Origin of the sequence: Rhodococcus sp. BUPNP1 (assembly GCF_002215235.1) — a bacterium.
In the GTDB taxonomy this organism is placed as follows: Bacteria; Actinomycetota; Actinomycetes; order Mycobacteriales; family Mycobacteriaceae; genus Rhodococcus.
Map to the genome: position 1 here is coordinate 115,343 of NZ_NERM01000007.1, position 56,223 is coordinate 171,565.

Annotated in this window: 54 protein-coding genes, 1 pseudogene and 1 riboswitch (2 of these 56 only partly in view); of the genes and pseudogenes, 29 read left to right on the top strand and 26 right to left on the bottom strand. The window is 68.9% G+C overall.

The features are described 5' to 3' along the window. A protein-coding gene (locus tag B9C99_RS09340) for a sucrase ferredoxin (RefSeq protein WP_088897638.1) crosses the window boundary here: on the top strand, positions 1–848 show its 3' portion. 31 nt of this gene lie to the left of the window's left edge; the window shows 848 of its 879 coding nt (coding positions 32–879); its start codon lies off the left edge, out of view; the stop codon is at positions 846–848. Between the two features lie 27 nt (positions 849–875). Here the strand turns inward: B9C99_RS09340 and B9C99_RS09345 are convergent, their stop codons facing one another. The 4 genes and pseudogenes from B9C99_RS09345 to B9C99_RS09360 all read right to left on the bottom strand — a co-directional run bounded on the left by B9C99_RS09345 (position 876) and on the right by B9C99_RS09360 (position 6,440). Continuing rightward, the gene (locus tag B9C99_RS09345; RefSeq protein ID WP_088897639.1) at positions 876–2,999 is read right to left on the bottom strand and encodes an MMPL family transporter; all 2,124 of its coding nucleotides are present in this window, start codon (positions 2,997–2,999) and stop codon (positions 876–878) included. A gap of 285 nt (positions 3,000–3,284) precedes the next feature. Beyond that, a complete protein-coding gene (locus B9C99_RS09350; RefSeq protein ID WP_088897640.1) occupies positions 3,285–4,814 on the bottom strand; it encodes a multicopper oxidase domain-containing protein in 1,530 nt (509 codons plus the stop codon). A gap of 74 nt (positions 4,815–4,888) precedes the next feature. Next, positions 4,889–6,030, bottom strand: a pseudogene (locus tag B9C99_RS09355) (RNA polymerase sigma factor). Between the two features lie 2 nt (positions 6,031–6,032). Beyond that, a complete protein-coding gene (locus B9C99_RS09360) occupies positions 6,033–6,440 on the bottom strand; it encodes a YciI family protein (protein ID WP_064063887.1) in 408 nt (135 codons plus the stop codon). Positions 6,441–6,552: 112 nt separating this feature from the next. On the opposite strand from B9C99_RS09360, the gene B9C99_RS09365 reads away from it, so the two are divergent. Next, entirely contained in the window at positions 6,553–7,458 is a 906-nt protein-coding gene (locus tag B9C99_RS09365) for a D-isomer specific 2-hydroxyacid dehydrogenase family protein (protein WP_064063847.1), read from the top strand. Here the strand turns inward: B9C99_RS09365 and B9C99_RS09370 are convergent. Continuing rightward, positions 7,452–7,784, bottom strand: coding sequence for a helix-turn-helix transcriptional regulator (locus tag B9C99_RS09370; RefSeq protein WP_006550100.1), 333 nt, complete (start codon positions 7,782–7,784; stop codon positions 7,452–7,454). The two genes, B9C99_RS09365 and B9C99_RS09370, sit on opposite strands and share 7 nt — an antisense overlap. Then, entirely contained in the window at positions 7,771–8,229 is a 459-nt protein-coding gene (locus B9C99_RS09375) for a hypothetical protein (RefSeq protein ID WP_006550101.1), read from the bottom strand. Before B9C99_RS09375 ends, B9C99_RS09370 begins: the two co-directional genes overlap by 14 nt. Before the next feature lie 187 nt (positions 8,230–8,416). On the opposite strand from B9C99_RS09375, the gene B9C99_RS09380 reads away from it, so the two are divergent. Genes B9C99_RS09380 through B9C99_RS09390 form a run of 3 tightly spaced genes read left to right on the top strand, consistent with a single transcriptional unit; the run spans position 8,417 to position 12,838 of the window. Continuing rightward, complete coding sequence (locus B9C99_RS09380; RefSeq protein WP_088897728.1) at positions 8,417–11,668, top strand: error-prone DNA polymerase; 3,252 nt, start codon at positions 8,417–8,419, stop codon at positions 11,666–11,668. Between the two features lie 11 nt (positions 11,669–11,679). Continuing rightward, complete coding sequence (locus B9C99_RS09385) at positions 11,680–12,537, top strand: DUF4349 domain-containing protein (RefSeq protein ID WP_088897641.1); 858 nt, start codon at positions 11,680–11,682, stop codon at positions 12,535–12,537. After that, a complete protein-coding gene (locus B9C99_RS09390; RefSeq protein WP_016692855.1) occupies positions 12,530–12,838 on the top strand; it encodes a rhodanese-like domain-containing protein in 309 nt (102 codons plus the stop codon). Before B9C99_RS09385 ends, B9C99_RS09390 begins: the two co-directional genes overlap by 8 nt. On the opposite strand, the gene B9C99_RS09395 is transcribed toward B9C99_RS09390, so the two are convergent. Further along, positions 12,835–13,299 carry a tRNA (cytidine(34)-2'-O)-methyltransferase gene (locus tag B9C99_RS09395; protein ID WP_080597680.1) on the bottom strand — a complete coding sequence of 155 codons (465 nt, stop codon included), beginning with the start codon at positions 13,297–13,299 and terminating at the stop codon, positions 12,835–12,837. The two genes, B9C99_RS09390 and B9C99_RS09395, sit on opposite strands and share 4 nt — an antisense overlap. A 144-nt stretch (positions 13,300–13,443) precedes the next feature. On the opposite strand from B9C99_RS09395, the gene B9C99_RS09400 reads away from it, so the two are divergent. From B9C99_RS09400 to B9C99_RS09415, 4 genes are all read left to right on the top strand, one after another. Beyond that, positions 13,444–14,151, top strand: a complete 708-nt coding sequence (locus B9C99_RS09400) for an excalibur calcium-binding domain-containing protein (protein WP_088897642.1) — start codon at positions 13,444–13,446, stop codon at positions 14,149–14,151. A 155-nt stretch (positions 14,152–14,306) separates the two neighbouring features. Continuing rightward, a complete protein-coding gene (locus B9C99_RS09405) occupies positions 14,307–15,338 on the top strand; it encodes an aldo/keto reductase (RefSeq protein ID WP_088897643.1) in 1,032 nt (343 codons plus the stop codon). A 1-nt stretch (position 15,339) separates the two neighbouring features. After that, positions 15,340–16,068 (top strand): GNAT family N-acetyltransferase, encoded by a 729-nt coding sequence (locus tag B9C99_RS09410; RefSeq protein WP_088897644.1) that lies wholly within the window; start codon positions 15,340–15,342, stop codon positions 16,066–16,068. 61 nt (positions 16,069–16,129) lie between these two features. Then, positions 16,130–16,744, top strand: coding sequence for a maleylpyruvate isomerase N-terminal domain-containing protein (locus B9C99_RS09415; protein ID WP_088897729.1), 615 nt, complete (start codon positions 16,130–16,132; stop codon positions 16,742–16,744). A 10-nt stretch (positions 16,745–16,754) separates the two neighbouring features. Here B9C99_RS09415 and B9C99_RS09420 read toward each other — a convergent pair whose 3' ends face one another. Continuing rightward, positions 16,755–17,969, bottom strand: a complete 1,215-nt coding sequence (locus B9C99_RS09420) for a glycosyltransferase (protein WP_088897645.1) — start codon at positions 17,967–17,969, stop codon at positions 16,755–16,757. 119 nt (positions 17,970–18,088) lie between these two features. Between B9C99_RS09420 and B9C99_RS09425 the strand changes: the two genes are divergently transcribed. Genes B9C99_RS09425 through B9C99_RS09435 form a run of 3 tightly spaced genes read left to right on the top strand, consistent with a single transcriptional unit; the run spans position 18,089 to position 20,735 of the window. Then, positions 18,089–19,564 carry a wax ester/triacylglycerol synthase domain-containing protein gene (locus tag B9C99_RS09425; RefSeq protein ID WP_216359294.1) on the top strand — a complete coding sequence of 492 codons (1,476 nt, stop codon included), beginning with the start codon at positions 18,089–18,091 and terminating at the stop codon, positions 19,562–19,564. Between the two features lie 5 nt (positions 19,565–19,569). Continuing rightward, on the top strand, positions 19,570–20,424 hold the full coding sequence (locus B9C99_RS09430) for a bifunctional methylenetetrahydrofolate dehydrogenase/methenyltetrahydrofolate cyclohydrolase (protein ID WP_186455312.1): 855 nt from the start codon (positions 19,570–19,572) through the stop codon (positions 20,422–20,424). Positions 20,425–20,450: 26 nt separating this feature from the next. Then, entirely contained in the window at positions 20,451–20,735 is a 285-nt protein-coding gene (locus B9C99_RS09435; protein WP_016692847.1) for a DUF3017 domain-containing protein, read from the top strand. On the opposite strand, the gene B9C99_RS09440 is transcribed toward B9C99_RS09435, so the two are convergent. After that, positions 20,732–21,859 carry a homoserine O-acetyltransferase gene (locus B9C99_RS09440; protein ID WP_088897647.1) on the bottom strand — a complete coding sequence of 376 codons (1,128 nt, stop codon included), beginning with the start codon at positions 21,857–21,859 and terminating at the stop codon, positions 20,732–20,734. The genes B9C99_RS09435 and B9C99_RS09440 overlap by 4 nt on opposite strands. 134 nt (positions 21,860–21,993) lie before the next feature. Beyond that, positions 21,994–22,105: riboswitch (SAM riboswitch) on the bottom strand. Between the two features lie 269 nt (positions 22,106–22,374). Between B9C99_RS09440 and B9C99_RS09445 the strand changes: the two genes are divergently transcribed. Then, on the top strand, positions 22,375–23,592 hold the full coding sequence (locus tag B9C99_RS09445; RefSeq protein ID WP_088897648.1) for an NADP-dependent isocitrate dehydrogenase: 1,218 nt from the start codon (positions 22,375–22,377) through the stop codon (positions 23,590–23,592). A 144-nt stretch (positions 23,593–23,736) separates the two neighbouring features. Then, the gene (locus B9C99_RS09450) at positions 23,737–24,951 is read left to right on the top strand and encodes a hypothetical protein (RefSeq protein ID WP_088897649.1); all 1,215 of its coding nucleotides are present in this window, start codon (positions 23,737–23,739) and stop codon (positions 24,949–24,951) included. A gap of 46 nt (positions 24,952–24,997) precedes the next feature. Here B9C99_RS09450 and B9C99_RS09455 read toward each other — a convergent pair whose 3' ends face one another. The 3 genes from B9C99_RS09455 to B9C99_RS09465 are packed head-to-tail and all read right to left on the bottom strand — an operon-like array spanning position 24,998 to position 29,600. Further along, complete coding sequence (locus B9C99_RS09455; protein WP_088897650.1) at positions 24,998–27,628, bottom strand: aconitate hydratase; 2,631 nt, start codon at positions 27,626–27,628, stop codon at positions 24,998–25,000. Further along, entirely contained in the window at positions 27,625–28,827 is a 1,203-nt protein-coding gene (locus B9C99_RS09460) for a CaiB/BaiF CoA-transferase family protein (RefSeq protein ID WP_088897651.1), read from the bottom strand. The genes B9C99_RS09455 and B9C99_RS09460 overlap by 4 nt, the downstream gene beginning before the upstream one ends. Further along, positions 28,824–29,600, bottom strand: coding sequence for an IclR family transcriptional regulator (locus B9C99_RS09465; protein WP_088897652.1), 777 nt, complete (start codon positions 29,598–29,600; stop codon positions 28,824–28,826). The genes B9C99_RS09460 and B9C99_RS09465 overlap by 4 nt, the downstream gene beginning before the upstream one ends. 217 nt (positions 29,601–29,817) lie before the next feature. On the opposite strand from B9C99_RS09465, the gene B9C99_RS09470 reads away from it, so the two are divergent. The 4 genes from B9C99_RS09470 (at position 29,818) to B9C99_RS09485 (ending at position 33,081) form a co-directional block, all read left to right on the top strand. After that, on the top strand, positions 29,818–30,621 hold the full coding sequence (locus B9C99_RS09470; RefSeq protein WP_088897653.1) for an exodeoxyribonuclease III: 804 nt from the start codon (positions 29,818–29,820) through the stop codon (positions 30,619–30,621). A gap of 75 nt (positions 30,622–30,696) precedes the next feature. After that, on the top strand, positions 30,697–31,737 hold the full coding sequence (gene trpS, locus B9C99_RS09475; protein WP_026061260.1) for a tryptophan--tRNA ligase: 1,041 nt from the start codon (positions 30,697–30,699) through the stop codon (positions 31,735–31,737). A gap of 16 nt (positions 31,738–31,753) precedes the next feature. Further along, a complete protein-coding gene (locus B9C99_RS09480) occupies positions 31,754–32,782 on the top strand; it encodes a YhjD/YihY/BrkB family envelope integrity protein (protein WP_088897654.1) in 1,029 nt (342 codons plus the stop codon). A gap of 68 nt (positions 32,783–32,850) precedes the next feature. Next, a complete protein-coding gene (locus tag B9C99_RS09485) occupies positions 32,851–33,081 on the top strand; it encodes a LapA family protein (protein ID WP_229565229.1) in 231 nt (76 codons plus the stop codon). Between the two features lie 18 nt (positions 33,082–33,099). Here the strand turns inward: B9C99_RS09485 and B9C99_RS09490 are convergent, their stop codons facing one another. Further along, a complete protein-coding gene (locus tag B9C99_RS09490; RefSeq protein ID WP_088897655.1) occupies positions 33,100–33,624 on the bottom strand; it encodes a helix-turn-helix domain-containing protein in 525 nt (174 codons plus the stop codon). Positions 33,625–33,739: 115 nt separating this feature from the next. On the opposite strand from B9C99_RS09490, the gene B9C99_RS09495 reads away from it, so the two are divergent. Continuing rightward, on the top strand, positions 33,740–34,474 hold the full coding sequence (locus B9C99_RS09495; RefSeq protein ID WP_088897656.1) for an acyl-CoA thioesterase II: 735 nt from the start codon (positions 33,740–33,742) through the stop codon (positions 34,472–34,474). An 86-nt stretch (positions 34,475–34,560) separates the two neighbouring features. Here the strand turns inward: B9C99_RS09495 and B9C99_RS09500 are convergent, their stop codons facing one another. The 4 genes from B9C99_RS09500 to sdhC are packed head-to-tail and all read right to left on the bottom strand — an operon-like array spanning position 34,561 to position 37,953. Then, the gene (locus tag B9C99_RS09500) at positions 34,561–35,337 is read right to left on the bottom strand and encodes a succinate dehydrogenase iron-sulfur subunit (protein WP_006550125.1); all 777 of its coding nucleotides are present in this window, start codon (positions 35,335–35,337) and stop codon (positions 34,561–34,563) included. Then, positions 35,337–37,088 carry a succinate dehydrogenase flavoprotein subunit gene (gene sdhA / locus B9C99_RS09505; protein ID WP_016692833.1) on the bottom strand — a complete coding sequence of 584 codons (1,752 nt, stop codon included), beginning with the start codon at positions 37,086–37,088 and terminating at the stop codon, positions 35,337–35,339. Before sdhA ends, B9C99_RS09500 begins: the two co-directional genes overlap by 1 nt. A 15-nt stretch (positions 37,089–37,103) precedes the next feature. Next, on the bottom strand, positions 37,104–37,544 hold the full coding sequence (locus B9C99_RS09510) for a succinate dehydrogenase hydrophobic membrane anchor subunit (protein ID WP_088897657.1): 441 nt from the start codon (positions 37,542–37,544) through the stop codon (positions 37,104–37,106). A 1-nt stretch (position 37,545) separates the two neighbouring features. Next, on the bottom strand, positions 37,546–37,953 hold the full coding sequence (gene sdhC, locus B9C99_RS09515) for a succinate dehydrogenase, cytochrome b556 subunit (RefSeq protein WP_071935442.1): 408 nt from the start codon (positions 37,951–37,953) through the stop codon (positions 37,546–37,548). 254 nt (positions 37,954–38,207) lie between these two features. Between sdhC and B9C99_RS09520 the strand changes: the two genes are divergently transcribed. The 3 genes from B9C99_RS09520 to B9C99_RS09530 are packed head-to-tail and all read left to right on the top strand — an operon-like array spanning position 38,208 to position 41,045. Further along, entirely contained in the window at positions 38,208–38,627 is a 420-nt protein-coding gene (locus B9C99_RS09520) for a cytidine deaminase (protein ID WP_088897658.1), read from the top strand. Then, on the top strand, positions 38,620–39,903 hold the full coding sequence (locus B9C99_RS09525) for a thymidine phosphorylase (protein ID WP_088897659.1): 1,284 nt from the start codon (positions 38,620–38,622) through the stop codon (positions 39,901–39,903). Before B9C99_RS09520 ends, B9C99_RS09525 begins: the two co-directional genes overlap by 8 nt. 56 nt (positions 39,904–39,959) lie before the next feature. Further along, positions 39,960–41,045 carry an adenosine deaminase gene (locus B9C99_RS09530; protein ID WP_088897660.1) on the top strand — a complete coding sequence of 362 codons (1,086 nt, stop codon included), beginning with the start codon at positions 39,960–39,962 and terminating at the stop codon, positions 41,043–41,045. Between the two features lie 193 nt (positions 41,046–41,238). Here B9C99_RS09530 and B9C99_RS09535 read toward each other — a convergent pair whose 3' ends face one another. From B9C99_RS09535 to B9C99_RS09555, 5 genes are read right to left on the bottom strand one after another with little or no spacing between them, the layout of a single operon-like run. Continuing rightward, the gene (locus tag B9C99_RS09535) at positions 41,239–42,483 is read right to left on the bottom strand and encodes a primosomal protein (protein WP_088897661.1); all 1,245 of its coding nucleotides are present in this window, start codon (positions 42,481–42,483) and stop codon (positions 41,239–41,241) included. A 60-nt stretch (positions 42,484–42,543) separates the two neighbouring features. Continuing rightward, complete coding sequence (locus B9C99_RS09540) at positions 42,544–42,891, bottom strand: YbaB/EbfC family nucleoid-associated protein (protein ID WP_088897662.1); 348 nt, start codon at positions 42,889–42,891, stop codon at positions 42,544–42,546. Beyond that, a complete protein-coding gene (locus tag B9C99_RS09545) occupies positions 42,888–43,202 on the bottom strand; it encodes a hypothetical protein (RefSeq protein ID WP_088897663.1) in 315 nt (104 codons plus the stop codon). The genes B9C99_RS09540 and B9C99_RS09545 overlap by 4 nt, the downstream gene beginning before the upstream one ends. Positions 43,203–43,261: 59 nt before the next feature. Next, entirely contained in the window at positions 43,262–44,257 is a 996-nt protein-coding gene (locus B9C99_RS09550) for a C40 family peptidase (protein ID WP_088897664.1), read from the bottom strand. Continuing rightward, on the bottom strand, positions 44,254–44,589 hold the full coding sequence (locus B9C99_RS09555; RefSeq protein ID WP_088897665.1) for a type VII secretion target: 336 nt from the start codon (positions 44,587–44,589) through the stop codon (positions 44,254–44,256). The genes B9C99_RS09550 and B9C99_RS09555 overlap by 4 nt, the downstream gene beginning before the upstream one ends. A 112-nt stretch (positions 44,590–44,701) precedes the next feature. On the opposite strand from B9C99_RS09555, the gene upp reads away from it, so the two are divergent. After that, positions 44,702–45,325 (top strand): uracil phosphoribosyltransferase, encoded by a 624-nt coding sequence (gene upp, locus B9C99_RS09560; protein WP_016692821.1) that lies wholly within the window; start codon positions 44,702–44,704, stop codon positions 45,323–45,325. A gap of 219 nt (positions 45,326–45,544) precedes the next feature. Continuing rightward, the gene (locus tag B9C99_RS09565) at positions 45,545–46,192 is read left to right on the top strand and encodes an MspA family porin (protein WP_016692820.1); all 648 of its coding nucleotides are present in this window, start codon (positions 45,545–45,547) and stop codon (positions 46,190–46,192) included. Positions 46,193–46,228: 36 nt separating this feature from the next. On the opposite strand, the gene B9C99_RS09570 is transcribed toward B9C99_RS09565, so the two are convergent. Beyond that, entirely contained in the window at positions 46,229–47,728 is a 1,500-nt protein-coding gene (locus B9C99_RS09570) for a phospho-sugar mutase (protein WP_088897666.1), read from the bottom strand. Next, a complete protein-coding gene (locus B9C99_RS09575) occupies positions 47,725–48,537 on the bottom strand; it encodes a purine-nucleoside phosphorylase (protein WP_088897667.1) in 813 nt (270 codons plus the stop codon). Before B9C99_RS09575 ends, B9C99_RS09570 begins: the two co-directional genes overlap by 4 nt. A 66-nt stretch (positions 48,538–48,603) precedes the next feature. Between B9C99_RS09575 and B9C99_RS09580 the strand changes: the two genes are divergently transcribed. The 3 genes from B9C99_RS09580 to B9C99_RS09590 all read left to right on the top strand — a co-directional run bounded on the left by B9C99_RS09580 (position 48,604) and on the right by B9C99_RS09590 (position 51,705). Then, on the top strand, positions 48,604–49,302 hold the full coding sequence (locus B9C99_RS09580; RefSeq protein WP_172414904.1) for an enoyl-CoA hydratase/isomerase family protein: 699 nt from the start codon (positions 48,604–48,606) through the stop codon (positions 49,300–49,302). A 79-nt stretch (positions 49,303–49,381) separates the two neighbouring features. Continuing rightward, positions 49,382–50,542 carry a M20 family metallopeptidase gene (locus tag B9C99_RS09585; RefSeq protein ID WP_016692816.1) on the top strand — a complete coding sequence of 387 codons (1,161 nt, stop codon included), beginning with the start codon at positions 49,382–49,384 and terminating at the stop codon, positions 50,540–50,542. After that, complete coding sequence (locus B9C99_RS09590) at positions 50,539–51,705, top strand: M20 family metallopeptidase (RefSeq protein ID WP_016692815.1); 1,167 nt, start codon at positions 50,539–50,541, stop codon at positions 51,703–51,705. Before B9C99_RS09585 ends, B9C99_RS09590 begins: the two co-directional genes overlap by 4 nt. On the opposite strand, the gene B9C99_RS09595 is transcribed toward B9C99_RS09590, so the two are convergent. Beyond that, the gene (locus tag B9C99_RS09595; protein ID WP_016692814.1) at positions 51,702–52,172 is read right to left on the bottom strand and encodes a gamma-glutamylcyclotransferase; all 471 of its coding nucleotides are present in this window, start codon (positions 52,170–52,172) and stop codon (positions 51,702–51,704) included. The two genes, B9C99_RS09590 and B9C99_RS09595, sit on opposite strands and share 4 nt — an antisense overlap. 212 nt (positions 52,173–52,384) lie before the next feature. Between B9C99_RS09595 and B9C99_RS09600 the strand changes: the two genes are divergently transcribed. Continuing rightward, complete coding sequence (locus B9C99_RS09600) at positions 52,385–53,782, top strand: NAD(P)H-quinone dehydrogenase (protein ID WP_016692813.1); 1,398 nt, start codon at positions 52,385–52,387, stop codon at positions 53,780–53,782. Between the two features lie 39 nt (positions 53,783–53,821). Here B9C99_RS09600 and glpK read toward each other — a convergent pair whose 3' ends face one another. Beyond that, positions 53,822–55,336, bottom strand: coding sequence for a glycerol kinase GlpK (gene glpK, locus B9C99_RS09605; RefSeq protein WP_088897669.1), 1,515 nt, complete (start codon positions 55,334–55,336; stop codon positions 53,822–53,824). Between the two features lie 116 nt (positions 55,337–55,452). On the opposite strand from glpK, the gene glpD reads away from it, so the two are divergent. Further along, positions 55,453–56,223, top strand: the 5' portion of a protein-coding gene (glpD, locus tag B9C99_RS09610; protein ID WP_039584835.1) for a glycerol-3-phosphate dehydrogenase. 960 nt of this gene lie beyond the right edge of the window; 771 of the gene's 1,731 nt are visible here — the first part of the coding sequence; the start codon lies at positions 55,453–55,455; the stop codon falls past the right edge of the window.

The following is a 56,223-nucleotide window of genomic DNA, read 5'->3' on the forward strand; positions in this document are numbered from 1 at the left end:
CACTGTCCGCGCTCGACGAGCCGCTGCCCGGTACGGCGGCCACCGCGCCCGGCTACGTGTGTCTCGAGGTGCCGACGGGTTGGGGACGCGACGTGCTCGACGGCACCGCCCTCGGCGCCGAGTTGTCGGACGAGCTGTCCGCCCGGGCGAAGGTCGCGGACGTGCGGATCCTGTTCATCCGGAGACCCGGCCGCGACGTGGTGCGGGAGACCCGGACCGTCCTGCTGGCCCGCACCGAACCGGGGAACACCTGGTGCGAGCGGCTCGAGATCACCGAGCCGGCGGAGCTGCTCGACATCGTCCCGCGCGTGGTCGCGGGTCCCGCCCTCGGTATCGGTGCCGCCGTGCAGGACCCGATCGCCCTGGTGTGTGCCCACGGCAAACGGGACCGGTGCTGCGCTGTGCTGGGGCGTCCGATCGCGGCGGCTCTGACCGCCGAGTTCGGGCAGGACGTGTGGGAGTGCTCGCACACCGGCGGACACCGTTTCGCGCCGTCGATGATCATGCTGCCGACCGGGTACACCTACGGACGGCTCGGTGAGGACGACAGTCTCGACGCGGTCCGCGACGCCCGGAACGGACACGTCCACGCGGGTGGCCTGCGGGGTCGCAGCACCTGGGGTGCGGCCGGGCAGGCCGCCGAGATCGCGGTACGGGAGTCGATCGACGAGTTCGCGATCGACGCCGTGACGGTCGAGGACGGGGACGAGCCGATCGTGCGTCACCGCGACGGCCGGGCATGGCGGGTCGGGGTGGAGACCTCGGAACTACCGGCCCGGCCGGCGAGCTGCGGTGCCGCGGCCAAGCCGGCGCGTCCCGTCGTCGCGACGACGATCACGCCGCTGTAGCGACACCCCCGACACCTGCCCTGCGGTCTAATGACCCAGTCCGACCTTCGCGTGCACGCGCTTCATCCACGCCGGTGCCCACCAGTTGGCCTCACCCATGAGCTTGACCAGCGACGGCACGAGCAGCATGCGCACGATCGTCGCGTCGATGATCAGCGCGACGATCATGCCGACGCCGAGGAACCGCATGATCGACAGGCCGGAGATGGTGAAGGCCCCGGTGACCACGATCAGCAGCAGTGCAGCGGCGGTGACGACACGTCCGGTGCGGGAGATGCCGTACTCGACGGCCTCGACCGTGCTCGCTCCGGCCGCGCGGGCCTCCATCATGCGCGACATGAGGAACACCTCGTAGTCGGTCGACAGGCCGAACACCACGGCGAGGATGAGGACGACGAAGGTCGGCTCCATCGCCGCGGGAACGACGTGCAGCCACGAAGCACCGTGGCCCAGCTGGAACACCCAGGTCAGCACACCGAAGGTCGCGGCGAGGCTCAGTGCCGCCATGAGCACGGCCTTGATCGGTAGTGCCACCGACCCGAATGCCAGGAACAGCAGCACCAGGGTCGAGAGCACCATGATCGTGATCATCCAGGGGAGCGAATCCGAGACGGCCTGATTGGCGTCGTCGACGAGGGCCCGGCCACCGCCGACGAGCAGATCGGTGCCGTCCGGCACGTCCAGGGCGCGCAGTTCGCCGGTGATCTCGCTCGCCCGTGCGGTGCCGTCCACGCCCTGCGCGTAGAGGCCCTGCAGGACCACCACGTCGGACTCCTGCCCGACGATGACGGTCTGCGAGATGCCGTCGACCTTGGCGACCTCGGTGGACACCGTGCGCACTGCAGCGCTGTCCGGGGCCTGCCCGTTCTCACCGCGCAGGACGAGCGTGGCGCCGTTGCCGGTGCTCGGGAACTCGTCGAGCAGGGTCTGGGTGGCCGCGCGAGCCTGGCTGTCCTCGGGCAGCGCGGTGTACTCGATCTCCCCGAACCGTGCTTCGAACACAGGCGACGCGAGTACGAGGAGACCGCCGGTGATCACCACCGCGATCAGGGCGGGACGGCGCACGACCTTGCGGACGACCCCGCCCCAGAAACGACGCGCCCGCGCTTCGGCGCGGGTGGAGGTCTCACGGTCCCAGGTCCACGCGTTGATGCGGTGGCCGAGCATCGTCAGCAGCGCGGGAACCGCGGTCAGCGACAGGACGGCGGCACCGAGGACGGCGGCCATGGCCCCGAGGCCGAGCGACCGCAGCACCGTCTGCGGGAAGACGAGCATGCCCGCGAACGCGCAGATCAGCAGGGCAGCGGAGAACATCACGGTGTGACCGGCGGTGGACATCGTCCGCTTGACCGCCGAGGTGACGTCCGAACCGGCCGCGAGTTCCTCGCGGTAGCGGCTGACGATGAACAGGCCGTAGTCGATCGCCAGACCCAGACCGATCAGCGACGTGATGTTCAGCGCGTACGACGACACCTCGGTGAAATTCGACAGCAGACGCAGGGTGGCGAGGGACGAGAAGATCGCGAGCACACCCACGAAGACCGGGACCGCGGCGGCGATCACCCCGCCGAAGATGAACACCAGCAGCACCAGCGTGATGGGCACCGCGATGAGCTCGGACCGGACGAGATCGCTCTCCAGGGTGTCGGTGAACTCGATCGCGACCACGGTGTTGCCGGCGAACTGCGATTCCACGCCGGGCACCTCGAGCAGGTCGAGGGCTTCGGGGAAGCTCGCGGCGGTGAGCCCGGAGTTCGCGCCGAGCGTGATCGAGGCAGCCACGCTGCGTTGGTCGGTCGACAGCAGCAGCTGGTTCATCGGCGGCGGAGCGGTCCAGTAGGTCTGGATCGACTCGGCGGGGACGGCGTCCTGGAACTCGGCGAGGGTTCTCTCGATGTCGGGACGGATGTCGTCGACCGTGCGTCCCTCGGGTGCGGTGTAGAGCGCGATGATGTCCGCGGCCTGCGACCCGAAGTTCTCGTAGATGATCTGCTCGACCTCGACGGCCTCGCTGTTCGGGTCGTAGTAGCCCGTGCCGGTCAGCTTGCCGAAGATCCCGACGCCCCAGGCGCCGGCGAAGAGCACGACGAGCAGCACGATCGCCAGTACCCATCGGCTCCTGGTGACGACGATCTCGGCCCAGCGACTCATGCCCACTCCCGGTTCCGCTGACGATTGTGACGATCGGCAACTGTACTGGCGTGGAGTGGGAGGGCTTCACTCTGCTCGGCCGGAACGGCCGCGAGATCAGGGGAGGAAGTAGGTGGACCGACGCGCCGGATGCCTCACGGCACGTTGCGCAACGTGGCTCCAGCCGGACGGTATTCCACGAAGGCGGTTTCTCATTGGCTCCGGGGCGTACGCGACGCGCCGATCCACACTCCTCAACAGGGCTGGGCGGGGATCCATTCCCGGCCCTGCCGGACGTGACCGGGTTCACCCGCCGTCGTGGGCATGGTGGGCCGTGCCGGCCGCCTGCGTCACGTCGTGCACCTCGTCGGCGCCGACCACCACGAACTGTCCCATCATGCCGCTGTCCTCGTGTTTGAGCAGGTGACAGTGGTACATGTACGGCATCGCCGGATCGGTGTGGCGACCGAACGGAACGAGCAGCCGCACGGTCGCCGCCGGCGGGACGAAGACGGTGTCCTTGCGACCAGCCAGGGACGGATGGTCGGGACTCACCCCGGTCATGCCGAGGATCTCGAACTGCACGTCGTGGATGTGGAAGTTGTGGATCGTGCCGCTGACGTTGCGCACCTCCCACAGTTCGGTGGTGCCGGCGACGACCACCTCGTCGATCCGGCCCATGTCCATCTCGCGATCGTTGATGGTCGTCGACGAGGTCAGGTCGATGCGGCGGGTGCTGCTCGGTTCCCCGAGCTCCGGAAGGGTGGTCAGCCTCTCCGGGATCGCGGCCGACGATCCGAGGACGGGTGCCGCCCGCAGCTCGAGGACGTCCATGCGGTCGTCGCCACCGGAGAAGCGGTCCTGCCAGAAGCCGGCCTTCAGCTCGGGCGGGGTGCTGCGCAGCACGTGCCTCGAACCTGCTTCCGGCCGGACGACGATCTCGGCACGCTCACCCGGCGACAGCCGGAGACTGCGGACGGCCCGCGGCTCCTCGAGCAGACCACCGTCGCTGCCGACGACGAGGAACGGCATCCCGGTGTCGAACGAGAAGTTGTAGACGCGCGCGTTCGACGCGTTGAGCACCCGGAGCCGGACCGTCTCGGTGCCGACGTCCAGGAACGGCCGCGGTGTGCCGTTGACGAGGATCTCGTCGCCGAGCGTGCCGACGTCGGCGAAGATCGCGTTGCTGTCGTCGAGCTGGTCGCCGTCGAACTTCCGGTCCTGGACGACGAGGGGGATGTCGTCGACCCCGTAGTCGTGGGGGAGCGGCGACGTGCCGGGCTCGTCGATCAGGAACATGCCCGCGACGCCCCGGTACACGTGCGCGGCGGTGGAACCGTGCAGGTGCGGGTGGTACCAGAGGGTCGCGGCCGGTTGATCGACGGTCCAGTACGGCGACCATGTCGTTCCGGGCTCGATCGGCTGGTGCGGTCCGCCGTCCATCGCCGCGGGCAGGTGCATGCCGTGCCAGTGCATCGTGCTCGTCTCGCCGAGTTCGTTCGTGACGTTCACGCGCACGTTCTCGCCGCGCACGGCGCGGAGGGTGGGTCCGAGATAGCTGCCGTTCACGCCCCATGTCCGGGTGTCGGGGCCGTGCCCGAGGTCGGTCGTGCCGCGCTGCATGGTCAGGTCGAACACGCGCGTGCCGTCGGCGTCGACGGTGCCCGACTCGACGGGAGGGATGCGCAGGGCGGTGTCGAAGTCGACGCGTCCGGTGGTGTCGAGCGCGCGCGTGGTCCACGCGTGGACGGCCAGGCCACCGATGACCGCCACGAACGCGATGAAGAGCACGAAGGGTATGGCGAGCAGGCGCACCAGGAGTTTCACGACACCCATGCTCGTTCTCCCGCACCGTCGGCACATCCGGCGTGGCACCGGATTTCGTGGTGGGGGAGAACCCTGACGGAACCTCAGGAAACGCTGTGCAGGCGTGCCGCCTGCCGCACGAGATGGTCGCGTTCGGGCACGCTGGTCGCCAGGTGCGCGGCCTCGGCGTAGAGCCGGGCCGCCGTCGCGGTGTCGCCGGCGCGTTCGTGGAGATACGCCGCGGCCGCCGTGTACCGGGGCAGGCTGGGGTCGAGCTCGGCCATTGCTGCGAGACCGGCGTGGGGTCCGTCGGCCTCACCGACCGCGACGGCACGGTTGAGACGGGCCACCGGGTTGTCGGTGAACCGCAGGAGCTCGTCGTACCACTCGACGATCTGCACCCAGTCGGTCTCCTCCGCGGTACGCGCGTCGGCATGCAGGGCGGCGACGGCGCGGCCTGCGCCTGGAACTCGCCGAGCCGGTCGCGGGCGAGCGCGGCCTGCAGGATCTCCACGCCCTCCGAGATCAGACGCGTGTCCCACAGGCTGCGATCCTGTTCGGTGAGGGGAACGAGACTGCCGTCCGGCCGGATGCGCGCCGCTCGCCGGGCGTGATGGAGCAGCATCAGCGCGAGCAGACCCGACACCTCGGGGTGGTCGATCACCGCTGCCAGCCCGCGCGTGAGCCGGACGGCCTCGGTGGCCAGGTCGACGTCACCCGAATAGCCCTCGTTGAACACGAGATAGAGCACCCGCAACACCGTCGCGACATCGCCCGGCCGATCCAGCCGGACGTCCGCGATCGTGCGCTTGGCCCGGCTGATGCGTTGGGCCATCGTCGCTTCCGGAACGAGATAGGCCTGCGCGATCTGCCGGGTCGTCAACCCGCCGACGGCACGCAGGGTGAGCGCGACCGCCGAGCCGGGCGTGAGCGACGGGTGGGCACACAGGAAGTACAACGCGAGCGTGTCGTCCACCGGTGTGCCCGGCCCCGGCCGGGGCTCGGCGTCGACGAGGATCTCGCGGCGTCGACGGGACGCATCGGCGCGCACGGTGTCGAGGAATCTGCGCCACGCCACCGCGACCAGCCAGCCCTTCGGGTCGCGCGGCGGATCCTCCGGCCACACCCGCAGGGCTTCGACGAGCGCGTCCTGGACGGCATCCTCGGCCGACGCGAAATCCGCTCCGCGGCGGACGAGGATGCCGATCACCGTGGGGACGAGCGTGCGCAGCAACGCCTCGTCCACGTCTACTCCGTGACGGTCGGCGGTTCGGACATGAACGGTCGCACCTCGAGCCATTCGTGGATCGGCTTCCCGCCGGCTCCCGGCGCGGCCGACAGTTCGCCGGCCAGTTCCAGTGCCCGGTCGTAGCTGTCGACGTCGATCACCATCCACCCGGCGATGAGATCCTTCGTCTCCGGGAACGGCCCGTCGGTGGCAGGGGGACGTCCCTCACCGTCGTAGCGGACGAAGGTGCCCTCCGGGGAGAGCGCCTGCGCGTCGACGAACTCGCCGGTGCTCTCGAGACGGGCGGCGAAATCCTGCATGTACCGGATGTGGGCCGACACCTCGTCCGGCTCCCACTGATCCATGGGTACGTCGTTCACCGCTGCCGGGGCGCCGCGGTAATGCTTGAGCAGCAGGTACTTGGCCATGATGTTCTCCTCCGTGCGGTACGGCCCATTGTGGCCGCGTTCATGGAGGAGACGGAGCCGCTTCCGGATTCTCGACATCCCTCCGCGAACGATTCGAGGTTAGGGTCGCGGCATGCGTATTCATCTCGGACCGGGCCACGACGAACACCTCGCCGCCGCGATCGTCTCCGGCGGTGGAACCCTCTCCGAACTGGACGAGGCCGACGCCCTGGTGTGGGACGGCAGCGCCGAGGAATTCCCGGATCTGCCCGACCGGGTGCGCTGGGTGCAGCTCACCTACGCGGGTATCGAACCGTTCTTCCGGGCGGGCGTGATCGACGACCGCCGGCTGTGGGCGAATGCGTCCGGTGTGTACGCCGACAACGTGGCCGAGTACGCGGTGGGAGCGCTGCTCGTGGGGTTGCGGCAGTTCCACGCCTCGGTTGCCGCGAAGCGGTGGACCAAGGACGTTCTCGACCCGCGGGTGCGGACCCTCCACGGCTCGACCGTGGCCATCGTCGGATGCGGCGGTATCGGCCGGGCGATGATCCCGCGCCTGCATGCCCTCGGCGCGTCCGTCGTCGCGGTCAATCGTTCGGGCCGTCCCGTCGACGGCGCGAAGGTCACGCTGCCGGCCGACCGCACGTCGGAGGTGTGGTCGATGGCCGATCACTTCGTCGTCGCCGCACCCGCGACCGCCGAGACCGATCATCTCGTCGACGCCGCCGCGCTCGCGGCGATGCCCGGGTCGGCGTGGCTCGTGAACGTCGCGCGGGGCAACCTCGTCGACACCGACGCGCTGGTGAAGGCGCTCGGGGACGGTGCGATCGCCGGGGCGGTCCTCGACGTGACCGATCCCGAACCGTTGCCCGACGGTCATCCGCTGTGGGATCTCGACAACGCCGTGATCACACCGCACATCGCCAATACGCGCAGCCGGCTGACGCAGACGTTCGCGCCGACCCTCGAGGAGAACGTACGCCGGTTCGCCGCGGGTGAGGAGTTGATCGCCCGGGTCGATCCGAACGCGGGTTACTGAGGCCGTTCGGCCGCCTTCTTGATCGCGGACAGGCGGCGGTCCCAGCCTGCCCCCACGGCGTCGATCGCACGCCCGACCGCGCTCAGCCGCGATCCGACGGCGGAGAAGCGGATCTCCCGTCCGGCGCGCTCGGAGGTCACGAGACCGCACCGTTCGAGCACCGCCAGATGCTTGGCGATGGCCTGACGGGAGACCGTGAACTCGGCCGCGAGCCCGGACGCCGACGCCGGGGATCGGCCCAGTCGCTGCAGGATGCGCCACCGGGTGTCGTCGGCCAGGGCCGCGAAGACGGGATGCAGGTCGGCGGAGAACTCAGCGTCGGGCAACGCTTCCGTCCTTCTCGAGATGGTGCTTGGCGATCTCCAGTTCGGTGGTCCAGCCCCGGGAGTTCTCCTCGAAGCGGGTGCGGCGTTCGCTCGCGTCGCCGGGCAGGGAGTCGAATCCGGTTTCCGTGACGCGTAATTCGGTCGTGTCGGTGTCGAGGGCGGTGAGCCGGAACTCGACGAGGGTCGACGGGCTGTCGGGATCGGTGTGGTCGGCGAGCCAGCGGAAGGCCGCGTAGTGCGGTTCGTCGAGGGTCACGGTGCGGAAGACGAAGGCGCCGTGGACCGGATCGTGCACGGTGGTGAGATCTCCGTCGTGTTCGAGGCGGTGCTCGGTCCACTCGTTGTCGTTGATGTACCAGCCGGGTTCGGCCACGAGTGTCCACACCCGGTCCACGGGGGCGTCGATGGTGATGTCGCGTTCGATGCGGTCGAGTTCGTCGGTCATGATTGCCTCCTCCGATAGGAATGCAACTCCAGGGTTGCACTTGCTGGCCCGTGATGCAACCCCCTGGTTGCAGTCGATCGTGCAGTTCTCGTCGCCGACTCCCGGCGTGTCGCGACGAGAACTGCGCGTGTTCGAACGTCTCGTTCGAACACATGTGCGATACTGGATCGGTCGAGGAGGTGCCGGAGTGGGATGGGGAAACGGTCCGCCGACCTGGTCGGAGATGGAACGTGTGCTCTCGGGACGACCCGGCACTTCCCGTCGCGATGCCGAACATCCCGGCGACGGGAGCGACAGTCCGGCGTGGTCGCGCACCCGCGCCGAGTACGAGGCGCGGGTCCGACGTCCGGAAGGGCCGGTCGTGCCCTACGCCGAACTGCACGCCCACTCCGCGTTCAGCTTCCTCGACGGTGCCTCCACGCCGGAGGAACTCGCCGAGGAGGCGGCACGACTCGGACTCGAGGCCCTCGCGGTGACCGACCACGACGGACTGTACGGGGCGGTGCGATTCGCCGAAGCCGCACGCGAACTCGACATCCGCACCGTCTTCGGAGCCGAGCTGGGCCTCGACGATGCGCACCTGCTCGTCCTCGCCCGCGGTCAGGAGGGCTATCGACGCCTGTCGCGGCAGATCGCCGACGCCCACCTCGCGGGAGGGGGGAAGAACAACCCGACGTACGACTACGACGCGCTCACCGATGCTGCCGGTGGGCACTGGCAGATCCTCACCGGTTGTCGTCGGGGGCACCTGCGACAAGCGCTCGCCACGGGCGGGGTCCCTGCCGCCGAGGCGGCATTGCTCGACCTCGTCGACCGGTTCGGTGCCGACCGCGTGACCGTCGAACTCACCCGTCACGGATATCCCGACGACCACGAACGCAACGCAGCCCTCTTCGAACTTGCCGGGCGACACGGCATTCCGTGCATCGCGAGCACGGCGGCGCACTTCGCGCACCCCCGTCGGCGACGTCTGGCGATGGCCGTGGCGGCGATCTCCGGCCGGCAGAGTCTCGACGACGCCGTCGGCCGGATCCCGCCGACCGGCGGCGGGCACCTGCGGTCGGGGGAGGAGATGGCACGGCTGTTCGAGGCCTTTCCGGGTGCCGTGCACCATGCCGCCGAACTGGGTCGTGAATGCGCCTTCGACCTGCGTCTCGTCGCACCGAAACTGCCGCCCTTCGATGTTCCCGACGGGCACACCGAGTTCACCTGGCTGCGCGAACTCACCTACGACGGGGCGCGTCGCCGTTACGGTCCGGTCGAGCGCCGCCCCGACGCCTATCGGCAGATCGAACACGAACTCGACGTCGTCGGCCGGCTGGGGTTTCCGGGATACTTCCTCGTCGTCCACGACATCGTCGACTTCTGCAAGCGGAACGACATTCTCTGCCAGGGAAGAGGGTCGGCCGCCAACTCGGCGGTCTGCTACGCGATCGGCATCACCAACGTCGACCCCGTCGGCAACAAGCTGCTGTTCGAACGCTTCCTGTCGCCCGAACGCGACGGTCCACCCGACATCGACCTCGACATCGAATCCGACCGGCGCGAGGAGGCGATCCAGTACGTCTACCGCAAGTACGGACGGATCAATGCCGCGCAGGTCGCGAACGTCATCACCTACCGCGGTCGTTCCGCCGTCCGCGACATGGCCCGTGCCCTCGGATACTCACAGGGGCAACAGGACGCGTGGAGCAAGCTGATCGGCCGGTGGGGTGGGGTGCGGGTCGAGACCGACGAACGGATCCCGGAGACGGTTCTCGATCTCGCCGAACAGATCGAAGGTCTCCCACGGCATCTCGGCATCCACTCGGGCGGCATGGTGATCTGCGACCGGCCCGTCGCCGACGTGTGCCCCGTCGAGTGGGCGCGGATGGAAGGGCGCACCGTCCTGCAGTGGGACAAGGACGACTGTGCCGCAGCGGGTCTCGTGAAGTTCGATCTGCTCGGCCTCGGCATGCTCTCCGCGCTGCACTACATGATCGACCTCGTCGACGAACACGAAGGCGTCCGAGTCGATCTCGCGCACCTCGACCTCTCCGAACCGGGGGTGTACGAGATGCTGTGCCGCGCCGACTCGGTGGGCGTCTTCCAGGTGGAGTCGCGGGCGCAGATGGCCACTCTGCCGCGGTTGAAGCCGCGCTGCTTCTACGATCTGGTCATCGAGGTGGCCATCATCCGGCCCGGCCCTATCCAGGGCGGTTCGGTGCACCCCTACATCCGGCGGCGCAACGGTCTCGAACCCGTCACCTACGACCATCCGTGCCTCGAGAATGCCCTCGAACGCACCCTCGGCGTTCCGCTCTTCCAGGAGCAGCTCATGCAGATGGCCGTCGACGCCGCGGGATTCACCGCGGCGGAGGCCGACCGGTTGCGTCGCGCCATGGGATCGAAACGGTCGACGGAGAAGATGGAGCGTCTGCGAGGACGTCTCTATCAGGGCATGCGGGACCTGCACGGCATCACGGGAGACGTCGCCGACCGCATCTACGAGAAGCTCTACGCCTTCGCGAATTTCGGTTTCCCCGAGAGCCACTCGCAGAGCTTCGCCTCGCTGGTGTTCTATTCGGCGTGGTTCAAGCTGCACCATCCCGCAGCGTTCTGCGCGGGCCTGCTGCGTGCTCAGCCGATGGGTTTCTACTCGCGGCAATCGCTGGTCGCCGATGCCCGACGTCACCGTGTGGTCGTCCACGGCCCCGACATCGGGGCGAGCCTCGCGCACGCCACCCTCGAGAACGAGGGTCGCGAGGTCCGGCTCGGCCTGGCGACGGTGCGGCACATCGGCGACGATCTCGCCGAACGCATTGTGACCGAACGCAGTGCCCACGGCCCGTACACCTCGCCCGCCGACCTCGCCGCCCGCGTCGGTCTCACCACCGCGCAGGTCGAGGCACTGGCCACCGCAGGAGCGTTCTCCTCGTTCGGTGTCACCCGCCGCGAAGCCCTCTGGGGTGCGGCCCCGGCCGCGGCACAACGCCCCGGACGGCTTCCCGGGATCGGGACGGTGCCGGCTCCGGCCCTGCCGGGCATGAGCGCTCTCGAACTCGCCGCCGCCGACGTCTGGGCCACGGGAATCTCGCCCGACAGCTATCCGACGCAGTTCCTGCGCGAGAGGCTCGACGAACTCGGGGTGATCCCGGCCGCTGACCTGTTGCAGGTCCCCGACGGGACACGCATCCTCGTCGGCGGGGCCGTGACCCACCGGCAGCGACCGGCGACCGCCGCCGGTGTCACCTTCCTCAACCTCGAGGACGAGACCGGAATGGTGAACGTGGTGTGCTCGGTCGGCCTGTGGGCGCGCTACCGGACGGTGGCCCACACCGCTCCCGCCCTGCTCGTCCGCGGCCGGCTCCAGAACGCCGAGGGGGTGGTCACGCTCCTCGCCGACCATCTCGAAGCCATGGATCTGCGAATGCAGAGCAGATCACGCGACTTTCGCTAGCATCGCCGGGTGTGAAACGCCTGTCGCTGGTGTCGTTGGCTCTGTTCGCGCTGGTCGTCACCGGCTGCGACGAGGGTGGGGGAGGCGAGGGCTCCTCGGCGTCCGCGCCGGCGATCTCGGCACCCGCGATCGTCGACGGCGGTCTCCGCGAGTCGCAACCCGCCGAGGAGTCCGACCGCAAGGAGGTCGTCACCGGCTACCTCGAGATGGATGCCGGCGATCCCGTGGCGACCGGCCGCCGGGTCGTGACGGTCGTCGAGGAGGCCGGTGGGCGCGTCGACTCGCTCACCGAACAACCGGAGACGAGCAGCATGCTCACGGTGCGGGTGCCCGCCGAGCGGCTCGACGAGGTCGTCGACGAGATCCGCACGCTCGGCCGTGTCACGAGCTTGAGCACCACCCGCGACGACGTGACGATGCAGTACACCGATCTCGAAGCCCGAGTAGGGGCGTTGCGGGCCTCGGTGGACCGCCTGCGGGCACTGCTCGAATCGTCGGCCGACGTCGAGGCACTGATCGCCGCCGAGACCGCCCTGGCCGAACGACAGGCCGAACTCGACAGTCTCGAGGCGCAGCGACGTCAGCTGGGCGACCGGATCGAACTGTCCACGCTCACCGTCGACATCACTACCGATCGCCTTCCCTCCGAGCAGGACAGTTTCTGGGACGGGCTGGTCGCAGGATGGAACAGCCTGTGGGCCGCGCTGGGGGCAGCGGTGGTCGGTATCGGCGCCGCGCTACCGTGGGTGGCGTTCCTGTTCGTGTGTGCAGGTGTCCTCTACCTGGTCATCCGGCTCATCACCCGACGGGAACGTTCGTCCGGAACCACCGGGACGCCCGATACCGAGAGGACCGACAGCGATGCGTGAGGTCGACCTGGCCGCACTCGAATCCGCGCTCACCGACGGGGCGACCGTCATCGACGTGCGTGAACGCGACGAATACGCCCAGGTGCGCGTACCCGGCGTCACGAACATCCCGCTCAGCGAGTTCGTCGCGCGGATCGACGAGATCCCCACCGAGGGCACCGTCTACGTCGTCTGCGCCGTGGGTGGCCGCAGTCTGCAGGCCGCGCAGTATCTCGCCGGTCGCGGAGTCGACGCCGTGTCCGTCGCGGGCGGCACCGACGGATGGGCCCGCTCGGGTCGTCCGGTGGAGAGCGGCGCCTAAACCCCTCCGGGGAAACCGTGCTGCCGCCACGCCTCGTAGCAGGCGACGGCTGCGGCGTTCGACAGATTCAGTGAACGACGCCCGGGCAGCATGGGGATACGGATCTGTTCGGTGATGTGCGGGTCGGCGAGCACCTCGGGCGACAGCCCGGTCGGTTCAGGGCCGAACAGCAGCACGTCGCCGGCCCGGTACTCGATCTCCGCATAGCTCGACGTGCCGTGCGCGGTGAACGCGAACACCCGCTCGGGGGCCAGCGCCGCCCACGCGGCATCGAGGCTGCTGTGCACGGTGACCGACGCGAGATCGTGGTAGTCCAGGCCCGCACGGCGCAGTTTCGGCTCGGACAGGTCGAAGCCGAGGGGTTCCACCAGGTGCAGTTCAGCGCCGGTCGCGGCGACCATGCGTATGGCATTGCCGGTGTTGGGGGGAATGCGCGGCTCGTGGAACATCACTCTGAACACGATGCAGGTTAACAAGTCGGCACTGTGTGGCCCGGCTCGCACGCCCCTCCCACCTGCCTCGGTGAGGTTTCCGAATCGTCGGTGTAACACACCGATCGGTACCGGCGACGTTCTGCGGAACGTATTCCTCAGAACGGATCGAGCATGAATCCTCCTGCCGGTTGGCATCCCGACCCCTACGACCCGTCCATCGATCGCTACTGGGACGGTCAGCAGTGGACGAACCAGACCAGGCCCAAGGGCAGCGGCGACCCCACGCAGGTGTTCGGGGCTGTCGGCCAGGGTGGCAATCCTCCTGCCGGAGGTGGGCAGAAGCGACGCAAATGGCCGTGGGCGCTCGGCGCCGGCCTCGTCGGACTCGTGGCGCTCGGTGCCGCTGTCGGTGACGAGGAACCGAAGACGGAAACCTCCTCGGTGGTGTCCACGACGAGCAGTTCGGTGGCTCCGACCACGACGACGGCGAAGCCGACCACGACGACGCCTCGGACGACGACACCGGCGCCCACCACGACCTCCGACTCACCTGCCGTGGTGCCGTTGGTTCCCCAGGTCGGAACGACCGTCGTGGAAACCACGACGGAGTACACCCCGCCGCCCGCTCCCGCATACACTCCGCCGGCGACGACGGAGTACACGCCGCCCCCGACGCCCGAGTACACCCCGCCGCCGGTCACGCAGTACACGCCCCCGCCCGCTCCTGCGTACACGCCACCTCCGGTGCAGCAACCGTCGGTGTCGTACAAGAACTGCTCCGAGGCGAAAGCAGCAGGGGCTGCCCCGATTCTGCGCGGGGAACCCGGATACGCATCGCGTCTCGACAAGGACAACGACGGCATCGCCTGCGACAAGTAGTGCGCGCTCCGGTGTTCGGGTGTGCCTGTCACATCCGAACACCGGTGACGGTGCATTGTGCGCAGCCTGAGCGGAACCGGTGACAGTCCGGAAGCGCCCGTGATCGAGTGGCGTGGACCCGAATTCCGCTGGAACCGAAAGGCGAACCCCGCCCGATGTCGCACGGCACCGTCGAAACTCCGTACACCGCATCCGAGGACCGTTACGAGACGATTCCCTACCGTCGCTCGGGGCGGTCCGGGCTCGACCTGCCGGCCTTCTCGTTCGGCCTGTGGCAGAAGTTCGGTACGGACTATCCGTTCGAGACGCAGCGGGAGATCATCCTCCACGCCTTCGATCTCGGCATCACCCACTTCGACAACGCCGACCGGTACGGTCCGCCGCACCGCGCCGCGCAGAAGAACTTCGGCCGGATCCTCGGCAAGGACCTCGCGCCCTACCGGGACGAGATCATCCTGTCGACGAAGGCCGGCAACCCGATCGGTCCCGGTCCTTACCAGAAGGGCGGGTCGCGCAAGTCGCTGCTGGGCTCGCTCGAGCACAGCCTGCGTGATCTCGGCACCGACTACGTCGACATCTTCTACAGCCACAGCCCGGACCTGTCGACGCCGCTCGAGGAGACCGTCGGGGCACTCGTCTCCGCGGTCGAGCAGGGGAAGGCGCTCTACGTCGGCATCTCGAACTATCAACCGGACCGTGCGCGCGAGGCCGCGGCACTCCTGCGGGAAGCCGGTGCCCCGCTGCTCGTCCATCAGCCGCGCTACTCGATCTTCGACCGCAGCATCGAGCAGAACGGTCTGCTCGATGCTGCCGAGCAGGACGGCTTCGGACTCGTCGTGTATTCGCCGCTCGCACAGGGACTTCTGACCGACAAGTACCTCGAGACCATCCCGGACGGTGCGCGAGCGGTGGACAGCGCGTTCCTCTCCCCGGACGTGATCGACGAGACCTACCGGCAGCGCGTCACCGAACTCGACAAGCTCGCCCGGTCGCGTGGGCAGTCGCTGGCCCAACTGGCGCTGCAGTGGGTGCTCCGGCAGCCTGCCGTGACCTCGGCGCTGGTCGGTGCGAGCTCGACCTGGCAGCTCGACCACAACCTCGAGGCGCTGAGCTTCCCGCCGCTCACCGACGACGAACTCGCCGTCATCGACGAGTACGGCGTCCACGGCACCGGGCTCGGTCTCTGACATGACTGCGGGTGCTTCGCCGGCGGTCGACGCCGTCGAGGTGGACGAGGACGTCCATCCGCTCGACGATCCGATCCGGCAGTCGCTGCGTGGAGTGCATGCGCGCTTCGCGCGGTGGTCGGGCCGGATCGGCGGATACCACCCCGACGTCGCGGGGCACATCGGACACCCGGCAGTGATGACCGACGAGGACTGGACGCACCTGGCCGCGCTCGTGGGTCCGTCGGTCGAGGTGGCCGTGCGCGGACCCGGGCACACACCACCACCCGGCTGGGAGGTGCTCGGCTCGTTCGGGCTCGTCCAGATGGACGGGACGGACCTGGTCGTCGAACCCGATCCGGACCTCGTGGTCCTCGGCCCCGCGGATGTCCCGGAGATCCTCGAACTCGTGGCCCGCACCCGACCGGGACCGTATCTGCTGCGAACCGTCGAGATGGGCACCTATCTGGGCATCAGGGTGAACGGACGTCTCGTCGCGATGGCGGGGGAGCGTCTGCATCCGCCGGGATGGACCGAGATCAGTGCCGTGTGCACGGACGCCGAGTTCCGGGGATGCGGATTCGGCACGCGCCTGGTCAAGGCCGTCGGTGCCGGTATCCGCGCACGCGGCGAGATCCCGTTCCTCCACGCATCGGCCGCGAACACGACCGCCATCCGGCTCTACGAGAACCTGGGATTCACGCTGCGCAAGCGATCCGTGCTCACCCGCGTGCGCACACCGACGGTGTAGCCGGGAGACGCGTGCTTTCATTCTCGTGTCGGGTTCGATCCGGTCGACCGCGGGAGATGTCATGGAATCACCGGTAGCGACGTATGTCTCGGCGGTACGCAGCTTCTCGGAGCTGGTCCGTGTCGTGCCGATCGACCGCTGGGACGGCCCCGGCCTGGGTGAGTGGGACCTCCGAGCGCTGATCGGCCACACCTCGCGCTCGTTGACGACCGTCACGACCTATCTGGACGGTCCCGCCGACACCGAGGACCTCGCGAGCGCGGAGCAGTACTACGTGCACGTCAAGGAACTCACCTCGGTTCTCGGTGCGGAGGACATCGTCGAACGCGGACGTCGTGCCGGTGCCGACCTCGGCGACGACCCGGTGGCCACGATCGATGCCCTGTCGACCGCGGTGATCGAACGGTTCGGTGCCGGCGAGGACCGTCTGATCCGGGTGATCGGAGACAAGGGGATCCGGTTGCACTCCTATCTGCCGACGCGCACCTTCGAGCTCGCCGTCCACGGTCTCGACATCGCAGCTGCGGCGGACGTCCCCTTCACGCCTCCGGCCGACGTCCTCGAAGAGGCAACCCTGCTGGCCACGAGGATCGCGCTGGCACTCGGCGACGGTACGACCGTGCTGCGGGCCCTGACCGGACGGACGTCGCTACCGGACGGTTATTCCGTCGTGTGAGCGGAGACGTTCAGCGCAGCCGGGACCGGAACATCCGATCCTCGAGCAGCGCGAGCACGGATGCCGGGGGAGGCAATCGTGCGATCTCGACGCGCAATTGCTCGGCCCCGCGGCGGAGAGAGCCCGAGGACAGCGCGTCGAGGGTGATCCCTCCGATCTCCGCCGAGGTTACGGTGACGGGATCGACCGTGGTCCCTGCGCCCAGCGCGACCAGACGTCGGGCGTTGAGTTCCTGGTCCGCGCCCATCGGAAGCGCGACGACCGGAACGCCGTGGGTGAGCGCACCGATGACGCTGCCCGATCCGCCGTGATTGACGACGAGATCGACGTGCGGGAGCACCGCCGACTGCGGCACGAACCGCTCGATGCGGACGTTGCCGCCCGGTGAGGGCAGGGTGGCCGGGTCGACGTCGCGGCCGACCGTGACGAGCACGCGCGCAGGTAGTCGGTGGAGTCCCCGGACGAGACGGCCGAAGAGATCACCGGACTCGGTGTTGAAGACGGTACCCAGCGTGACGTACACGCGGTGGGGCTTCTCGCCGCTACGAAGCCAGTCGATCGCGGGGTGTCCGTGGGACGCGAGCGACGGGCCCGGCCCGATCGAGACGGCTGTGGCGGGCAGGGGGAAGTCGGGATCGCGGAACGACGGCGGGAACGGTGAGATGACGAGATCCCGTTTCAGGAAGGAGAACTCGGGATCCGAGGGGAGTCCGTGGGTCGCCCGCAGTCGTCCCAGTGGCTCACGGATGCGGTCGATCCGGGTGAGCGCTCCGGACGCGATCACGTCGACCACCACGCGGGGAACGGCGGCGTGTTCGGCCGCCGTCATCGCACCGAAGTCCATCTCGTCGCAGATCACCAGATCCGGATGCCAACGGTCGACGACATCGCAGACCAGGTCGAATCGTCGCGCCGCGAGCGCACCGGCGAAGTGGGTGCCGATCACCGAGTACTCGTGGTCGAGGTCCGGAGGAGCGAGCGTGCCCGTGGACCGTCCGGAAGGAGATGTCGTGTCCCCCTCGGGGAAGTACGCGTCGAAGCCTTCGGCGCCTGCGAGGACGTCCGCCTCCCCGCACACGCCGAGACGGTGGCCGGCCCCGCGCAGGACGTCGGCGATCGGGAGCATCGGTGCGAGATGGCCGAGGCCGCCTGCGAACGAGAACAGGACGCGACGCGCGGCCCGGCCTCGTGTGCTGCCGGTCGTCGATCCGACTCGGTGCGCCATGGCCGAATTACACCGCTCCGCGTTCCTGTACGCGAATCGCCGACCGGATGTGACCTCGAGCGGTAACTGGTTCAATCGAGAGGCACGAGCAGCGGGCGACCCGGGAGAGAACCATCGCGATGACACGCCGACGCGGAATTCGACTGGCCGCGCGGGACGCGCTCCACGTCTTCGTGGGGGACACCGACCCCGAAGCCCCGCCGCCGACCATGGTGAGTTTCTACGTCTTCGACGCCCGGGCAGGCGAAGCCCCCATCCGCACCCGTGAGGATGCCGTCACCTGGATCGGGGAGCGTCTGCATCGGGCACCGGCGCTCGGCCGACGTCTGCACCGCGTGCCGGCGAACCTCGACTTCCCCTACTGGGTGGAGACGGACGTCGATCCGGACGATCACGTCCGGTACGAGACGATCGGACCGACCTCGCGCAGCGAGTTGCATCGGCTGCTCGCGTCGACGAAGGAACGCCGTCTCGACCTGTCCGCACCGCCGTGGGAAGTGCACGTCCTGAGCGACATCCGCGGTGTCGAGGACCTTCCCGAGGGCGCCACCATCGTCGCGTTGCTCCTGCACCACTCGGTGACCGACGGGCTCGGAGCCGTCGAGATCGCTCGTGCGCTGCTCGACGATCCGGCTGCCGCCCCTTCGACGGGAGGACGCGTCGTCGCCGTGCCGGGACCGGTCCGCGCGGCGGTCTCGCTGCCCTTCCGGTACGCGAGGATGCTCCCGGCTCTGGTCGCAGCACGTCGCGCTCGACGAGCACTGGGTGATCTCACCACCTCGGGGGAGATCACCGCGCCCCGGCCGCAGCGTCCCCGCACCCGCTTCGACACCGACGCCGGCGGCCCCTGGCAGTTCGGCGTCGTCCGTATGCCGTTGCCGGAGGTGCGTGCCGTCGCGCGCGCCACGGATACCTCGGTGAACGACGTGATCCTGACGGTCGTCTCGGGCGGACTGCGCGCCTACCTCGCATCCCACGAGGAAATTCCCGCCGACTCGCCGGCGGCGATCGTTCCGGGATCCCTCCGGGACGGAGCGGGAGCGGAGTCGGAGAACAAGGTCACGCTCATGTATGTCGACCTGCACCTCGATCGGGCTGATCCGCGCGAGCGGCTCCGCCGAGTCCACGAGTCGGCCGCTCTCGAGAAACAGCGCATCCGGCGTCCGGAGGCGGCTGCCTCCGTTGCGGCGGTGGATGCATCGCCCGCGTTCGACCTGGCGATGACGATCCGGCGAGCGCACCGCGGGCGGGTGGGGCCCACGGGAGACGTGGTGCCGCTGGCCAACACCACCGTGACGAATGTGCCCCGCGGGCCGGTCGAGGGACTCCGCTTCGGGGACAGTCCCGCCGTCGAGGCGATCGGTACTCCGATGCTCAACCGGAACTACGGTCTCGTCCACTCCGTGACATCCCTCGGCGAGGCCCTCACCTTGTCTTTTCTGGCCTCGGACTCCTGCATGCCCGACCCCGGGCAGTACGAGCGGCATCTCGCCGAGGCCTTCGCGGAACTGGCCCGGGAGTGCCTGCCTCCGGGCGCGCGGACGGTTTCCGGTACCGGCCGCGCTTCGACGCCGGACGGGCGCCTGGAAGAATGAACGACGTGACTGCGACGATCCTGGACGGCAAAGCAACCCGCGACGAAATCTTCGAGGACCTGAAGGTCCGCGTGGATGCGCTGAAGGCCAAGGGCGTCACGCCCGGTCTCGGCACGATCCTCGTCGGCGACGATCCGGGATCCGCGGCCTATGTGCGCGGCAAGCACAACGACTGCGCGAAGGTCGGCATCACGTCGATCCGCAAGGATCTGCCCGCCGACATCACCCAGGAACAGCTGTTCGAGGCGATCGACGAGCTCAACGCCGATCCTGCCTGCACCGGCTACATCGTCCAGCTCCCGCTGCCGAAGCATCTCGACGAGAACGCGGCGCTCGAGCGCATGGATCCGGGCAAGGACGCCGACGGATTGCACCCGGTCAACCTCGGCCGGCTCGTGCTCGGCAAGGAGGCTCCGCTGCCCTGCACGCCGCGCGGCATCATCCACCTGCTGCGCCGCTACGACGTGGAGATCGCCGGCGCGCACGTGGTGGTGGTCGGTCGTGGCGTCACCGTCGGTCGCCCGATCGGTCTGCTGCTGACCCGTCGTTCGGAGAACGCGACGGTCACCCTCTGCCACACCGGCACCCGCGACCTCGCCGCAGAGGTGCGCCGCGCCGACATCATCGTCGCAGCCGCAGGTGTTCCCGGCCTGGTGACGGCGGACATGGTCAAGCCCGGCGCCGCTGTGCTGGACGTGGGTGTCTCCCGCACCGAGGACGGACTGCGCGGCGACGTCGCCGCGGACGTGCGTGAGGTCGCGGGCTTCGTGTCCCCGAACCCCGGGGGCGTCGGACCGCTGACCCGCGCCTTCCTGCTGACCAACGTCGTGGAGCGGGCCGAGCAGCTCGCGTCCCGATAAGCAGGTCGACGACTCCGGGAGACGAGATGGCTCAGGCTCTGCGATTCACGCGTCTGAACCTGCCGCTGCTCGCGGTCACCCTGGTGATCGCGGCAGCGGTGATCTTGGTGATCGCCGACCGGTGGCGACGCGGAGCGTTCGTCTTCGGCGGCGCCACGATCCTCGCCGGCCTGTTCCGCTGGGCTCTCGACGAGGACAAGGTCGGTGTCCTCGCGGTACGCGGCAAGGCGTTCGACGTCGCCTCGATGATGGTCGTCGGCGGAATCGTGGTGGCGCTCGCCGCGTCGATCGACCCGCTGGGAACCGACTAGCCCTCGGCGAGCTTCATCAGTTCGACGAGGAGCTTCGCGACCTCGTCTGCCTCCGTGAGGAATCCGTCGTGCCCGTCGCGGGAGACGAGCACACGCAGGTCGCCCGATCCCGGGAGCAGATCGGCGATCTCCTGCTGCAGGCGCAGCGGGTACAGCCGGTCGGAGTCGACGCCGGCGACGATCGTCGGGACCGGGGTGGACGCGAGTGCGGCCTCGACGCCGCCGCGTCCGCGGCCGACGTCGTGCCGGTTCATCACGTCGGACAGCACCACGTAGGTACCGGGATCGAAGCGCGCGACGAGCTTGCGCGCCTGGTGCTCGAGATAGCTCTGCACGGCGTACCGGCCCCCGCGCCACGGGTCCTCGTCGTCCTGGGGGAGATTCCCGAAGCGCGTGTCGAGTTCGAGTTCGGTCCGGTAGGTGAGGTGCGCGATGGTCCGGGCGATGGCGAGCCCGGCTTCGGGACGCCGCCCAGAGCCGTAGTAGTCGCCGCCCTGCCAGTCGGGGTCGGCCGTGATGGCAGCCATCTGCGCGGTCTGGGTGCCGATCTGGTCGGCGGTCGCGCGGGCACCGGTGGCGAGGACGAGCGACGCCCGCACCCGCTCCGGGTACGCGATGATCCACTCGAGAGTGCGCATGCCACCCATCGATCCGCCGGTCACGGCGGCGAGGACGTCGATGCCGAGCTTGTCGAGCAGCGCAACCTCGGCCGCCACCTGGTCGCGCACGGTGATCAGCGGGAAGCGGGACCCCCAGGCCTTGCCGTCGGGCGCGGTGCTGCCGGGCCCGGTGGAGCCGCGGCACCCGCCGAGGATGTTCGTCGAGACCACGCACCAGCGATCGGTGTCGATCGGAGCACCGGGGCCGACCATGCCCGACCACCAGCCGGGGGACGGATGCTCCGGTCCGGCGGGGCCGGTGACGTGCGAGTCGCCGGTGAGGGCGTGTTCGACGAGCACCACGTTGTCGCGGGCGGGGGAGAGTTCGCCCCACCTCTGCACGGCGATCGTGACGTTCGGCAGCGTCTCGCCGCTCTCGAGCGCGAGATCGCCGATGTCGATGGTGTCGAGGCGTCCGTCCGCCGGGGGCAGTTCGACGCGACGCCGCTCGGTGCCCGCCGTCAAGAGGTGACCGCCTCGAGGCTCGCGGTGGGCTGGCAGCGCCGGCTGCGGATGTCGGTCATCGTGTCCTTCCGGCGGTGATGGGAGGTGTGATCGTGGCTTGGGTGCGACAGCACATCATCATCTCAGTCCTCCCGACAACAGGCTTGTCGGTGGGGTTCCACCGACCGTGTCATCACCCGGAGCACCCCACCCCGGTCGGAGGGTTGCCGGCCAGCAAGCCGGGGCTTGACGCTGGCACTCATGACTTTCCCGGCAGTCTAGCGACTCTCCGTCGCAGGGTCTTATGCACCCTCTGAACATCCCTGACCAGCAGGAAAGTTACCGGTCGGTAGGGCGTGGGGCTGGGACGAGGTGCTTTGCGGTCGTCGGCAATAGCAGTACGCTTGTCATGTTTGGCCGCGGTCCAGGACGTGGACACGGCCATGCTCGCTGCTCGCGAGCCGACGGCGACCGCACCCACAAAGTGCGGTCGATTGGGGACCTACAGAAACGTCCTAGGAGGACACGAAGCGCATATGTCCAAGATCAAGGTTGAAGGTAAGGTCGTCGAGCTCGACGGCGACGAGATGACCCGCATCATCTGGCAGTTCATCAAGGACAAGCTGATCCACCCGTACCTGGACGTGGATCTCGAGTACTACGACCTCGGCGTGGAGAACCGCGACGCCACCGACGACCAGGTGACGGTCGACGCGGCGAACGCCATCAAGAAGCACAACGTCGGCGTCAAGTGCGCCACCATCACCCCCGACGAAGCGCGTGTCGAGGAGTTCGGCCTGAAGAAGATGTGGCGGTCGCCCAACGGCACCATCCGTAACATCCTCGGCGGCACCATCTTCCGCGCGCCCATCATCATCTCGAACGTGCCGCGCCTGGTGCCGGGCTGGACCAAGCCCGTCATCGTCGGCCGCCACGCGTTCGGCGACCAGTACCGCGCCACCGACTTCAAGGTCGACCGCCCGGGCACCGTCACCATCACCTTCACGCCCGAGGACGGCAGCGAGCCGATCCAGCACGAGGTCTGCCGGATCCCCGAGGACGGCGGCGTCGTGATGGGTATGTACAACTACAAGAAGTCCATCCAGGACTTCGCGCGCGCCTCGCTCTCGTACGGCCTGCAGCGCAACTACCCGGTCTACCTGTCGACCAAGAACACGATCCTGAAGGCCTACGACGGCATGTTCAAGGACGAGTTCCAGCGGATCTACGAGGAAGAGTTCAAGGCGGAGTTCGACGCCGCCGGTCTCACCTACGAGCACCGCCTCATCGACGACATGGTCGCATCGTCCCTCAAGTGGGAGGGCGGCTACGTCTGGGCCTGCAAGAACTACGACGGCGACGTCCAGTCCGACACCGTCGCGCAGGGCTACGGCTCGCTGGGTCTGATGACCTCCGTCCTGATGACCCCGGACGGCAAGACCGTCGAGGCGGAGGCCGCACACGGCACCGTCACCCGGCACTACCGTCAGCACCAGCAGGGCAAGCCGACGTCGACCAACCCGATCGCGTCGATCTTCGCCTGGACCCGTGGCCTCGAGCACCGCGGCAAGCTGGACAACACCCCCGAGGTCATCGAGTTCGCGCAGCAGCTCGAGGATGTCGTCATCAAGACCGTCGAAGCCGGTCAGATGACCAAGGACCTCGCACTGCTCGTCGGCCCCGAGCAGGGCTGGCTGACCACCGAGGAGTTCCTCGCCGCACTCGACGAGAACCTGCAGAAGGCTCGCGCCTGACCTTCCGCTCCGTTCTCGACAGCACGTACACGGGACGCCCGAATCGGGCGTCCCGTGTCGTGTTCCCGAGCACTCCCGGCACCGGCTACCGTTTCGTGTACCACTGTCAGTCGCATCACCGTTAGGCCCGGGAGGAGGACGGCCGTGACCACCACTGCCACCGACTCCGAAGCCCGCGGCGGAGCGCACGCCCGCCGGCGGTTCTGGACCCGGGTGTGGATGCTGATGTTCGGCTCGGCGCTCGCCTACCTGCCCGTCGCGCTCGCACCGAATCTGATCCACGCGGTCGCCCGCCGCACCGACGAACTGGCCTACGACCGGTCCACGCCGGTGCGCAGCGGCGTGCTCACCACCCTCACGATGGGTGAGGCCGCCGCCGTCCTCGGGGTGCTCGCCGCCCTCGTCATCGCGCTCAATCTCATCGCGTGGTCGCTCGGACCGGCCATCACTGCGGAGGGTTCGTCCCGGTCGACCGAAGCGCTGCGCCTCGAACACCTCGAACTGTGCGGGTCGGTGTTCGGCGTCGGGGCGACGATGACCTTCGTCGCTGCGCTGCTCGACGGCCTCCCGCACTCCGTGGATCTGGCGGCGCTGCTGCTGTTCCCGGCAGTCTTCGTGATCGTCGTGCTCAGCCAGGACCTGTTTCTCGCGACCCAGCGTGGCGTTGGTGCCCGCCGTCGTCTGCGCCGGGAGGCGTCGCTGCTGCGCCGGCGTGAATTGCTCGCCACGGCAGCGAGGCTGCGACCGGGCGACCCGCGGGTCGCCGGCCACCCCTTCGCGGCGCTCGCCGTCGAACTCGCGATCCTGGCTGTCGTCACGGTGGTGACGGGGCTCCTCATGATCGTGGTGTTCGACGACGAGTCGGGTTCCGGACCCCTCCTGGACTCCTCGGACGTCGCTTTCGTGGTGGTCACGTCCGCGATCACGATGTTCACGGCCGTCGTCCTCGTGCTGTGGACGGTCCGCTGCTGGTTGCTCCGCCGATACGTCGGCGCCGTCCTGTCCGCGGCCCTGGCTGGCACCCTCTACGTCGTGGTCGGTGCGGGAATCGTGTGGGCGGCACTCGACGAGGACGCCGTCGCCGAGGCGATCGCCTCCGCCGCCGTCCTGTACGCCTGGATAGTGCTGCCGGCTGCCGTCCTGCTCCTCGGCACCGTCGGAGTGGGCCGTCGCGGTCGCTTCCCTGGTGTCACCGCCGCCCTGCGCGCCGCGGTGCTGCGCGAGCGGTACCGGGTGCGGCGGGCCGAGCTCGACGGTGACCGGAGGAACGGTCGAGCGGAGGGTTCCGTCCCGCCGCTCCGTCATCTGATCGTGCGGGCCCGCACCGTCGCCCGCGTCGCTCCGGCGGACCCGACATGACGATGGGGACGTCCTCCTCGGAGGACGTCCCCATCGATCCACTCGTCTACCGGTGTGCGCCCACCGGTTCGGGCTCCGTTGCCCGCTGCCGCTCCGTCTGCTCGGTCAGCAGGTGGCCGAACAGACCCCCGGCGCGCAGCCATTCCCACTCGAGGGGAGTGTCGATCCGGCAGAGCGCCGTGCCCTCCCACACGATCTCGTCCGCACGGCGGACCCGGACGGTGATCTCGGTGGTCGATCCGAGATCGGCCAGTCCGAGCAGGTCGATCTCCTCACTGCCGTCGAAGTTTTCCGGGGCAGGTCCCTGCCACTGGATCGGCAGGACACCCATTGCGACCAGATTGGTGCGGTGGATGCGTTCGAAGCTGCGGGCGAGTACCGCGCGGATGCCGAGCAGCCGAGTGACCTTCGCGGCCCAGTCCCGCGCCGATCCGGCGCCGTAGAGTTCACCGGCGACCACCACGACCGGAGTGCCCTGCCGGCGGTGGTACTCGGCGGCCTCGTGGACGGGCACCGGCTCCTCGCCGGGTGCGGTGCGCGTCCAGCCGCCCTGCTTCTCGGGCACGAGCAGGTTCGCGAGGCGGGTGTTGGCGAAGCCACCCCGGATCATGACGTCGTGGTTGAGCCGTCGGGAGCTGAAGGTGCCCAGCGCCCGGTCGCTCACACCGCGCTCGCGGAGCCAACGCCCCGCCGCGGAGTCGGGCAGGACCCGGGCGACCGGCGAGATGTGGTCGGTGGTGACCGCATCGCCGAGGACCAGCAGGGGCCGGGCGGTCAGATCCCCGGTGAGGGTGGGCGACGTCAGCTCCGGGTCGGTGAAGGGTGGGCGGCGGATGCTGCCGGCCTCCCCGTCCCAGCGGTAGTGCTCGCCGCGGGGGTACTCGAGTTCCTGCCAGCGCGCGGTGGTCAGTTCCCGGTGCGCGTCGCGCCCGAGTGCGGTGGCCTCGTGCTCGGCCAGCAGTGCGTCGATCTCCTCGTCGGAGGGCCACAGGTCGGCGAGGGTGACGTCGGTGCCGTCCTCGGCCCGCCCGATCGGCTCGCTCGTCACGTCGATGCGGACGTTGCCCGCGAGGGCGTAGGCCACGACCATCGCGGGGGAGGCGAGGTAGGCGTGCGCGACGGCCGGGTGGATGCGTCCGGTGAAGTTGCGGTTACCCGACAGCACCGCCGCGAGCGCGGTGTCCTTCGCCCGGTCCGACTCGGACAGGGCCGGGCTGAGCGGCCCGGAATTGCCCATGCACGTGCCGCATCCGAAGCCCGCGACCTGGAAGCCGAGCCGGTCGAGGTGGTCCTGCAGACCCGCCGAGGCCAACAGGTCGGCGGCAGCCCGCGAGCCGGGCGTGAACGACGTCTTCGTCCAGACCGGTGGACGCAGCCCGGCCGCGACGGCGTTGCGCGCGAGCAGACCCGCCGCGACCAGCGATCGGGGATTGGACGTGTTGGTGCAGCTGGTGATCGCGGCGATCGCAATGTCGCCATCGAGCGGTCCGCCGTCGCCGCGGGAGGTCGGGACCTCGGAAGGCGACAAGGCGTCGTGCGGTCGGGACGGACCGGCGAGGGTGGTGGTGATGCTCCCGAGGTCGATCGACAGGCCGCTGTCGAACCGGGGTGCCGGGCTGCTCGGGGTGCGGAACAGTCCCTGGGCCCGCAGGTACTGCTCGGCGAGACGGACACGCTCGGGGGAGCGGCCCGTCGCGGCCAGGTACTCGATCGTCCGGCGATCGGCGGGGAACCACGCCATCGTCGCTCCGTATTCGGGTGCCATGTTGGCGACGGTCGCGCGGTCGGGCACCGACAGTGCCTCCAGGCCCGGACCGTGGAACTCGACGACGGCGCCGACGACGTTCAGTGCGCGCAGCTTCTCGGCGAGGGTGAGGGCGAGATCGGAGGCGAACACCCCGGGGGCGAGACGTCCGGTGAGTTCGATGCCGACGACGCGGGGCACGCGGATCATGACGGCCTGCCCGAGAGCCGCGGCGGTGGCCTCGATGCCGCCGACGCCCCAGCCGGTGACGCCGAGAGCGTTGATCATCGTGGTGTGCGAGTCGGTGCCGACCAGGCTGTCCAGCGCTGCGACGTGACGGCCCTCGGATTCGGTCGTGGTCACCACCGGCGCGAGGACCTCGAGGTTCAGTTGGTGGCAGATTCCGAGCCCCGGAGGGACGACCCGAAGACCGGGAAGCCGGTCCTGCGCCCAGCGCAGGAATCGGTACCGATCACGGTGACGCTCGTACTCCAGATCGATGTTGCGAAGTGCCGCTTCGGGATTCGCGTACTCGTCCACCTCGAGCGCGTGATCCACGACCAGGTCGAGGGGCAGTGCCGGTTCCAGTGCGGACGTGTCCAGACCCTCGGCTCGGGCACGTTCGAGCAGGGTGATCATGTCGGCCAGCACCGGGATCCCGGAGGCGTCCTGGAACAACACGCGACCCGGGAAGAACGGGATCGCGGCCGTCTCGTCGCGGCGGGTGACGGCGTGGACGTGCTCGGGCAGCGCCTGCGGATGACCCTGGTGACGCAGGATTCCTTCGACGAGCGTCTTCAGCGACCACGGCAGGTCGGAGATCGGTCCGGCGCCGTGCGCTTCGGCCTCGGCCAGGCTGAAGTAGTGCAGGGGAGTGCCGGTTCCATCCTCGACGGCCAGGGTCGTCAGCGACCGGAAGGGATCGGTCGTCATACCGCGCCTTCTTCCCTGAAGCGGGTGATCTGCTCGTCGCTGAAACCGATCTCACGGAGGATCTCGTCGGTGTGCTCTCCGAGCGTCGGCGGCGGAGTATCGGGACGGACCGACTCGCCGTCGACGTGCGTGGGCAGACCGAGGACCTGGACCGTGCCGGATCCGGCCGCAACGTCCAGTTCGGAGATCAGCCCGCGGTGGCGGATCTGATCCGAGCGCAGCGCTTCCGACACCGGAGCGACGGGCGCAGCGGGAACACCGGTGTCGAGCAGGATCTCGTCCCACTCGGCCGCCGTCTTCTCCTTGAGGGAGATCTCGAGTTCGTCGCGCAGGATCTCGCGGTTGCGCTTGCGGTCCTCGCGGGTGACGAAACGGGGGTCGGTGACGAGCTCCTCGCGGCCGAGCACCTTGCACAGGATCTCGTACTGTTCCTGCTTGTTCGCCGCGATGTTGAGGACGCCGTCGGCCGTCCGGAACGCACCCGACGGCGCCGAGGTCATGTTCTCGTTGCCCATCGGTACCGGCTCCTTGCCGGTCACCAGATGGTTGGAGACCACCCAGCCCATCGACGTGATGGCCGCGTCGAGCATCGACGTGTCCAGATACGCGCCCTGCCCGGTCTGTCGCTGGCGGACGATGGCGGCGCACACGGTCATGGCCGCGGCCATACCGCCGAAGCTGTCGCAGACGGGATATCCGACGCGCAGCGGTGCGGATTCGGTGTCGCCGGTGACGCTCATGATGCCGGACAGTCCCTGGACCACCTGGTCGTAGGCGGGTCGGCTGCTCATCGGTCCGGTGGCGCCGAATCCCGAGACCGCGCAGTAGATCAGGCGGGGATTGAGTTCGTGCAGATGTTCCCAGTCGAAGCCGAGGCGGGCGAGTACGCCCGGGCGGAAGTTCTCGAGCAGCACGTCGGCGTCCGCGAGCAACTGCTCGAAGACCTTCTTGCCGCCCTCGGTCTTGAGGTTGACCGTGACCGAGCGCTTGCCGGCGTTCTGGGCGAGGAAGGACACCCCCATGTACTCGGCGCTGAGGTCGGGATCGGCGCCGAGCTGGCGGGCCAGGTCGCCGCTGCCGGCGGTCTCGACCTTGACGACATCCGCGCCGAGCAGGGCCAGTTGGTAACCCGCGAAGGGGCCGGCCAGAACGTTGGTCATGTCGAGGACGCGCACGCCCTCGAGAAGGTTTGTTGTCACAGGAAGGCCTCCACGGTTCCGAGCCCGGCAGCACTGATCTGCCGGGCGGTGTCGGTTACGGCATCGACATAGGCGGCGACCCGGTCGGCGGTGAAGCGCGACGTGGGGCCACTGATCGACAGGGCTGCGATGACACGGCCGTCGGCGGACAGGATCGGCGCGGCGACCGCGGAAGCGCCCAGCTCCCGATCGCCGTGGGTGATGGCGTAACCCGCCTCCCGCGCTCCGGCGGCCTCGGTCCTCAGGTCCGCCGTGCTCGTCGTGCCCTCTTGCTCGGCGAGAGCCTGGAGGACGTCGTCCGGGCAGCCACCGAGCAGGATCCGGCCGGCGGCGCCGACGACGAGCGGGTACTGCGCGCCCACCTGGACGACACTGCGGACCGTCGTCGTGCCCTCGACCTGAGCGACGGAGAGGCGGTGCAGGTCCTGGCGGATGTAGATGTTGACGGTCTCTCCGCATCGATCGCGCAGTTGCGTCATCGATCGCCGTGCCTCGGCACCGATTTCCCACATCGCGTCGGCCAGACCGATCCAGCGGAGGAAGGCGGGGCCGACGCTGTAGGTCGTCGAGTCACCGCGGGCGGCGACGATCCCCTGCGTGGTGAGGGTGCCCAGGAGGCGCACCACCGTCGACTTGGGGAGTCCGGTGATCTCGACGAGTTCGCGCAGCGTCCGGATCGGGTGCTCGGCGTCGAATGCGTTGAGCAGATCGAACGCGCGGGCAACGCTCCGCACGCCGCCGTCGGCTCCGGTGACCGTCGATGCCTGTGTCATGCGAGTCACTCTAGGTTCGTAGAACGGTTTCGACAATCCGCATAATGGATCACTGAAGCGTTTTCCCTGGAAGAACTCTTGCGCGTTCCGGTGGATGAGAGAAAGTGGTGCACCCGTTCCGTCCTACGGAACATCCGACCGTGGGGTGCACCATGCTCACGGCAGGCTCCTCCTGAGGTGAAACAGTCGCGTCGCCGGTGTCGGCTACGGTGACCCGGTGCCTCTCGTGATCACCACCGTGAACGTCAACGGCGTGCGCGCAGCCGCAGCCAAGGGTCTCGTCGACTGGCTCGCCTCGTCGGCCGCCGACATCGTGTGCCTGCAGGAGGTGCGCGCCACCGAGAAGCAGTTCCACGCCGCCATCGCTCCGGCGCTCGAGGCCGGATGGCACTGCGTCGGCGCGGAGTCCTCGGCCAAGGGCCGTGCCGGGGTGGCGATCCTCTCGGGCGTACCGGCGGACGCCGTTCGCGTCGGATTCGACGTCGACGAGTTCGCGTCGGCCGGCCGCTACATCGAGGCCGACTTCGGCGACGTGACGGTGGGAAGCCTCTACTTGCCGACCGGTGAGGCGCAGACGCCGAAGCAGGACGAGAAGGAACACTTCATGAAGAGCTTCGCGACCTATCTCGCCGAGCGGTACGCCGCAGTGACGGCCGCAGGGCGCGACATGGTGGTGTGCGGCGACTGGAACATCGCCCCCACCGAGCGGGACATCAAGAACTGGAAGGGCAACGTCAAGAAGTCCGGCTTCCTGCCCGAGGAGCGCGCCTGGGTCGGCGACCTGCTCGACGCGGGCTGGCGCGATGTGGTGCGCGACCTCCACGGAGACGTCGCCGGTCCCTATTCGTGGTGGTCGTACCGCGGCAAGGCATTCGACACCGACGCAGGTTGGCGCATCGACTACCACCTCGTGACTCCGGGCCTGGCGGCCCGCGCGACCGAGGCCCGCGTCGAACGCGCCGCGAGCTACGACCAGCGCTGGTCCGACCATGCACCGGTGACGGTGGCCTTCGATCGCTGACCACTTCTGCGGATCGCCGCAGAAGTGCCCACCTCGGTCGCAGCGCGGCGTGGCCTGCGTGAAATCATCGACGGCATGTCGAGCACTGCAGAACAGAACGCCACGAAGCCGAAGGCCCGCCCCCGTGTGCTGTCCGGCATCCAGCCCACCTCGGATTCGTTCCACCTCGGGAACTTTCTCGGGGCGCTGGCGCAGTGGGTTCCGGCGCAGGACGAGAACGACGCCTTCTACTTCATCCCCGACCTGCACGCGATCACCGTTCCGCACGAGCCGAAGCTGCTGCGCAAGCGCGTGCTCGTCTCCGTGGCGCAGCTGCTCGCGATCGGTATCGATCCGGAGAAGTCCGTGCTGTTCGTGCAGAGCCAGGTGCCCGAGCACGCCGAGCTCGCCTGGGTCCTGAGCTGCATCACCGGTTTCGGTGAGGCCAGCCGGATGACGCAGTTCAAGGACAAGTCGGCCAAGCAGGGCACCGAGCACGCCGGCGTCGGCCTGTTCACCTATCCGATCCTCATGGCCGCCGACATCCTGCTCTACCGCGCGAGCCACGTGCCGGTGGGGGAGGACCAGCGTCAGCACCTCGAGCTGACGCGAGATCTCGCGCAGCGCTTCAACTCCCGCTTCGGCAAGACCTTCGTCGTCCCCGAGCCGACGATCGTGAAGGAGACCGCGAAGATCTACGACCTGCAGGATCCGACGTCGAAGATGAGCAAGTCCGCGGCGACCGACGCGGGCCTGATCAACCTGCTCGACGATCCGAAGGTCTCGGCGAAGAAGATCCGCTCCGCGGTGACCGACAACGAGCGTGAGATCCGTTTCGACCGCGAGAACAAGCCCGGAGTGTCGAACCTGCTCACCATCCAGTCGGCGCTGTCGGGTCGCAGCATCGACGAACTCGTCGCCGGCTATGAGGGCAAGGGCTACGGCGATCTGAAGGCCGACACCGCAGAGGTCCTCACCGAGTTCGTCACGCCGATCCGCACCAAGGTCGACGAGTACCTGGCCGACCCGGCCGAACTGAACCGCATTCTCGCGGGCGGCGCGGACCGCGCTCGTGAGGTCGCATCCCGCACCTTGGCGCAGGTCTATGACAAGGTGGGTTTCCTGCCGCGGACCTAGACGAAGGAGCACCCGGATGGCCGGCGAACCCGACGAGAAGCCGGGCTTTCTCGAGCGTCAACGCGCGGCCCATCCGGTGCTCGACCGCATCCTCCGGGCCGGGGTGCGGTACCAGGAGAACAAGGGCGACTACTACGCGGCCGGTCTGACCTACTTCACGGTGCTGGCGATCGTCCCGATCATCATGGTCGTGTTCTCCCTGGCCGGTTTCGTGCTCGCCGGGCGACCCGAACTGCTCGACCAGATCCGCCAGATCATCTCCGAGAACATTCCCGGTCAGCTCGGCGGCACCGTGCAGAGCCTGATCGACTCGGCGATCGAATCCCGCGGCGCGGTCGGCCTCATCGGTCTGCTCACCGCCTCGTATGCCGGTCTGGGCTGGATCACGAATCTCCGAGAAGCCCTCACCGCCATGTGGGAGCACCCGCGCGACAAGGGCAACTTCTTCGTGGTGAAGCTGCGCGACGGCGGCGCACTCCTCAGTCTCGGCCTCGCGATGACCGTGTCGTTGGGGCTCTCGGCGCTGAGCAGCGGGCCGATCGCGCGCAGGATCGTCGAGTTGCTCAACATGAAGAACCTCGTCGGTATCGGCGTGGGTCTGCGCGTTCTGGCGCTGGTGACGGCCACCGCCGCCACCGCTCTGGTGTTCACCTGGGTGATCGCTCGCCTGCCCCGCGAACCCGTTCCGTTCCGCAGCGCTCTCGTCGCGGGTCTGATCGCCGGGATCGGTTTCGAACTGCTCAAGCAGACGGGTTCGATCTACCTCGAACGTGTGCTCAACGGACCGGCCGGCGTCGCGTTCGGACCGATCCTCGGCATCCTCGTCTTCGGTAACCTCACGGCCCGCCTGGTGCTCTTCTGCACCGCGTTCGCGGCGACGTCCCGAGCGAGCCTCGCTCTCGCACACCATCCCGCGCCCTCGGGGGCGGTCATCACGCCCCGCCTCGAGGTGCACGAGGGTCTCGATGCGCGCCGCGGTGCTGCGCTCCTCGGTGCGGGTGTGGTCGGTGGACTCCTTGCCGGACTGCGATTCCGGAGGAAATGAACGAACTCCCGGGGTGAAAACCCGGTTCGGGGGTGCCGATCGTGCCGCGGACGGGCGACGATGGAGGCGTGGCAAAACAGACGCGATCCGTCGCGCCCCGACGCTCGTTCCGGGTGACTCCGCGCAGAGTGCTCGCGGCCGTCCTGGTCCTGCTCGCCGCGCTGTTCGTCCTCCAGAACCGCAACAGTACGAGCATCGACCTCTTCTGGATCTCGCTGCAGGCACCGCTGTGGCTGGTGCTCGTCGTCATCTTCGCGGTCGGGTGGGTCGCGGGCTTTCTGTTCGAACGCGGACGCTGATCCGATCCCGCTTCCGGCTCACCCGCGCGCGGAGTCCTGTTCCATCGACCGGCGGGCCTGTTCCTCGGTGAAGTTCGGGACGATACGCAGTTCGTCGAGCGCGACCCGCCGTCCCGATTCGGTGCGCAGTTCGACCCGCACGGGTTCGCCGGTCCGGTCGTCGGCCAGGGCGAGCGGGGCGCCTCGTTCGCCCTGCAGATACATGTCCCCCCACTGCATCAGCGCGACGACGGCCGGCAGCAGATCGCGTCCCTTGTCGGTGAGCACGTATTCGTACCGGGTGCGCTGCCCGGGTTCCTTGTAGGGCCGCCGCTCCAGCAATCCCTCGGCGGTCAGTTCGCGCAGACGTGTCGCCGCCACCGCCTCGGTGATCCCGACGCGCTGCGCGAAGTGGTCGAACCGGGTGGTGCCGTAATAGGCCTCCCGCAGCAGCAGGATCGCCGAGCGGGTTCCGACCACGTCCATGGCCTTGCCGATGGAGCACTGGGTGGGTCGCCACGCGTCCCGGTCCGAGAGGAATCCGTCCAGCCGTGCAGCCTCCATGGGATCCACTCTACTACTGACTTGTGTAATCCATAGTCAGGATGCACACTCCTGACTATGGAAAACAGGAGTCAGCTCGTCGTCGGGCTCCTCCTCCGTCCCAGGAGTTGCGCTCATGACAACGACCCTCGCCCCGTTCCCCGTCCGCTTCGACGAGACCTGGCGCGCCTTCGACGGCATCCACGGCGGCCTGGTGCTCGCCGCGATGCTGCGTGCCGCGGCAGTCGACACCGGTGCCGTCCCCATGGCGGCCGCCGCGCACTTCTACGCCCCCGTCCGACCGGGACCGATCGAACCCGCCGTGGAACCCGGCCGCGACGGTCGCTCTCCGGGGGTGCGTGTGCTGATCGGTGATGCGGCGACCGCCCTGGTACGTCTGTCGCGCACTTCGGCGGAGACCTCCCACAGCCCGACGATCGATATCGGGGCCGATCCGGAGAGCTTCGCGGTGCTCGACATCCCCGTCGAATTCGTGCCGTTCTCCCGGCACATCGAGATCCGGCCCGTCGACGCGGCCCGCCCGATGGCCGGGGGAGAGGACCCCGGTTACGACGTGTGGATCAGGCTTCGGTCCGATCCGGAGTTCACGGGAGCCGAACGCGCAGCGGTCCTGCTCGACGCGCTGCCGCCGGGACTGTTCGCCATCCGCACCACGTCCGTGCCGATCCCCACCGTCGAACTGTCGGTGCACTTCACCCCGGCTGCGCACTCCACCGCCGGGCCCTGGTACCGGTTGCGGCACCGGACGGTCTGGTGGACCGCGGACCTCTGCGTCGACGAGACCGAATTGTTCACGGCCGACGGCGAACTCGCCGCCCAGGCGCGCCAGCTCCGCCGGATCCTCGAGTGAATACAGCCGAGTGGGGCACAGGGGAGTGGGCACAGACGACAGCAGGCCCGTCCCCGAAGGGACGGACCTGCTGTCGTGCGAGGTGATCAGCGAGCGAACATGAGCGCGCGCTTGACCTCCTGGATCGCCTTCGTCACCTGGATGCCACGGGGGCACGCGTCGGTGCAGTTGAAGGTGGTGCGGCAGCGCCACACGCCTTCCTTGTCGTTGAGGATGTCCAGACGCTCGGAGGCACCCTCGTCACGCGAATCGAAGATGAACCGGTGCGCGTTGACGATCGCGGCGGGGCCGAAGTAGCTGCCGTCGCTCCAGTACACCGGGCACGAGGTGGTGCAGCACGCGCACAGGATGCACTTGGTGGTGTCGTCGAACCGGGCACGGTCGGCCTGCGACTGGATACGCTCGCGGGTCGGCTCGTTGCCGGAGGCGATGAGGAACGGCTTCACGGCGCGGTAGGCGTCGAAGAAGGGCTCCATGTCGACGACGAGGTCCTTCTCGACCGGAAGGCCACGGATCGGCTCGATCGTGATCGTGACGTCCTTGCCGTTCTTGTCCAGCATGTCCTTCATGAGGATCTTGCAGGCGAGACGGTTGACGCCGTTGACACGCATCGCGTCCGAGCCGCACACGCCGTGGGCGCAGCTGCGACGGAAGGTGAGCGTGCCGTCGAGGTAACCCTTGACGTAGCCCAACAGGTTGAGCAGACGGTCGGACGGCAGTGCCGGCACCTGGAACGAATCCCAGTGCTGACCCTTGTCGTCCTCCGGGTTGAACCGGGCGATCTTGAGGGTGACCATCGTCGCGCCCTCGGGCACGGGTGGCAGTGTCGACGCGCCCGTGTCGGTCTTCTCGATGGTTGTCATCAGTACTTACGCTCCATGGGCTCGTACCGGGTCTGGACCACCGGCTTGTAGTCCAGGCGAATGTCGGAGATCAGTTCCTCGCCCACCTTGTACGCCATGGTGTGCTTGAGGAAGTTCTCGTCGTCGCGCTTCGGGAAGTCCTCGCGGGCGTGCCCGCCACGCGATTCCTTGCGGTTCAGCGCACCGACGACGGTGACCTCGGCCATCTCCAGGAGGAAGCCGAGCTCCAGCGCCTCGAGCAGGTCGCTGTTGTAGCGCTTGCCCTTGTCGTGGACCGTGATCTCCTTGTAGCGCTTCTTCAGCTCGTGGATGTCGTTGAGCGCCTGCGTCAACGTCTCCTCGGTGCGGAACACCGACGCGTTGTTGTCCATCGTCTGCTGCAGCTCGGTACGGATGTCGGCCACCCGCTCCTTGCCGCCCTGGTGCAGGATCAGATCGAGCCAGTCGTCGACGTACTTCGTCGGCTGCTCCGGCATCTCGACGTGCTTCGTGCTGTTGGCGTACTCCGCGGCGGCGATGCCGGCGCGACGACCGAAGACGTTGATGTCGAGCAGCGAGTTGGTGCCGAGACGGTTGGCGCCGTGGACGGACACGCACGCGCACTCGCCGGCCGCATACAGGCCGGGCACGACGTTCTCGTTGTCGCGGAGGACCTCGCCGTCGACGTTGGTCGGGATACCGCCCATGACGTAGTGGCAGGTCGGGAACACCGGCACGAGTTCGGTGACGGGATCGACACCGAGGTAGGTGCGGGAGAACTCGGTGATGTCGGGGAGCTTCTCCTCGAGGACGTCCTCGCCGAGGTGGGTCACGTCGATGTAGACGTAGTCCTTGTTCGGTCCGGCGCCGCGACCCTCGAGCACCTCGAGCACCATCGAGCGGGCGACGATGTCGCGGGGCGCGAGGTCCTTGATGGTGGGGGCGTAGCGCTCCATGAACCGCTCGCCGTCGGCGTTGCGGAGGATGCCGCCCTCACCGCGCACGGCCTCCGAGATGAGGATGCCGAGACCGGCCAGGCCCGTCGGGTGGAACTGGTGGAACTCCATGTCCTCGAGCGGCAGGCCCTTGCGGAAGATGATGCCGAGGCCGTCACCGGTGAGGGTGTGGGCGTTCGACGTCGTCTTGTACATACGGCCCGAGCCACCCGTCGCGAAGACGATGGCCTTGGCGTGGAAGACGTGGATCTCGCCGGTCGCGAGCTCGTACGCGATGACACCCGTCGCGACGGGACCGTTCTCGGTCTCGGTGAGGGTGATGTCGAGCGCGTAGAACTCGTTGAAGAATTCGACGTCGTGCTTGACGCAGTTCTGGTACAGCGTCTGCAGAATCATGTGGCCGGTGCGGTCGGCGGCGTAGCACGCGCGACGGACCGGGGCCTTACCGTGGTCGCGGGTGTGACCACCGAAGCGACGCTGGTCGATCTTGCCCTCGGGCGTCCGGTTGAACGGAAGACCCATCTTCTCGAGGTCGAGAACGGCGTCGATGGCCTCCTTGGCCATGATCTCCGCAGCGTCCTGGTCGACCAGGTAGTCGCCACCCTTGACGGTGTCGAAGGTGTGCCACTCCCAGTTGTCCTCTTCGACGTTCGCGAGGGCGGCGCACATGCCACCCTGAGCGGCGCCGGTGTGGCTGCGGGTGGGGTAGAGCTTCGTGAGCACTGCGGTGCGCGCACGCGGGCCGGCTTCGATGGCCGCACGCATGCCGGCGCCGCCGGCGCCGACGATGACTACGTCGTAACGATGTTCCTGCATGAAGGGTCGGCTCCCCTAGCTCGCCGGGATGTTCGGGTCGAAGGTGAAGATCACGTAGGTGCCCAGGCCCATGATCAGGATCATCGACACGACGAGGATCGTGTTGAGCCAGAACCGGGTGGAGTCCTTACGTGCGTAGTCCGCGATGACGGTGCGCAGACCGTTACCGCCGTGGAGCTGTGCGAGCCACAGCATCGACAGGTCCCAGACCTGCCAGAACGGGCTGGACCAGCGGCCTGCGACGAACGCGAAGTTGATGCGGTGCACGCCGTCATCGAGCATCAGCATGATGAAGAGGTGACCGAGGACCAGGATGATCAGGGCCAGGCCGGACAGGCGCATGAACAACCAGGCGTAGAGCTCGAAGTTGTTCTTCGCGGCACGCCGCGGCGTGCGCGGGTTGTCGAGGCCGGCGGGCCGGTCGTATTCCTTACCCAGAGTCTTCGCTTCGGTCATGTCAGTGCCCCGCAAACGTGTTGAAGAGGATGCGAACGGCCGCGGGGATCATCACCACGAACCAGATCGCGAGGATCGTCCAGAGCATCACGCGCTGGTACTTCGGGCCCTTCGACCAGAAGTCCACGAGCATGACCCGCAGGCCGTTGAGTGCGTGGTACAGGACCATCGCGACCAGGCCGAGCTCCATGAGGCCGACGATCGGGTTCTTGTACGTATCGATCACCGCGTCGTAGGTCTCGGGGTTGACCCGGACGAGTGCGGTGTCGAGGACGTGGACGAAAAGGAAGAAGAATGTCGCCACGCCCGTGATCCGGTGCAATACCCAGGACCACATGCCGGGGTCTCCCCGGTAAAGCGACCGTGTGCGCCCCGCCTTTGCGGGGGCGGCTTCAGTCGTGCTGCTCATCGAGTGCTGTGCCTCCAACGTCAATGGTGGACGCGTCGAGCTGCTCCTACCTGTGGGGGATTCCGCAGTACGGGCCCGACGTGAACCTGAACCGACTTGGATCGACTCTAGACCCATCCCAAACTCGGGAACTAATCTCCGCCCCCATTCGTACAGGGCTCCAAATGCGAAGTTAGGTTTGCCTTTCCAACTGTGATCTGGCGCGGTGGGGGTCGCCTACCGTCGCCCACGCCACCGTGACAGGATGATGAACCATGCCGGACATCGACTGGAAAATGTTGCGCGCCAAAGCACATGAGGTGATGGGTCGAGCCTACGCCCCCTACTCCGGGTTCCCGGTGGGGGCCGCCGGCCTCACCGTCGACGGTCGGATGGTCCTCGGGTGCAATGTGGAAAATGTCTCACACGGACTGGGTCTGTGTGCCGAATGTGTACTCGTCGGTAACTTGTTCGCCCAGGGTGGAGGCCGCCTCCGGGCCGTCGCCGTCTGCGACTCCCGAGGCCACGTCCTGACCCCGTGCGGCCGGTGCCGGCAGGTGCTTCTCGAACACGGCGGCCCCGATCTCGAGGTCGACGCGCAAGGCGGCCCGCGTCGTCTCTCCGAGCTCCTCCCCGATGCGTTCGGCCCCGACGATCTGGCGGCCGTGCGGGAGAACGAGGACCGCCGTGCCTGACATCGTCACCGTCATCCGCCGCAAGCGCGACGGCCACGAACTCTCCGGCGCCGAGATCGACTGGGTCATCGAAGCGTTCACCCACGGGATCGTCTCCGACGCCCAGATGTCGGCCCTGGCGATGGCGGTCTGGTTCCGTGGCATGAGCCGGGCCGAGACGGCACGCTGGACCACCGCCATGATCGACTCCGGTCGTCGCCTCGATTTCTCCGCGCTCGGCCTGCGCACCGTCGACAAACACTCGACAGGCGGTGTGGGGGACAAGATCACCCTGCCGCTCGCCCCGCTCGTCGCGGCGTGCGGCGTCGCCGTCCCGCAGCTGTCGGGCCGCGGTCTCGGTCACACCGGCGGCACCCTGGACAAGCTCGAGGCGATCCCCGGCTGGAAGGCCGATCTGACCACCGCGGAGATCGCCGAGATCCTCAGCGACCCGGCCGTCGGTGCGGTCGTGTGCGCGGCGAGCGCCGATCTCGCCCCCGCCGACCGCAAGCTCTACGCGCTGCGCGACGTCACCGGAACCGTCGAATCGATCCCGCTCATCGCCAGCTCGATCATGAGCAAGAAGATCGCCGAGGGCACCGGAGCCCTCGTCCTCGATGTGAAGGTCGGCAGCGGTGCCTTCATGAAGGAACTCGGCGAGGCCCGCGAACTGGCACGCACCATGGTCGAGCTCGGCACCGACGAAGGGCTGCCCACGACGGCCCTGCTCACCCGCATGGACAGCCCGCTCGGGCGTACGGCGGGCAACGCGCTCGAGGTCCGGGAGTCCGTCGAGGTGCTCGCCGGCGGCGGACCCGACGACGTCGTCGAGCTGACCCTGGCCCTGGCCCGCGAGATGCTCGAGGCCGCCGGTGTCGACGACGTCGACCCCGCCGACCGGCTGCGCGACGGCACCGCGATGGACCGGTGGAACGCGATGATCGCCGCCCAGGGTGGCGACCCCACAGCGCCGTTGCCGGTCGCGACCCACATCGAGACCTTCCACGCCGACGCGGACGGGGTGCTCTCCGAGCTCGACGCGTACGCGGTGGGCATCGCCGCGTGGCGTCTCGGAGCCGGCCGCGAACGGCAGGGTCAGGACGTCCAGCCCGGGGCCGGTATCGAACTGCACGCGGTCCTCGGCGATCGCGTCCGCGCGGGACAACCGATCGCGACGCTGCACACCGACACCCCGGGACGTATCCTCGACGCGCTCGCCGCCCTCCGCGGCGGTGTCCGCATCTCCGACACGGCCCCCGACCGGCAGCCGCTCGTCATCGAACGGATCCGGGCGTAGGGTCCCGGCGGCCGGAGACCGAGCGGAACCGGCCGCCGCCGACTACCGTCCCGATCATGAACGGCCGTCTGACTCCCGAACTCGTTCGCACCGCACCCAAAGTGGTCCTCCACGACCACCTGGACGGCGGCCTCCGTCCCCGGACGGTCCTCGAACTCGCGGACGCGTGCGGGTGGTCGTTGCCCGCGGACACCGAAGCGGATCTCGCCCGGTGGTTCCGCGAATCCGCCGACAGTGGGTCGCTCGAGCGCTATCTCGAGACTTTCGAGCACACCGTCGCCGTGATGCAGACGGCAGAAGGGCTCGAACGGGTCGCACGCGAATGCGTCCTCGACCTCGCCGACGACGGCGTGGTGTACGCCGAGGTGCGCTTCGCACCCGAGCAGCACCTGGAGAAAGGTCTGTCGCTGGACGAGGTCGTCGAGCACGTCCTCGAAGGTTTCCGCGCCGGGGAATCCGAGGTGGCGGCGGGAGGTCGACGTATCCGGGTGCGCTGCCTGCTCACCGCGATGCGGCACGCGGCGCGTTCGTTGGAGATCGCCGAACTCGCCGTGCGCTTCCGGGACCGCGGCGTGGCAGGTTTCGACATCGCCGGCGCCGAAGCGGGCAACCCGCCGAGCCGTCATCTCGACGCCTTCGAGTACACCCGCGCGGCCAACGCACACTTCACGATCCACGCCGGCGAGGCGTTCGGGCTCCCGTCCATCCACGAAGCGGTCGCCTTCTGCGGCACCGACAGGCTCGGCCACGGCGTACGCATCGTCGACGACATCGAAGTGCACGACGACGGAACCGCCACTCTGGGCCGGCTCGCCAACTACATCCGCGACAAGCGCATCCCGCTCGAACTGTGCCCGTCGTCGAACGTGCAGACCGGCGCGGTGCGCACCCTCGCCGAGCATCCCTTCGACCTGCTGGCCCGCCTGCGCTTCCGCGTCACCGTCAACACCGACAACCGGTTGATGAGCGACACCACGATGACGCAGGAGATGGTGCGGCTCGTCGAGACCTTCGACTACGGCTGGGTCGACCTCGAACGGTTCACGATCAACGCGATGAAGTCGGCCTTCCTCCCGTTCGACCAGCGGCTGGACCTGATCGACGACGTCATCAAACCTGGCTACGCCGTCCTCGTCGGGTAGAGACCGCGACCCGCAGATACCTCTATGGGGCGCGGAGCGGGAAATGGTCATCGGAGCGCGCTCCAACGCGCTCTTGTGACCACTTCGCGCGCCGGAGTGCCCGAGTCGACCCGCGTCAGTGCCGACCCGACGCGACCCGCGTCAGTGCCGACCCGACGCGACCCACGTCAGTACCGACCCGACGCGACCCGCGTCAGTGCCGGCGCAGTCGTGCCTCGAACTCGCGCTCGAGTTCGCGCCAGGCGAGGGACTCGGTGTCGAACGGCGGCTTGGGTGCCGTGCGTCCCGAATCGGGTTCGATCACGTGGTTGACGAACCAGCCGAGTTCCGTGGACGCGGCGAGCGCGGCCTCCGTCGAGTCGTCGTCCGCGAAGTTCGCTGCGTCGACGAACAACTCGACCGCGAGTTCGAGCTGATCGGGATCGACGGCCGCGACACCTCCGGCGATGTCGTCGGCGATGCCGGTGAGCACGTAGACGTTGTCGTCGGTGACCGTCACGTCGAGCGATCCGTCGACGGCCGCGAGCTGGATCTCCGTGTACGGCTCGAGCGTCGCGAGGTCGTGGTCGTGGTTGTCGGCGAGGTGGCGGGCCAGCGCGCGCTCGGACGGGAAGACGTCGATCGTGCCGTCGTGGCCGAGGAATACGGCGTCGTCGTTCACGTAGCACCGCAGCGAGTACCAGGTGCCGTCGGTCGTGATGATCCGGATGGGATCGATGCCGACCCGGGTCCAGAACTCGTAGCCGTCGTCCTCTTCGTCGTCGTCACCGTCGATGAACTCGTACTCGTCGTCGTCGTCGACGTCCTCGACCGTGTCGTCCGCCTCGACCTCGTTCTCGTCGACCGCGACGAGCTCGGATTCGATCTCGGCGACCACTGCGGCGTCGACGTCGGGAGTGGAGATCACGGCATCGAGCGCGTCGATCACGCCGTCCCAGTCCTGCGCGACCGCGGTGCCGACGCGATTCCACAGGTCGAGGCCCTCACGCGTGCGGAAGGCCGAGACACCGTGCTGCAGCAGGAGGTCGATCTCCTCGCGTTCGAAGAACTTCGACACGACGTCGAGATCGCAGACGTCGCCGAGGATGCTCACGATGTCGAAGGTGTCCTGCAGCTCGGACACCGAGACGGGATCCGGGTCGTCGGCCACGAGCTCGGGTACGCCGACGAGGTCGTAGGTGTGCGGCTCGTCGGGCTCGAACTCCGAGGCCGCGAGCTTGGACACGATCGGCCATGCCTCGTGCTCGACGAGGTCGTTGTCGGCACCCGAACGCACGAACGCGACGAGCTCGGGGACCGACGGGAAGGCGTACAGATCGTCGCCGTGGCCGAGGAATGCCTCCCACTCGTCGTCGCCTTCGCGCCAGCGCGGCGCCCAGAGCGTCACGAGGTTGCCGTCGGTGAGACCGAGCTCGATCGGGACGATGTCTCCAGCCATGGCGCGAAGCCTAGCCATGTCGGCGCCGAGAATGTAGCCGGGGGCGGCTCGCTATCGGTTTCATCGCGTTACCGGACGGTCGCCGACGGTGACCGGACCGTCGTCGCTCGCGGAGAGGGCCCCGCGGAGCTCGTCCATCGCGGAGACACGCGCGGCAGCGGCCTGCCGCGCGGCCTCGTGCACGGTCGCGAGGATCACCGTGGCCAATTCGCGGGTGTCGGTGCCGCCGATCGGCTCGGCCAGCTCGAGTCCTTCGAGCGCTCCCGAACCGTCCACGCGGGCGGTCACCCGTCCGTCGGGACTGCTCGCGGTGCCCCGCACCGCACCGAGCCGCTCCACCGTGCGTTCGAGCGCATCGAGCCGGACATGGGCCCGATCGACGATCGCCTCCACCATCCGTTCGCTCATCGGACGAGACCTCCTCGACGATCGGTCGGTCCGTCCGCCAGGTCGGCACGGGACGGCAGCCGCATCCGGTCGAGGATCTCGCGGGGGACACCTTCGGCGGCGAGGCGTTCGCCGCGGACCACCGCGGCCTCGAGGGCGGCCTGCCGGTTCAGGGCGAGGATCTGATCGGCCAGTTGCCGTGCTCCGTAACGTAACTCGCGGGGGTCGATGCGAAGGTCCACCGGCAGTCCACCGTCCGTCGTCCGCACCGAGATCGTCCCGGCCCGGTTGTGGGCGGTGGCCGTGATCGGTTCCGTCGTCGTGCTGTCCATATCGGGTTGGACGCAGCGCGAGTCCGGCCGGTTCCCCTCCGGTGCGGAATTCTCCGGAATCAACCGGCGGTCGGTCGGTAGACGCCGTGGAAGGCCATTGCGCCGTTGGTGGTGCGCATCGGCGACACGGAGACGGGGTCCCCCGCCTCGACCATGAGGCCGTTGCCCACCACCATCGCCACGTGCCCGTCCCACACGACGAGGTCTCCGGGCAGGGCGGCCGCAGGATCTACCCGTGTGCCGACGTCCTGTTCCTGGGCCAACCGCGGCAGTTCGACGCCGGCCTGCGCGTAGGCGTACTGCGTCAGCCCGCTGCAGTCGAGCCCGGAGCCCGGACTCGTGCCGCCCCACACGTACGGGGTGCCCTGCTGGGCGAGGGCGTGACGCACCGCTGCCGCCGCGGTCTCGTTCGGTGCCCGGCTGACGCTGCCGTCCGGGAGTCGCACCTCCACGCCCGCTAAGAACCCTCCACCGAAGGTGCGCAGCGTGCGTGGCTCGTCACCGGTCGGGTCGGTGCCGCGGTGGTCGCCGGAGCCGATCGGGGGAGCGGAGGGCTCGGGTGGGAGGAGCGCGGACGCCCGATCGGTCAGCTCCGCGAGGGTTCCGGTCACCCGTGTCAGCACGTCCAGCCCGGCGACGAGGTGGTCGATCGCCACCGCGAGGAGTGCGAGCTGACCCTGCGGAAGCGACGTCACGGGTGCGGCCTGGTCGGCGAAGGTGACGAACGAGTCGACGAGACGAGCGATCTCGGCCGCACCGGTGACCACCGTGACGGTTGCTTCGAGCGCGATCCCGGCCAGTGCCGACCCGCGATCGGCCGCCGCGAGGACGTCGGTGAGCACCTGCTCGGCACTCGCGATCGCCTGCGAGGCGGCCGGGCCGCCCCAGGCCCAGGCGAGTTCGGCGACGGCGTCGCGCCCGGCCGCGTGTACCTCCTCGGCCCACTGTGCACCGATGCGCACCATCTCACCCGGATCCACGCCGGGTGGCGCCGCGGTGCCGAACGCGTCGAGCAGGCCGGTCAGCGGTGCGACGAGCGCATCGGCCGGGATCACAGTGACTCCGCGACGGAGTCGAGTCGTGCGGCGGTGTCGTCGGTGGTGCGCTCGTAGGCGGCCGCGGAGGCCTTCGCGGCGTCTCCCATCCCGCCGAGCAGGTCGCCGAGCCGGCCGAGATCGCGCACGTGGGCGGTGTGGGTGGCGGTGAGCGCGGCGAGCAGGGATGCTCCGATCGGGCCCAGTGCGGCGCTCAGCGCCGAGGGGTCGCCGTGCCGTGTCCGGTCGGCGGCCTCGTCCAGGCGCGCGGCCAGTTCGGCGGCGTCGTCGCCGAACCTGCCGACGGCGCTCGTGTCGATCCGTATCGCGTCCCTACCGGAGTACTCGGTCACCTCGTCGCCTCTCGCGTCGTCGCTGTGGGATTCGGCACCTTCGGGCGGTTCCGTCCCTGTCGGGTTCGACGCACCCGACTGTCGATCGGTTCCGTCGTTCTATCCTTCGGACATGGATTCGCTCGTCGTCGACCACCCGCTCGCTGCTTCGCTCCTGACCATCCTTCGCGACGAACGCAGCGACAACGCTGCTTTCCGGCACGCGTTGAGGCGGCTCACCCAGATGCTCGTCTACGAGGCGGTGCGCGATGCGCCCACCGCGACGTTCGACGTGAAGACGCCGGTCGCGGTGACGACGGGAGTGCGGTTGCAGCAGCCTCCGCTGCTCGTCCCGGTCCTTCGCGCCGGCCTGGGCATGGTCGAACAGGCCCACGCCCTGATTCCCCAGGCGCAGGTCGGTTTCGTCGGTCTCGCTCGCGACGAGAAGACCTTCGAGCCGGTGCCCTATCTGGAGTCGCTGCCGGAGGACCTGTCGGGTCTTCCCGTCTTCGTGCTCGACCCGATGCTCGCCACCGGTGGGTCGATGGTGCACACCCTCGACATCCTCGCCCAGCGCGGTGCCACGGACATCACCGCGATCTGTGTCGTTGCGGCGCCGCAGGGCGTCGAGGCCCTTGCTGCCTCGGGTCATCCGGTCCGGTTGGTCACGGCGTCGGTCGACGAAGGTCTCAACGAGAACAAGTACATCGTGCCGGGTCTCGGTGACGCGGGGGACAGGCAGTTCGGACCGCGGTAGATCGCGCATCGCGTGTTACTCGTGTGACTGGCGGTACGGATGTGACATCCGACCGCAGTCATCTCGTTATCGAAAAACAACCCGCAGGTCTCGATTTCTTCTTACGCTCGGTGTGCTCCGTGTGAAGTCCACTGCGTAGGTACAGCCAGAGATGGGGTCGGCGGAATGGCAAGAATCTTCTCCCGCAAACTGATTCGTGGAAGTGTCGGAGCGGCTTCGGTGGGCGCGGTCGCCGTCCTCGCCGCCGTGACGAGTCACGGCACGGCTGCGGCCGCTGTCGACAACTCGCGCATCCTCCCGCTGGACGGAGGGCACGCGATCGAAGTGATCCAGGCCGACACCTCGACACAGTCGGTGCCGCCGCTCGACAGCTCACCGCTGAGTGTCGAGTTCTTCCACGACGAGGTTGCGACCGTTCGGATCACCGGTCCGAACGCAGCGAACTTCGCCGGGACGGCGGTGGAGGTCGGTTTCCAGGTCGGCTACCCGGTCGCACTGCCGGGTGCGACGGTCACCGTCATCACCCCGAGCCTGTCGTGGGGCGTGGAGAACGGTGCGGCCATCGGCCTCTCGCTCGACAACGAAGGTGGGGCCTCGCTCGATCTCGGCTTGGAGTCGGGTGGTTCGCTCAGTGGCGACATCATCCCGTCCCAGGAGATCGAGATCCCGCTCGAACCGGGCGGCATCACATCCGTCCCGATCGTCGAGGACTTCGAGTTCGACGGCAGCTCGACGACCATCCGGATCGCCGGCGTGCACGGTTCGGTCTCGGGAGCCATCGGACCGGTGATGATCCGTCCGTACCTGAAGGCGGTCACCGCCGACCGGAACACCGTCGTCACCTACGGTGTGCCGCAGCAGGTCTGATCGAATCGGCTCCTGACCCGGTCGAGTCCGGCCGGGTCAGGAGCTCTCGTCACCGAGCGAGGCCGCCCATCCGCGCAGGGCGTCGAGTGTCGCCTCCGCGGTCGGGCGGTCTCGCTCCGTGACCACCTCCAGATAGACCTTGAGCTTCGGCTCGGTGCCCGACGGTCGCACCACCACGCGTACCGTCGTTCCGTCCGGGGCGTCCGCGCGACTGACGAAGACGAGCGCATCGGTGCTCATCGGTCCCGGACTTCCGGCGAGATCGGTCGCGGTCACATCCAGACCCGCAAGGGTCGTCGGCGGATCCGCACGCAACCGCGTCATCACGGCGCCGATGCGCTGCAGGTCGTCGACGCGGATCGACACCTGATCGCCGACATGGACACCGAGTTCGCGATGCAGGTCGTCGAGTGCGTCGAGCAAGGTCCGGCCCGATTGCTTCAGGTCCGCGGCGTAGTCGGCGACCACCACGGCGGTCGCGATGCCGTCCTTGTCGCGTACAGCGTCCGGATCGACGCAGTGCCCGATCGCCTCCTCGTACGCGTAGACGAGGCCGTCACCGGCGCGGGCGAGCCACTTGAAGCCCGTGAGCGTCTGCGCATAGCGCGCGCCGCGTGCGGCCGCGAGTCGTCCCAGCATGGTCGACGAGACGATGGTGGTCGCGACCAGCGAGCCGGGCGGCGACGACGCGAGGATCCGGTCGCCGAGCAGGACCCCGGTCTCGTCGCCGCGCAACATCGTCCACCCCTGCGGGCCCGGGACACCCACTGCGCAACGGTCGGCATCGGGATCGAGCGCCAGCGCGATGTCGGCGTCGACCTCGGACGCCAGCGTGAGCAGAGCATCGGTCGCGCCCGGTTCCTCGGGGTTGGGGAAGGCGACGGTGGGAAACGCCGGGTCGGGTGCGAACTGGGACGCCACGACGTGGATGTCGTCGAATCCCGCGGCGCGCAGGGCCGCGACCGCCGTCTCGCCGCCGACACCGTGCAGTGCCGTCAGGGCGATACGCACCCCTCGGTGCGGTGAACGGGGGAGCGACGCGACCCGGGCCAGATAGCGGTCGACGAGGTCGTCCCCCGACGGCGCGACCGGCATCCGGGGCACGTCCGCGGCGGCACCAACGGCGTCGATCGCCGCTTCGATCTCCCGATCGGCGGGTGCGGCCAGCTGCGCTCCGTCGGCGAGATAGACCTTGTACCCGTTGTCGGCCGCGGGATTGTGCGACGCCGTGATCTGCACGCCCGCAACGGCGCCCAGCGCCCGCACCGCGAAGGCGGTCACCGGCGTGGGGAGGGGCTCTCCGAGGGCGACGACGTCGAAGCCGGCCGCGGCGAGAACCTCCGCGGCGGCGGTGTGGAATTCCGCCGAGCCCGTACGAGCGTCGCGGCCGACGACGACGGTGCCGTCGCCCTGCCCGTTCGCCCCGAGCCACGCCGCGAGTCCGGCGGTGGTGCGGACGACGACGGGCACGTTCATGCAGTCCGGTCCGTCGCCGACCGGGCCGCGCAGACCCGCGGTGCCGAATCGCAGCGTCACAGCCGGGCCGCCAGATCGCGCAGGAGATCGCCCATCCGGGTCGCGGCCGCGCGTCCGGCGGCGAGCACCTCGGTGTGGTCGAGGGGAGCACCGGTGATGCCGGCCGCGGCGTTGGTCACCAGCGAGACCGCGAGCACCCGCGCGCCGGCCGCGCGCGCCGCGATGGTCTCGTGGACCGTGGACATGCCGACGAGATCGGCGCCGAGGGTGCGCAGCATCCGGATCTCCGCCGGTGTCTCGTAGTGCGGCCCGGGCAGACCGGCGTAGACCCCTTCGCGCAACGACGGATCGATCTCGCGGGCGAGCGCGCGCAGCTCCGGTGAGTAGGCGTCGACGAGGTCGACGAACTGGGCACCTACCAGCGGCGAGCGACCGGTGAGATTGAGGTGGTCCGAGATGAGAACCGGCTGCCCCACGGAGAACTCGGGATCGATGCCGCCCGCCGCATTGGTGAGGACGACGGTGCGGGCACCCGCTGCGACCGCCGTGCGCACGGGATGGACGACGCGGGCGAGATCGTGCCCCTCGTAGGCGTGGACGCGGCCGGCGAGGACGAGGACGGCGTTGTCACCGGCGCGCACCGAGTGGATGTTCCCGGCGTGCCCTGCTGCCGTCGGTGGTGCGAAGCCGGGCAGCTCGCTCATCGGGATCGTGGCGACGGGGATGCCGAAACTTTCGACCGCGGCCCGCCAGCCGGACCCGAGGACGACGGCGACGGAGTGTTCGGCGACCCCCGTCCGTTCGGCGAGAGCGGCGGCTGCGGCGTCGGCGGCCGCTGCGGGGTCGAAGACGTGATCGGGTTCTCCCATGGCATCGGACCCTAATCGCTCACAGCATGTTACTCGCGGGTAAGTAGGCGCGGTATGCTCACGCGCATGCCTTACCTCGAACGTGACGGCGACGTCTTCGTCCTGCATCTCGGTGACCGCGATGTGGAGGTCTCCGAGAACCGGTTCCACCCCGACCGCCTCGTCGCGATCCACTCCCTCCTCGACGAGGTGGACGCGCACGACGGGCCCGCAGCTCTTGTGACCGCGGCGACCGGCAAGTTCTGGAGCAACGGACTCGACATCGACTGGGTCGGCGCGAACCTGCCGGATCTGCCCGGCTATCTGGACTCCGTCCACGACCTCTACCTGCGGCTGCTCACCTTCCCCGCGGCGACGGTCGCGGCCGTGCAAGGACACGCCTTCGGTGCCGGCGCGATGCTCGCGCTCGTGCACGACTTCCGGGTGATGCGCGCCGATCGAGGCTACTGGTGCCTGCCCGAGGTGCAGCTGAACATGCCGTTCACCGTCGGAATGTCCGCGCTGATCCGTTCCCGTCTGCCGATCCAGACGGCGGTCGAAGCCATCACCACCGGTCGTCGCTACGGCGGTGAGGACGCCGTGACCGCGGGCATCGCCGAGCAGGCCGTCACCGGTGACGACGTGCTCGCCGCGGCGGTCGAGCGGGCCGCGGCGCTCACCGCCACCCGCGGACCGAATCTGTCGGGCATCAAGCGCGGTCTGCACGCACCGCTGATCTCGGCGCTGGAGATCCGGACCGACGCGTCGAACTTCCGGCTGGGCTGATCGCCCCCGCCGCGAAGTCGACGAACCGGTCGCACGCGCCGATCGATCGGGGCGCGGTGAGCATGACAGACTGGACCCCGTGACGACCGACTACGCCACGGCGATCGAGGCTGCTTCCGACACCCTCGTCGGCCTGTCGCATTCCATCCACGCCGAACCGGAACTCGCGTTCGAGGAACACCGGAGCGCCGCGAAGATCGTCGAGGTGCTGCGCGCCCACGATTTCGAGGTCACCACCGGCATCGCCGACCTGCCCACCGCCTTCGACGCGCGGTTCGGCAGCGGCGAACTCGTCCTCGCGTTCTGCGCCGAGTACGACGCGCTGCCCGGCATCGGGCACGCGTGCGGCCACAACATCATCGGGGCGTCGGCCGTGGGTGCCGGGATCGGCCTCGCCGCGCTCGCCGACGAACTCGACGTGACCGTCCGCGTCATCGGAACCCCCGCGGAGGAGACCGGCGGCGGCAAGGTCCTCATGCTCGAACGCGGCGTCTTCGACGGCGTCGGTGCAGCGATGATGGTGCACCCCGGCCCGTTCGACATCACCGGGGCGACCTCGCTCGCCCTCGCCGACATCGCCGTCGAGTACGACGGCCGCGAGGCGCACGCCTCCGCGGCCCCCGAATACGGGCTCAACGCCGCCGACGCGGCGACCGTCGCCCAGGTCGCGGTCGGACTGCTGCGGCAGCACCTGCATCCCGGGCAACAGATCCACGGGATCGTCGCGCAGGGCGGGACGGCCCCGAACATCGTGCCCAGCCACACCGAACTGCTGTACTACCTGCGGGCCGGGACGAGCGAACTCCTCGACGACCTCGTCGAACGCGCACGCAACTGCTTCGCCGCCGGGGCGTTGGCCACCGGATGCAACCACCGGATCCGGACGGTCTCGCCGACCTATACCGAACTCACTCCCGACCCGTGGCTGGTGCAGGCATATCGTGAGGAGATCATCGATCTCGGGCGCCGACCGCTGCCCGTCGAGGAGGAAGGAGCGCGCCCCCTGGGCAGTACCGACATGGGAAACGTGACGAACGTGGTGCCGGGAATCCATCCGGTCATCGGACTCGACTCCGGTGGCGCGGTGACACATCAGGCCGCATTCGCGGCCGCATGCGTCACCGAGTCCGCCGATCGGGCAGTACTCGACGGAGCGCGTGCGCTCGCAGCGACCGCCGTACGCGCGGCGACAGACCCGGTCCACCGGGCACGGCTCCTCGAACAGGTCGGCCGCCGATGAACCCGTACGTCGAGAAGTGGTTGGACCGCCACACCGAGGACCTCTCGCTCTGGCGCCGTCACATCCATGCGAATCCCGAGCTCGCCCGGCAGGAGTACGCCACCACCGAGTTCGTCGCGAAGCACCTGCGCGCGGCCGGGCTGGACCCGAAGGTCCTGCCTCGCGGCACCGGCCTGATCTGCGATCTCGGCCCCGCCGACGGACCGCGCATCGCCCTGCGGGCCGACATGGACGCCCTGCCGATGCAGGAGGCCACCGGCCTGCCGTTCGAATCGACCGTCCCCGGCGTCTCGCACGCGTGCGGACACGACGCCCACACCACCGTCGTCCTCGGCGCGGGCCTGGCCCTCGCTTCGATGCCCGAACTCCCGACCGGTGTCCGGCTGGTCTTCCAGCCCGCCGAGGAGGTCATGCCCGGCGGAGCGCTCGACGTCGTCGCGGCGGGCGGGCTCGACGGGGTCTCGCGGATCTTCGCGCTGCACTGCGACCCGCGTCTCGAGGCGGGCAAGGTCGGTATGCGGGTCGGGGCGATCACCTCGGCCGCAGACACCGTCGAACTCGTCCTCGACTCACCCGGCGGGCACACCTCCCGGCCGCACCTGACCGGCGATCTCGTCTACGGCCTCGGTGCCGTCATCACGGGTCTTCCCGGCATGCTCAGCCGCCGCATCGACCCGCGGACCGGCACCGTGATGGTGTGGGGTGCGGTCAGCGCCGGCAAGGCACCGAACGCGATCCCGCGCACCGGCATGCTCGCGGGCACCGTGCGCACCGGCGACCACGAGACCTGGGAACTGCTCGAACCGATGGTCCGCGAGATCGTTCACGGTCTGCTCGCGCCGACCGGCGTCAGCTACGAACTGAACTACCGCCGCGGCGTCCCGCCGGTGGTCAACGACGAGGCGTCGGCGCGCATGTTCGAGGACGCGATCCGCGCGACCGGCCCCGACGCCCTCGCGGACACCCCGCAATCCGGTGGGGGAGAAGACTTCTCGTGGTATCTCGAACACGTCCCCGGCGCCATGGGACGGCTCGGGGTGTGGCCGGGGGTCGGGCCCGAACTCGACATCCACCAGCCCACCTTCGATCTCGACGAGCGGGCGCTCGCCGTGGGTGTGCGGGTGATGACGAATCTGGCGCTCGGCGCGAGCCGAGAGCGCTAGAAGCTGTCGGGCCGTCCCGGTCCGACGTTGCGGCTGTTGCGGGTCCGCAGATCCCGAACGTAGTCGGCGGGCGCTCCGGCGATCTCGGCCGCGTCGGCCATCACACCCAGATAGCGTGCCGACGGCAGGCCGCCCTCGTATCCGTCGACGACGTACAGCCACGCGAGGACCGGGCCGTCGGCCGTGTCGACGCGCACGCGGATCTTGCGGTGGAAACCGAGTTCGGCTCCCTCCCAGCGGTCGAGACTGCGCTCGTCGTCCTCCGGCACGTCGTAGAGCACGACGAACACCTTGGAATCGGGATCCTCGACGACCGTCGCGAGGGCACCCTCCCAGCCGATGTCGGCGCCGGCGAAGGTCAGTCGCCAACCGTGCAACCACCCGGTTCCCGCCATCGGCGAATGCGGGCAGCGCGTCAGCATCTGCTCCGGATGCATGTTGGACCCGTAGGCGGCGTAGATCGGCACGAGGATAAGGCTAACCCGTCGTCCACCGGAGTCGTCGGAGGGGCGGCGCAGGGACAGGCGAGGAGTGTCGGAGGACTCCGGCGGGCCGGGTCCACCGGTCCCTGTGCGCGAGGTGGGGGCATTGGCATAGCGTTAAGGCCGACGTGTGTGCCCACCAGGCGCCCACGTGCAGCCCGACCCGGCACCCTTCGGAATCGATACAGAGGAGAACAATGACCCGGATCGTCATCATCGGCGGCGGCCCCGCAGGATACGAGGCGGCGCTGGTGGCATCCCAGTACGGCGCGACGGTGTCACTGATCGATTCGGACGGGATCGGTGGCGCCTGCGTGCTCTTCGACTGCGTCCCCTCCAAGACGTTCATCGCCTCGACCGGCGTGCGCACCGACATGCGCCGCGCCGCCGACCTGGGCATCGAACTCGAACGCGCCGAGGTGTCGCTGCCGCAGGTCCACAGCCGTGTGAAGAGCCTGGCCCGCGCGCAGTCCGCCGACATCCGCACCAAGCTCGAGGCCGCGGGGGTGAAGCTGTACTCCGGTTACGGCGAACTCGTCGACACGCAGCCCGGCATGGCCGCCCACCAGGTGCGCGCCAAGCTGCTGACCGGTGAGGAGAAGGTGCTCGACGCCGACGTCGTGCTGATCGCGACCGGCGCGAGCCCGCGCATCCTGCCTGGTGCTGAGCCGGACGGGGAGCGGATCCTCACCTGGCGTCAGCTCTACGACCTCGAGAAGCTGCCCGAGCACCTCGTCGTTGTGGGTTCGGGTGTCACCGGTGCCGAGTTCGTCTCCGCCTACACCGAGGTCGGCGTGCAGGTCACCGTCGTCTCGAGCCGCGACCGGATCCTGCCGCACGAGGACGAGGACGCGGCCCTCGTGCTCGAGGACGTCCTCACCGAGCGTGGTGTGACCCTCGTCAAGCACGCTCGCGCCGACCGGGTCGAACGCACGGAGGACGGCGTCCGCGTGCTCCTCGCCGACGGCCGGATCGTCGAGGGCAGCCACGTGCTGATGACCGTCGGCTCGGTACCCAACACCCGCAATCTCGGTCTCGACAAGGTCGGACTCGAACTCGACCGGGGCGGTTACCTTCCCGTCGACCGGGTCTCCCGCACCGCCGTCCCCGGCATCTACGCCGCGGGTGACTGCACCGGACTGCTGCCGCTAGCGTCGGTCGCGGCCATGCAGGGCCGCATCGCGATCTACCACGCGCTCGGTGAGGGTGTCAGCCCTATCAAGCTGAAAACCGTTGCCGCCGCGGTGTTCACGCGACCCGAGATCGCCGCCGTCGGTGTCAGTCAGGCGACGATCGACAAGGGTGAGGTGCCCGCCCGCACCGTCATGCTCCCGCTCAACACCAACCCGCGCGCCAAGATGTCCGGCCTGCGGCGCGGTTTCGTGAAGATCTTCTGCCGCCCGGCGACCGGTGTGGTCATCGGCGGTGTGGTCGTCGCCCCGACCGCGTCCGAGCTCATCCTTCCCATCGCGCTGGCGGTGCAGAACAACCTGTCGGTCAACGACCTGGCGCAGACCTTCTCGGTCTACCCGTCGCTGAGCGGATCGGTCACCGAGGCCGCCCGCCAGCTGATGCGCCACGACGATCTGGACTAGACGCCGGACGGGGCGGGATCCGCAGCGAGCCCGCCCTGCTCAGGCCCAGTCGTAGGTGCGTTCGACCGCCTTGTTCCATTCGCCGAACAGGCGCTCGCGTTCGTCGACCGGCATCGCCGGTTCCCACGTGCGGTCCGCGGTCCAGTTGCGGCGGATGTCCTCCTCGTCCTCCCAGAAACCGACGGCGAGACCGGCCGCGTAGGCGGCACCGAGCGCGGTGGTCTCGGAGACGGTGGGTCGCACGACCGGCACACCGAGGATGTCGGACTGGAATTGCATGAGCAGATCGTTGGCGACCATGCCGCCGTCGACCTTGAGGGTGCGCAGGTCGACGCCGGAGTCGGCGTTCATCGCCTCGATGACCTCCCGCGTCTGGTAGGCCGTCGCCTCGAGTGCCGCCCGCGCGAGGTGGCCTTTCTCGACGAAGCGTGTCAGACCGGCGATGACGCCCCGCGCGTCGGGTCGCCAGCGCGGCGCGAACAATCCCGAGAAGGCCGGCACGAAATACGCCCCGCCGTTGTCGGGGACGCTCGCGGCGAGCGCCTCGATCTCGTCGGCGGACCGGATGAGCCCGAGATTGTCGCGCAGCCACTGCACGAGCGAACCGGTCACGGCCACCGAACCTTCGAGGGCGTAGACCGCGGGGGCGTCGCCGATGCGATAACACACGGTGGTGATCAGGCCGTGCTCGCTGCGGACCGGGGTCGTGCCGGTGTTGAGCAACAGGAAGTTGCCGGTGCCGTAGGTGTTCTTCGCCTCGCCGGGGGACAGGCAGCCCTGACCGAAGGTCGCGGCCTGCTGGTCGCCGAGGATGCCGGCGATCGGAACCCCGGCGAGCGGCCCGCGTTCGCGGGCGTGCCCGTAGACCTCCGACGAACTGCGGATCTCCGGCAGCATCGACTCCGGGATGCCGAGTTCCGCGCAGATCTCCGGATCCCACTGCTGCGTCCCGAGATTCATCAACAGCGTGCGGGAGGCGTTGGTCACATCGGTGATGTGCAGTCCGGGCGGCTGGCCCTCCTCGCCGACACCACCGGTGAGGTTCCACAGGATCCAGCTGTCGATGGTGCCGAAGGCCAGGTCGCCGGCCTCGGCGCGCTCGCGGGCACCGTCGACGTTGTCGAGGATCCACCGCACCTTCGGCCCGGCGAAATAGGTCGACAGCGGCAATCCGGTGACCTCGCGGTAACGGTCGGGCCCGGCGTCACCGGCGAGCTCCTCGACGAGCCTGTCGGTGCGGGTGTCCTGCCAGACGATCGCGTTGTACACCGGTTTTCCGGTGGTGCGGTCCCACACCACCGTGGTCTCGCGCTGGTTCGTCAGGCCGATCGCCGCGATGTCGCTGCGCCGCAGATCCGCTTTGGCGAGCGCCGCGGCGCCCACCTCACGGGTGTTGAGCCACAGCTCTTCCGGGTCGTGTTCGACCCATCCCGACCGCGGGAGGAACTGGCGGTGTTCCTTCTGCGCGAGCGAGACGATGCGCCCGTCGTGGTCGAAGATGATGCACCGGCTGGACGTGGTGCCCTGGTCGATCGCCGCGATGAACTGGTTCACAGGTGGTCCTCGGGTGAAGGGGACGGCTCGGTTCGGCAACGCTTCCGCTGCGCGCTGCGGGTCCGAAGCTACTAGCCTTGATCGGGATACGTCGGCGACTCACGGGAGCGGGTGCGGTGACCAACCAATCGGGTGTGCAACTCCTCGGACCGCAACAGCGCGCCGACGCCTGGCGTCGTCTCGCCACCGAACAGTTCGACGTCGTCGTCATCGGCGGTGGTGTCGTCGGGGCGGGAGCAGCGCTCGACGCCGCGACCCGTGGCCTGCGGGTCGCTCTCGTCGAGGCCCGCGACTTCGCGTCCGGCACGTCGAGCCGGTCCTCGAAGATGTTCCACGGCGGCCTGCGCTATCTCGAACAGCTCGAATTCGGTCTGGTGCGGGAAGCCTTGCGCGAGCGCGAACTCGCGTTGACCACCCTGGCCCCGCACCTGGTCAGGCCGCTGAAGTTCCTCTTCCCGCTCACCCATCGGGTGTGGGAGCGGCCCTACGTCGCCGCGGGCATCTTCCTCTACGACCGTCTCGGCGGCGCGAAGTCCGTTCCGGCGCAGAAGCACCTGACCCGGTCGGGCGCCCTGCGGATGGTTCCCGGTCTCAAGCGCAATTCGCTCGTCGGCGGAATCCGCTACTACGACACGGTCGTCGACGACGCCCGGCACACCATGACCGTCGCGCGGACGGCCGCGCACTACGGTGCGGTCGTGCGCACGTCGACGCAGGTCGTCGGTTTCCTGCGCGAGGCCGACCGCGTGTCGGGTGTGCGGGTGCGCGACAGCGAGGACGGTTCGGTCACCGAGGTGCGGGCGCACGCGGTGATCAACGCGACCGGGGTGTGGACCGACGAGATCCAGTCGTTGTCGCGGCAGCGCGGCCGATTCCGGGTCCGCGCC

Excerpts from the sequence above, each read along its gene's own strand:
- B9C99_RS09535 (WP_088897661.1), bottom strand. The coding sequence starts at position 42,483 with ATGGCTGGAGACATCGTCCCGATCGAGCTCGGTCTCACCGACGGCAAC.
- sdhC (WP_071935442.1), bottom strand. The coding sequence starts at position 37,953 with ATGAGCAGCACGACTGAAGCCGCCCCCGCAAAGGCGGGGCGCACACGG.
- B9C99_RS09405 (WP_088897643.1), top strand. The coding sequence starts at position 14,307 with ATGTCGCACGGCACCGTCGAAACTCCGTACACCGCATCCGAGGACCGT.
- B9C99_RS09400 (WP_088897642.1), top strand. The coding sequence starts at position 13,444 with ATGAATCCTCCTGCCGGTTGGCATCCCGACCCCTACGACCCGTCCATC.
- trpS (WP_026061260.1), top strand. The coding sequence starts at position 30,697 with ATGTCGAGCACTGCAGAACAGAACGCCACGAAGCCGAAGGCCCGCCCC.
- B9C99_RS09490 (WP_088897655.1), bottom strand. The coding sequence starts at position 33,624 with ATGGAGGCTGCACGGCTGGACGGATTCCTCTCGGACCGGGACGCGTGG.
- B9C99_RS09360 (WP_064063887.1), bottom strand. The coding sequence starts at position 6,440 with ATGGCCAAGTACCTGCTGCTCAAGCATTACCGCGGCGCCCCGGCAGCG.
- B9C99_RS09445 (WP_088897648.1), top strand. The coding sequence starts at position 22,375 with ATGTCCAAGATCAAGGTTGAAGGTAAGGTCGTCGAGCTCGACGGCGAC.
- B9C99_RS09495 (WP_088897656.1), top strand. The coding sequence starts at position 33,740 with ATGACAACGACCCTCGCCCCGTTCCCCGTCCGCTTCGACGAGACCTGG.
- upp (WP_016692821.1), top strand. The coding sequence starts at position 44,702 with ATGGATTCGCTCGTCGTCGACCACCCGCTCGCTGCTTCGCTCCTGACC.
- B9C99_RS09410 (WP_088897644.1), top strand. The coding sequence starts at position 15,340 with ATGACTGCGGGTGCTTCGCCGGCGGTCGACGCCGTCGAGGTGGACGAG.
- B9C99_RS09455 (WP_088897650.1), bottom strand. The coding sequence starts at position 27,628 with ATGACGACCGATCCCTTCCGGTCGCTGACGACCCTGGCCGTCGAGGAT.
- B9C99_RS09575 (WP_088897667.1), bottom strand. The coding sequence starts at position 48,537 with ATGGGAGAACCCGATCACGTCTTCGACCCCGCAGCGGCCGCCGACGCC.
- B9C99_RS09530 (WP_088897660.1), top strand. The coding sequence starts at position 39,960 with ATGAACGGCCGTCTGACTCCCGAACTCGTTCGCACCGCACCCAAAGTG.
- B9C99_RS09350 (WP_088897640.1), bottom strand. The coding sequence starts at position 4,814 with ATGGGTGTCGTGAAACTCCTGGTGCGCCTGCTCGCCATACCCTTCGTG.
- B9C99_RS09580 (WP_172414904.1), top strand. The coding sequence starts at position 48,604 with ATGCCTTACCTCGAACGTGACGGCGACGTCTTCGTCCTGCATCTCGGT.
- B9C99_RS09480 (WP_088897654.1), top strand. The coding sequence starts at position 31,754 with ATGGCCGGCGAACCCGACGAGAAGCCGGGCTTTCTCGAGCGTCAACGC.
- B9C99_RS09540 (WP_088897662.1), bottom strand. The coding sequence starts at position 42,891 with ATGAGCGAACGGATGGTGGAGGCGATCGTCGATCGGGCCCATGTCCGG.
- B9C99_RS09375 (WP_006550101.1), bottom strand. The coding sequence starts at position 8,229 with ATGACCGACGAACTCGACCGCATCGAACGCGACATCACCATCGACGCC.
- B9C99_RS09345 (WP_088897639.1), bottom strand. The coding sequence starts at position 2,999 with ATGAGTCGCTGGGCCGAGATCGTCGTCACCAGGAGCCGATGGGTACTG.
- B9C99_RS09420 (WP_088897645.1), bottom strand. The coding sequence starts at position 17,969 with ATGGCGCACCGAGTCGGATCGACGACCGGCAGCACACGAGGCCGGGCC.
- B9C99_RS09520 (WP_088897658.1), top strand. The coding sequence starts at position 38,208 with ATGCCGGACATCGACTGGAAAATGTTGCGCGCCAAAGCACATGAGGTG.
- B9C99_RS09365 (WP_064063847.1), top strand. The coding sequence starts at position 6,553 with ATGCGTATTCATCTCGGACCGGGCCACGACGAACACCTCGCCGCCGCG.
- B9C99_RS09500 (WP_006550125.1), bottom strand. The coding sequence starts at position 35,337 with ATGACAACCATCGAGAAGACCGACACGGGCGCGTCGACACTGCCACCC.
- sdhA (WP_016692833.1), bottom strand. The coding sequence starts at position 37,088 with ATGCAGGAACATCGTTACGACGTAGTCATCGTCGGCGCCGGCGGCGCC.
- B9C99_RS09510 (WP_088897657.1), bottom strand. The coding sequence starts at position 37,544 with ATGACCGAAGCGAAGACTCTGGGTAAGGAATACGACCGGCCCGCCGGC.
- B9C99_RS09415 (WP_088897729.1), top strand. The coding sequence starts at position 16,130 with ATGGAATCACCGGTAGCGACGTATGTCTCGGCGGTACGCAGCTTCTCG.
- B9C99_RS09545 (WP_088897663.1), bottom strand. The coding sequence starts at position 43,202 with ATGGACAGCACGACGACGGAACCGATCACGGCCACCGCCCACAACCGG.
- B9C99_RS09465 (WP_088897652.1), bottom strand. The coding sequence starts at position 29,600 with ATGACACAGGCATCGACGGTCACCGGAGCCGACGGCGGCGTGCGGAGC.
- B9C99_RS09390 (WP_016692855.1), top strand. The coding sequence starts at position 12,530 with ATGCGTGAGGTCGACCTGGCCGCACTCGAATCCGCGCTCACCGACGGG.
- B9C99_RS09435 (WP_016692847.1), top strand. The coding sequence starts at position 20,451 with ATGGCTCAGGCTCTGCGATTCACGCGTCTGAACCTGCCGCTGCTCGCG.
- B9C99_RS09590 (WP_016692815.1), top strand. The coding sequence starts at position 50,539 with ATGAACCCGTACGTCGAGAAGTGGTTGGACCGCCACACCGAGGACCTC.
- B9C99_RS09600 (WP_016692813.1), top strand. The coding sequence starts at position 52,385 with ATGACCCGGATCGTCATCATCGGCGGCGGCCCCGCAGGATACGAGGCG.
- B9C99_RS09425 (WP_216359294.1), top strand. The coding sequence starts at position 18,089 with ATGACACGCCGACGCGGAATTCGACTGGCCGCGCGGGACGCGCTCCAC.